This window comes from Nocardiopsis codii, assembly GCF_036327455.1.
Taxonomy (GTDB): domain Bacteria; phylum Actinomycetota; class Actinomycetes; order Streptosporangiales; family Streptosporangiaceae; genus Nocardiopsis; species Nocardiopsis codii.
The window spans coordinates 1-57,671 of the sequence record NZ_JAUZMY010000022.1; the positions used below are offsets into that span (position 1 = coordinate 1).

The window sequence follows — 57,671 nt, forward strand, 5'->3', positions numbered from 1 at the left end:
GGGCGGCCCCGGGCGGGGCCGGTCGGTCCCCGCCCCGGCCCCGACCCGCCCCCGGCCACGTGACCGCGTCGCGCTCCCGACAACGACTTTCCGGCCCGGCCGGAGAACGGAAGAACCCCAGCATGACCGCAGTCTCCGAGAACAACGCCAGCGCCACCAGCGGCCTGGGTGCGATCGAGCGCGACGCCGAGCGCGTCAACGTCGACGACAAGGCGATGATCAACGCCCGCGCCGACGTCAACCAGCTGCTCCCGCTCAAGTACACGTGGGCGTGGGAGAAGTACCTCGCGGGCTGCAACAACCACTGGATGCCCACCGAGGTCGCCATGCAGGCCGACATCGCGCTGTGGAAGTCCAAGGACGGGCTGACCGAGGACGAGCGCCTGATGCTCAAGCGCAATCTCGGCTTCTTCGCGACCGCCGAGTCGCTGGTCGCCAACAACATCGTCCTGGCCGTGTACCGCCAGCTCACCAACCCCGAGTGCCGCCAGTACCTGCTGCGCCAGGCCTTCGAGGAGGCGGTGCACACCCACACCTTCCAGTACATCTGCGAGAGCCTCGGCCTGGACGAGGGCGAGCTGTTCAACATGTACCGGGAGGTCCCGTCGATCACGGCGAAGGACGCCTGGGCGCTCAAGTACACCCAGAACCTCGAGGACCCGGAGTTCCGCACCGGTACGCCGGAGGCCGACCAGGCGTTCCTGCGCGACCTCGTGGCGTTCTACGTGATCTTCGAAGGCATGTGGTTCTACACCGGCTTCGCGCAGATCCTGTCGCTGGGCCGCCGCAACAAGATGATCGGCATCGCCGAGCAGTACCAGTACATCCTGCGCGACGAGTCGATCCACCTGAACTTCGGCATCGACGTGATCAACCAGATCAAGATCGAGAACCCGCACCTGTGGAGCGAGGAGTTCCAGAGCGAGGTCCGGCAGATGCTCAAGGACGCGTGCGAGCTGGAGGTGGCCTACGGCCGCGAGACCATGCCGCGCGGCGTGCTCGGCCTCAACGCGGAGCTGTGCGAGAAGTACATGCACTTCATCACCGACCGCCGCGCCGAGCAGATCGGTCTCGCTCCCATCTTCGGTGAGGCGGAGAACCCGTTCCCGTGGATGAGCGAGATGATGGACCTCCAGAAGGAGAAGAACTTCTTCGAGACCCGCGTCATCGAGTACCAGACCGGCGGCGGCCTGGACTGGGACTGACGGGGATCCGGCCCGTGTGACGCGGGCCGAACAGCGCTTTCCTCCCGGGAGACGAAGACGGTCTCCCCTTGGGGCGGCCCGGATCGAGGCGCGCGATCCGGGCCGCTTTCGTGTGCGCCCACCGGTGCCCGGCGGGGCCCGGACTCCGGGGTCAGCCCTTGTTCGTCCAGGTCATCCTGACGTTGAAGGTGGCCTCGCCGGTTCCCTTGACCACCACGACATCGGCCTCGGCGCTCACGGTCACACCGAATTCGACCTCGGTCTCCGAGGGGGCCAGTGAGGACGAGGAGAGCTCCTCCAGCTGCGCGGACACGGCCTCGGCGACCTTCCTGATGCGGAGCAGCACGGAGTCGAGCCTCTTGTCGCCGGTGGCGTTCGCGGGGGTCCGGGAGACGTTGGAGGCCCCCTCCCTGCGGACGGGAGCGGACTCGATGCTGATCACGGTGCCGTCGTCGGTGACGAAGTCGATCACTTTGTTCACATTGGCCTCACGCATTCTCCGAAGGGGCTTGGCATTCCTCTTGATGTCCACAGAAAGTAAAATGTTGTGAGATATCCGGCAACGATGATATTCCGCTGCCGTCCGCGCGGAGGAAACGGTGGGACGTACCAGTTATGACCGGGCGAAACGACTCACAGGCCACCTGGCGGGACGGGCGCGACGGCACAGGATGGCGTAAGTCGTCGAGGTCCGGTACCGGCGGAGACTGCTGCGAGGCGTCCCTGGGGGAGCCGGGACGGGTCGTTCTCCGCGACTCCCACCACCCCGACGGGGACGTCCTGCGGTTCCGTACCCGGGAGTGGCTGTCGCTGGTCTCGTCCCTGCTCTGAGCGGACCCCGCGGCTCCGACGGGCACGGGGGAGCCCCGCCTCAGTCCCTGACGGGGAAGATGTCGGTGTCCAGCCGGACGAAGGACGCCATCGTGGTGACGAAGCGGTGGTCGGGGCCGAACCGGGAGGCGTACAGCTCGCGCAGGGCCTCCCACTCGCCCTGGACGTCCTCGCCCAGCGCCCGCCGGCTGATCAGCAGGTTGCGCCGGGCGGTGGTCAGGAAGATGTGGTGCTCCCCCAGGGTCTCCCGGCACAGCTCCACGCTGGCGACGTCCTGGGCCCGGGCCTCCTTGAGCCTCCCCAGGGCGAACAGGTCGTTGCCCAGGTTGACCTCGACGGCGGTGAGGGTGACGTCCGCGTCGGGGAAGCGCTCGCGGATCGCCTCCATGGCCGCGCGGTCCAGCTCGTGCGCCCGCTCGTACTCGCCCAGCACCCGGAACACGATCGCCGCGTTGGCCCGCGAGGCCCACGGGAAGAGGTGGCGGGCGGGGAACCTGTCGTCCATGTGCGCCAGGAGGTCCTCGGCCAGGTCCCGGGCCTCGTCCAGGCGGTTGGCGAAGGCGAGGTTCACCATGTGGATGCTGTTGAGGTGCAGCGTCGACGGGGCGTGCGGTCCGTAGCGCGCGACGTTGACCTCGCGCGCCTGCTCGGTCAGCTCCAGGGCCAGGGTGTGGTCGCCGAGCCTGCGGTGGATCACGGAGAGGAAGATCGGGATCTCCGAGGTGTGGGTGCTGGCGTTGGCCTCGGTGACCTCGAAGCGCCTGCGGCAGTCCTCCAGGGTCTCCCGGGCCTCCCCCAGATAGCCGAGGGCCATGAGGTCCAACCCGATCGACAGCCGCGTGCGCAGGGTCGGGATGCCGTCCGGCCCGAACACGTACTTGCGCTGCTCCAGGGTGCGCCGGTCCAGCTCCAGCGCCTCCCGGAAGCGGCCGAGGCGGCGCAGGCAGCCGCCGATGTCGTGCGCGATGACCAGGGTGTTCTCGTCGTCCTCGGAGAAGAGCGTGGTCCTGGTCCGGTGGATGTCCTCGAACATGGCCAGGGCCCTGGCGTAGTGCCCGAGGTTGCTGAGCGCGATGGCCCGCGCCCGGTGGGCCTCCAGGGCCTCCTCGCTCTCCGCGCCCTCCAGTTGCGCCTGCTCCGCGTACATCCGCTCCGCCTCGGCGAGGGCGATCTCGTTGTCGCCGCGGATCCGCAGGATCTTGGCGCGGAGCAGCTGGATCTGGAACCGCTGCGCGGTGTCGTCGTACCAGGCCTCGATGGCGCGGTCGGCGAGGGCCAGGGCCGCGTTGCCGTTCCCGGTCTCCACCAGGTACACGATCACGTTGCTGACCAGCCCGCGGACCTGGGGGTCGTGGCTGCGCCACGCCTCCGAGGCGTCCACGTGGGTGTACAGCAGCTGGTACTCGGGCCAGTTCTGCGGGAGCTCGGGGCCGAGGGGGTCGCTCTGCGCCAGCAGCCGGTGGGCCAGGTCCCGGTAGCGCACCCGCTCCTCGTCGCTGAGCGTGCTCTGCACCACGGTCTGGAAGGTGACGTGCAGTTGGAACGTGTGGTTGGTCCGGTCGAACTCGGCGAGGCTGTGCCTGCTGACGTAGCGCAGCACCCTCGTCAGGACCATCTCGTTGCCGAGGATCTGCGTCAGGTCGGGGTTGGAGCTCAACCCGCGGGCGCGGTGGAACAGGGTGCGCGAGAGGGAGCGGGGGGCGAAGAACGAGCAGAGCTGGACGAACTCACGGACCATCCGCTTGAGGGCGCGGTCGGGCCCGGTGCCGCGCCGCAGGTCGTCGAGCTGCATGTTCCAGGCGGCGGCCAGGGGCAGGGGGTACAGGTCCTCCGGCTCCACGTGCGTGACGAGTTCGTCGAACTTGTTCTGGAGCAGGTGGAGGAACTCCGCCACGCTCATGAGGGAGTCCCGCAGGTAGGCGCCGACCTGCGCCAGCGCGAGGGGGAGGTGTTCGAGCCGGTCGGCGATCTGGAGGGCGGTCACGTCGTCCTCCAGGCCCTGGGGGCAGACCTTGCGGAGCAGGGCGACGCTCTCCTGCGGGCTCAGGCTGGGCACGATCGCGCCCTCGCTGCGCCCGCTGGGGATCCAGCTCTGGTCGCGGGAGGTGATGATGACGTCCCCGGGACCGTTCGCGGGGAGGGTGTCGTCCCCCAGCTGCGCGAGTTCGGAGACGTCGTCGAAGACGAGGAGCCAGCGCCCCACGTGGGGGTCTCCCTCCAGGACCTCCCGCACCTGCTGGGCGACCTGCTCCAGGTTCCCGGTGTCCTCGCCGATGCCCAGGTACCGGGCCAGGCGCAGGTAGGACTGCTGGACGTCCGAGGCGCTGTTGGCGGCGAACCACCAGATCAGGTCGTACTCGTCGCGGTTGCGGTGCACGTACTCGGTGGCGATCTGGGTCTTGCCGATGCCGCCGCCGCCCGCCAGCAGGTAGACCCCGCCGGAGGACTCCGCCAACAGGTCGTGGACGTGTTCGAGGATCCTCTCGCGTCCGGTGAAGTTCAGGTTGTGCGGGGGGACGCCGCGGAGCTTGGCGAGCGCCTTCGGCCGCGAACGCCTCAGCCTCGAACTGCCGACGTCCAGAGGCTCCGAGACGGCGGTCTCCGGCGTGGTGATGTGGGAGTCGGTCACGGTCGGGCTCGGTTCCTCTAGGAGAGCGGGGGGCTGTGAACGGGGTGTGCGCGGGCGCCGGGGAGGGCCGTCGGGGACGCGTTCGACACCCGGGGCGGTCGCGTGGACCGGCGCCGTGTCCGCCGGGGCGGTGTGTTCGGGAGCGTCGCCCAGAGCGGCGCGGAGGTGTTGGGCGAACCGGCGGTACTCGCCCGGCATCTCGGAGAGCGCGGGAAGTACGGCGCGGGCCAGGTTCTCCTCGCCGTCGAGCGAGGGGTCCAGGGGGGCGCCGGACTCGATCCGGGACAGCCACTGGTAGATCCGGGCGGAGTCCTTGAACTCGATCCCGAGGGAGTAGAACACCGAGCGCATCACGCTGAGGTCGCCGAACCCGCCCAGGAGGTCCCTGCGGACCCCGGGCAGGAACTCCAGGGCCGTGGCGGCGGGGTCGTCGAGGTCTCCCAGGGGCACGGTCGGATCCATCAGCTCGCTGCCGAACACCTCGGCGATCTCGGTGACGGCCGCGCGACCGCTGCGGGCGGCGTGCGGGATGTTGCCCTGGATCACCTCGGCCACCCGGAGGTTGACCGGTGCCTGGGCCAGCCGGACGGCGAGGTCGCGCGCACCGCGTGAGGCGTGGGAGAGGAAGCGCGACACGGGGTCGGGGTCCCAGGGGGCGGAACCCGGGGGCCGCGTGCCGTCGACGGGGAGGACGGCGACGTCGGCCTCCCAGGAGTCGACCGAGCCGTCCACGACCGCCGCCCACCCGGTGACGGAGTCCGGGGCGAACCCCAGGACGGGGAGCACGGCGACGTCCTCGGGGAGGCCGGTGTCCTCGGAGTCGCCGACGGGCCCCGCGAACTCCCACGCCGAGGGGGAGACGGGGGCCGGCGCGGTCATGCGCATCGGCCAGGGCGCGAGCGGGCCCCCCGACCAGACGGAGCGGTCCATGAGGTGGAGGAGCGCGGTCGGCAGGCGGGAGGCGAGAGAGGCGACCCAGGTCCGCAGCCTCGGCTGTCGCCAACCCCGGTCCTGCGTGTCGGTGACGACGAGGACGGCCGCGGCGTCCGGGGGGAGGGGGGAGTGGAGGGGCCAGGGCGGATCGTGTTCGTCCCTGGTGTGCGCGGGGTCCCCGGGGTGGAAGCGGACGACGGCGCACCCGGCCCGCTCGGCCCCCTCGACCAGCTCGGACACGCTGTCGCGGTGCAGCTCCATCAGGGGCGAGGAATCGACGAGTACGACCAGGCGGGACGAGCCACCTGTCAGATTGCTGAGTGCGTTCTGGTACCTGTGGGACAAATCGTCCATTATGTCGTCTTTTTCCCCTTGTGGGGATCTTCAAAGGAGGGGTCGGTGGAAATGCTTCCCTCTTCTGAGCTCCTCATGGAACTTTCGTCTCGTCGATTCTATGGCATTCGGGGGCCTGGGCCCATCCAGGAGAAGTATTCGGGGAGAAGGCCGTGCACCGGCGATTTCTCCCGATCCCTCTCTCCGGCCGGGGCAGTCGGCGGGCGACGGTCACAGCGCCGGCTCCCCGGGGCCGGGCGCGTCGCGCCGAGCGCCGTCCGAGGGGTTCTCGGCGCCGTCCGGCGAGGGCTCCGGGGACCGCCCGCCCCCGGGGCCCAGGGAGCCGCCGTCGAGAACGGACTGGGCCAGGACGGCCTGGACGAGCGCGTCCCCGTAGTCGTCCTGGACGAGGGAGACGTCGCGCAGGTGCGGTGCGTCCTGCGACCTGTCACGGAGGGTGCGGGGGAGGGCGGTGATGCCCACGCGTGCCCGGGGCTCGCGTTCGAGCAACTCGGTGAGGAAGTCGAGAACAGCCTTCTTGGGGCCCTTGACGACGGTGGGGACACCCATGACGACGGCGGAGTCGTAGACGTGCTCGGCGTCGTCGTGCTCGGAGTCCACGGCGCAGATGGTCAGGTGCGTCTTCGAGAGGGCGTCGGCGACCTCGCTCGCCTGCTTCTCCCAGGTGAGGAGGACGTTGCGGTCCCCCACCAGGGCCTTCGCCCGCTGCTCCCCGGAGCGGCGGCGCCACCGCTCGGGCGGCGTCCCCAGATAACTGGGATTCAGATGCCGCTCCCGGATGTGGTAGACGATCTCGTACCTCGATCCCAACCGGGGCGGGAACTGCACCTCGCTGGTGCCGGTGGCCTGCCCCAGGCGCAGGTACAGCAGGTTCCTCGGCAGCAGGACGCACAGACGCAGGGACTCCTCGTTCGGGACGATCTGCCTCCGCATGACGACCTCGCTCATGAGGTCGCCGATCTCGTCGCAGATCTGCGGCTCGCGGACCAGCTTGGTCGCCTGGCGCAGGGGACGGCCGTCCCCCTCGCCCCGGTGGGCGAAGCTGTGCGAGAGGTTGAAGCCGCCGGTCACCGGCTCCAGGTCGAAGAACACCAGCGTGTCGGGTTCGTCGGGGCCGGGTTCCGGGTGCGCGGCGGGCGCGGGGGCGCTGTGTCGGCGCAGGCGTTCGTCCCGGTCGTCGGACAGGGTCTCCGCCCATTCGCGTCCCAGGACGGAGGCCTCGTCCCGGATCCACTGCCAGACCATCGGCGGAACCGGCCTGTGGGGGGAGATCTCCCGGTACACGTGGTGCACCCAGGCCACCCGTAACGGCGGTCTCCCCGCCTCCGGAACCAGGTCCCACAGCGCGGTGAGGACGCGCCAGGCGTTCGTGGCCGCCCCCTGCCGCCTGACCCTGCGTATCTCACGGGACCGCAGCAGTCCCTCCGGCGGGACCGCCTCCAGGGGGATCGAGTCCAGGAGGTCGTGCAGGCGGTCGTAGGTCCGCCTCCCGCACAGCGACTCGTCCGTCAGGCGCTGCACCGAGACGAGCTCACCCCCCTCCCGCTCACCCAGGATCTCCTCCACGGGCAGGATGAACACGATGCCGGAGGGTTCGCCGTCGTCGTTCCACCCGTACTGGTGGTTCTTCTGCACGAGGCCCACGAACTCGCCGGTCTCGGTCCGGACGGCGCATCCGCTGAACCCGCCCGTGATCCGGGTCGAGCGCGACACGGGGGTCTCGACCTGGTGGGTGACCCCGTTGGGGCCGCCCTTGCCCTGGTAGGTCATCGAGGCCTGGAGCGAGCGCATGCCCGTCGGGTAGCCGGACGTGTACAGGGCCTGGTTCCGGTCCAGGTCCGCGCAGCCGCTCAGCACGGGGAAGTCGGTGTCCGGCAGTCCCGGACCGATCAGGTGCAGCAGCGCCAGGTCGCGGCTCAGAGGACCCGCCGACCACAGGTCGGTGCGGACCTCGGCCTCCCACACCCGGTCGTCGAACGAGCGCAGGAGCACCGTGGCGCCCTCGCCGGGATGCTCCTCCCGGTCCCCGTCGAGGCCGAGCGCGGTGTTGACGACGTGCGCGCACGTCACCAGCAGGCTGGGGGACAGCAGGACGGCGCCGCCCACGGCGTCGTCCACGGCGTCGCGCGTGGCGCCGTACCGGTCGAGCACCCGCATCTGCCAGGCCGGTTCGTTGGGCTGGAGGCCGCGGGGAGAAGGGGGGGTGGCCACTGGCGGGGGGACCTCTCTCTAATGCACTGTGCACGGAACAGTTCCCCCGAGGGGCGACTGTGAACCAGGGGGTGGAGGCCGACTCCGGCCGCTTCTGGGCCCTCCGGCGCCCGACGGGCCCGGGTGCGTGCTGGGCGCCTCCCCCGGGCCGTCCTCCCCCCGCGGTCGCACCCCGCCCGACCCGGACCGCCCTAAGCTGGTCCCGTGGATCCTCCCTCCGATCCCGCGGCCGAGGCGGTCTTCCGCCCGGTCCCGTCGGGCAATGCCCTGGAGGCCACCGTCGACCGGCTTCTGTGCGCGATCCGGCTCGGCGTGGTCCCCGCCGGAACCCGCTTCCCCGCCGAACGCGACCTCGCGACCCGGCTGAACATCAGCCGCGTCACCCTGCGCGAGGCCCTGCGCCATCTCCAGGACCGGGGGTACGCCGAGTCGCGCAGAGGGCGCAGCGGCGGCACGTTCGTCTCCGACGTCCCACCCGTTCCGACCCCCGACCAGGCCCTGCGCGGTCTCACCGCCACGGGTTCCCGGCTGGACGACCTGCTCACCCACCGCCGCGGACTGGAGACCGGGGTCGTGGTCCGGCTCGCCGAGACCGGCCTGACCGCCGCCCAGGACCGCCTGCTGGCGGCCCGCCTCGCCGACGCGGACCGGGCCGGTCAGGACGCCTACCGCCGTTTCGACACGGTCCTGCACGTCACCCTCGCCCGGCTGACCGGGTCCGGGGAGCTCGCCAACGCTCTGACGGACGTGCGGTTGCGGGTCAACGGGCTCATGGACACGGCTCCGCCCTCCGAGGAGGGGATGGCCCTCAGCAACGCCCAGCACCACGCGATCGTCGGCGCCGTCCGCTCCCGGGACCCGGAGGCGGCCCGGCTCGCCCTGGGCGCACACCTCGCCGCCGTGGAGGCGGAGCTCCGCGCGCGGTTCGGCTGAACCGCCCCGGGCGGCCCCGAGGGCCACGCCCCGCCCCGCGCTCCCGTCGCCCCGAGCCGCCTCCGCCCGGTCGCACCGGGGGCCGGGAACCCCGCCCGGCACGGGCTTCCGGCCCACGCGGAGGAAGCCCGGCCGCGGCCCTCGCGTATGTCCGATCCGACAAACGGAGAGCGCCCCGTATGGCCGTTCGGACAAGGGGGGCGGGCCGGGGACTCGGCGGGGTCTCAAAGCAGTGTGGTTCCGCGCACAGCCGTTGTGGCCCGAGGGACAAAGGGTCATGATCGCGAGCAATATTCGTGAGCAGCGCGTAAGCGCGTGAGTTGCGCGCGTGAGGAAAAGGGGGAGCCGGTCTTGAGTGAATCCATGCTCTGGTCGATCGGGACCTTCGGCGTCTACCTCGCCGGTATGGTCGCCATCGGTCTCTGGGCCTACAAACGCACCGTCTCGCAGTCCGACTTCGTACTCGGAGGCCGTCAGCTCAACAGCTGGGTGGCCGCCCTGAGCGCCAACGCCAGCGACTTCAGCGGGTGGTTGCTGCTCGGCCTGCCGGGCGCCATCTACGTGTCCGGGTTGGGCGAGGCCTGGATCGCCGTCGGTCTGGCCTGCGGTTTCGCGGGAAGCTGGGTTCTCCTCGCACCCCGGCTGCGGGTGTACACGGAGCGGGTCACCGATTCCCGTGTGGGCGGCGACTCGGACTCGCTGACCCTGTCCTCCTTCCTGGAGAACCGGTTCAACGACCCCACCCGGCTCCTGCGCGGGGTCTCGGCGATCCTCATCATCGTCTTCTACTTCTTCTACGTCGCGTCCGGCCTGGTGGCCATGGCGGCCCTGTTCGACCAGGTCTTCGGCCTGTCCCCGGCCCCCGCCATCGCCATCGGCGTCGGCATCGTGGTGCTCTACACCGTCCTCGGCGGTTTCCTCGCGGTCTCCTACACCGACGTCGTGCAGGCCGCGATGATGTGGCTGGCCCTGCTCGTCGTCCCGGTCCTCGCCGTCACCGCCCTCGGCGGCTTCGGAGGCCTCGCCGACGGGGTGTCCGCCAAGAGCGACGGCCTCCTCTCCGCCGTCGGCGGCGTGTCCCTCGACGCCGACCTCGGCCAGTGGGCGACCACCGAGACGCTCGGCTGGGTCGTCATCCTCTCCGGACTCGCCTGGGGCCTCGGCTACTTCGGACAGCCCCACATCCTCTCCCGCTACATGGGCATCCGGTCGGTGAAGGACATTCCGAAGGCCGCCGCCATCAGCGTGACCTGGGCGGTCAGCGCCATGGCCATGGCCGTGGCGATCGGCTTCATCGGCATCGCCTACTTCGACACCCCTCTCAGCAATCCCGAGCAGGTCTTCCCCCTGCTCATCGAGGCGCTGAGCCACCCCCTGGTCGCCGGGCTGCTGCTCGCCGCCATCCTCGCCGCCGTCATGAGCACGGCGGACTCCCAGCTGCTCGTCGCGGCGTCCGCGCTCACCGAGGACGGCTACAAGGCCTTCGTGGACAGGGACGCCAACCCGGGGGCGCTGTTGTGGATCAGCCGCGTCACCGTCGTGGCCGTCGCCCTCGGGGCCGCCGCGATCGCGCTGTGGGGCAACCAGTCGGTGATGGACCTCGTCGGCTATGCCTGGGCCGGTTTCGGAGCGGGCTTCGGCCCGATCCTCGTGCTCTCCGTGTTCTGGAAGAGGATGACCTGGGCCGGGGCGCTCGCGGGCATGCTCGCGGGCGGTACCACCGCCGTCCTCTGGGACATCGTCGACACCGCCTACCTCGGCATCGGTTTGTACGCCATGGTGCCCGCCGTCGTCCTCAGCCTCGTCGCGATCCTCGTCTTCAACGGGCTGGCCAAGGTCAGCCCGCAGATGGAGGAGGACTTCGACCGGGTCGGGGCCGAACTTCGTGCGGCCAGGTCCGACCCCGGGGCCGAGGAGAGCGTCAGGGTCTGATCCCCACCCGGACGGCCGACCGCCGGAGCGGCGGCCGTGTTCCCACGCGGATTCCGGGCCCGATCTGGCGCTCCGACCCCGGAGGGCGGTAGAACGGTGACATGTCGTCACTGGCGGAACTTCCAGCAGCGTGGGCCCGGACCGACGTCCCCGAGGGGCTCGGCCTGGGCACACTCATTCCCGAACCCGACGGCTACCGCCTGGAGGCGGGGGAGACCGTGGTCGAGGGCGAGGAGCGGTTCTTCACCCGCTTCACCGTCCGCACCGACCTGGCCTGGGCGACCAGGGAGGTGCGCACCGAGGTCGTGACCGCGCAGGGGCCGGCGTCGGTCGTCCTCACCTCCCAGGGCGGTCACTGGGCCGACGGCAAGGGGAACCCCCTCCCCGGGCTGGTCGGCTGCCTGGACGTGGACGTCGCCGCGACCCCCCTGACCAACACCCTCCCTATCCGCCGCCTGGGTCTGCGGCCCGGCGAGTACCGGGACATCCAGGTCGTCTGGATCGACATCCCGTCCCTGCGGGTGCGCCGGGTCCGGCAGCGCTACACGCGCCACCCGGCCGAGGCAGGGCTGGAGCGCTACACCTACCGGGACCCCCTGCACGGCGAGTACCGGCTGTCGGTCGACGGGCACGGCGTGGTGGTCGACTACGAGCGCTTCGCCCGGCGGCTGCGCGCGGACGACTGACACCAGCGCGGCGCCCGCCCCCCGGACGACCGGTGCTCCGGCCACCCCGCGGGCCCGCCGCCCTCCCCGTCCCCGGCGCCCCCGCCCGACCCGTCGTCCCCGGCGCCCCGGCCGGCCCCCGGCCCGGGCGCACTTCTCCCGCCCTCCGTCCGCGAGACCCCGACTCGGCGGCCCGCCGTGCCGCAGGCGATAATCGGCGGGCACACGCACGAGACCCACGGGGGACAGCAGTGACCGACACCGAGCTGAGACGGGCCCGCCGCGAGATCATCCTCGATCTCGACGTGCCCGAGGCCTTCGACGCCCGCGCCGAGATCGAACGGCGCGTGGCCTTCCTCTCCGACCTGCTCGCCTCCACCGGCGCCACCGCACTGGTCCTGGGCATCAGCGGCGGTGTCGACTCGCTCACCGCGGGACGCCTGTGCCGCCTGGCGGTGGACCGCGCGCGGGAGGCCGGGCACACGGTCGAGTACGTCGCCATGCGCCTCCCCTACGGCGTGCAGAAGGACGAGGAGGACGCCGCCCGCGCCGTCGCCTTCACCGAGCCGGACCGCTGCCTCACCGTGGACGTCAAGCCCGCCAGCGACGCCATGGCGGCCTCCCTCGCCGCCGCGGGCATGACCTATACCGGTGCGGCCTCCGAGGACTTCGTCGTCGGGAACGTCAAGGCCCGCCAGCGGATGATCGCCCAGTACGCCGTGGCCGGGGGGCTGCGCGGTCTGGTGGTCGGCACCGACCACGCGGCCGAGGCGGTCACGGGGTTCTTCACCAAGTACGGTGACGGCGGAGTCGACATCGTCCCGCTGACCGGGCTGACCAAGCGCCGGGTGCGCGCGGTCGCCGCGGAGCTGGGCGCCCCGGGCGACCTCGTCGCGAAGGTGCCCACCGCCGACCTGGAGTCCCTGTCGCCGCAGAAGCCGGACGAGGAGGCGCTCGGTCTGACCTACGATCAGATCGACGACTTCCTGGAGGGGTTGCCCGTGCCCGAGCACGTGGAGACCGCACTGGTCGACCGCTACCGCGCCACCGCGCACAAACGCGCCCTGCCCACCGCTCCCTGAGCCGTCGCCGTCCGGCGCTCCCGGACACGGCTCTTCGCACCCGGACGCCGGTACTCTGTCGGACGCTCCCGCGCGGTGGTGCAGGCACCACCTTTTCCAGGAGGGTGAACCGCCGGTTCAAAAGGGGCGTCAGATCCATCGCGACCACTTGCCGGTTCCGCCTATGGTCGTACCAACGCGCGTCACCATCTGCCGACACCGACGCGAACCCGTCGTTGGGCGCGTTGGAGAACGCGTCGCCACCCCCCTGATCCCGGTCAGCTCGACCACTGGGAACACGCTGTGCCCATGGGCGTCCGTGCACGGGAAGACCAAGGAGCGACCGATGACCGTGACTGTCGAGAACGAGGGCGGGGGCGTGCTGTCCGTGCCCCCACCCGGCACCGTCCAGGCGGCGTCACCCGCCGCCGACCAGCGGGTGACCCGTCCCGGAGCGGGACGTGACAGGTTTCTCGACGTCATCAGGCTCCTCGTCATGGCCCTCGTGGTCATGCAGCACTGGTGGCTCCCGGTCCTGGCCCAGGACCAGGGCGTCCTGGAGGCGGGAAGCATCCTGGACACCGAGGGCGGCTTCGTACTGACCTGGGTCGTCCAGGTCATGCCGCTGATCTTCTTCGTCGGCGGGGCCGCGAACCTCATCAGCTGGCGCTCGGCCTCCGGCAGGGGTGTCACGGCCGCGACCTGGTACGCGCGCAGACTGCGCCGCCTGGCCTGGCCGGTCGTGCCGCTCGCGCTCGTGTGGATCACCGCCTCCCACCTCCTGGTCCTGGGCGGAGCCTCCGCGCAGGCGGTCCTGGTGGGCGCGGGCGCCGCCGGCATGGTCCTGTGGTTCCTGGCCGTGTACGTGCTGGTCGTCGTGGCGACCCCGGTGCTGTTCAGTGCACAGGAGAGGTTCGGCTGGTGGGTCCCGGCGGCGCTGCTCGCCGGTGCGATCGCCGTCGACGCCGTCCGGTACGGGACCGGCGCGGACTGGGTCGGCTACCTCAACATCGCGTTCGTGTGGCTGGGCATCCACCAGCTGGGCTTCCGCTACGCGACGGGGGCGATCCGCCTCCGCTACGCGGCGATGATGGCCGTGGGCGGCGGTGTCGCGGCGCTGGCCCTGGCGCTGGCCGGACCGTACTCGGTGAACATGACGGGCGTGTTCGCCGCCGAGACCTCGAACGTGTCCCCGCCGACCCTGGTGATCGGCGCCCTGGGCGTCCTCCAGATCGGCGTCGCGGTGCTGCTGCGCGAGAGGATCAGCGCGTGGTCGGACCGCCCGGGGCCCGCGCGCATGCTGGACCGGATCTGCCCGCAGCTGATGACGGTCTACCTGTGGCACATGATCCCGGTCAGCGTGGTCGCGGGGGTCCTGGTGTTCGGCCTGGGGATCGACACCCCGGAGCCGCTGACGGGCATGTGGCTCCTGTGGGGTGTGCTGGGCGTGGCGGTCCTCCTCCCGATGGTCGTGCCGCTGGCGCACTGGGCGGTGCGGTTCGAGAACCCGCCCAAGGCGCTGGGCGGTTCGCCCGGCCTGGCGCGCGTCCTGGCCGCGGCGGCGCTGGTCGGCGGCGGCATGCTGATGCTGACCGTCTCGGGCCTGGGGCTCGGCCTGGCGCCCCTGCTCGGACTCCTCGCCGTCCTGACCGGTGTGATGCTGACGCGGTCTCCCTCCCGGGCCTGACACCCGCCCCGGCCGCGGCCCCGACCCCGACTCCGGGGTCGGGGCCGCGGGCTTTCCGGTGGGGCCGGGAACGGGCCCGCGGTACGCCCCGCGGGGCCCGGAGGCCTCCTGTCCGGCGCGCACGGGACCGGCACCGCGTCCTCCCCGGCCGCCGGGGCGGGGCCGGAGCACTTCGCACGGCGCCGGTCGGTGGGGACGCGCGCCGGAGCGGGTAGACCGGACAGCATGGACCCGACACGCATCGCCTTCGAACGACGCGGACACGGCCGCCCGCTGATCCTGCTCCACGGGCTGGGGGACCGGCGCCAGAGCTGGAAGGTCGTCATGACCCGGCTCGTCCAGGACTACGAGGTCATCTGTGTGGACCTGCCGGGCTTCGGGTCCAGCCCCGCGCCGAGCCCCGACGAGCCCTACGACGTCCTCACCATGACCGAGGACGTCCGCGCGCTCTGCGAGCTCCACGGCTGGGAGCGTCCGCACCTGGCCGGGAACTCCCTCGGGGGGTCGATCGCCCTGGAGCTGGGGACGCAGGGGGTGGCGGGGTCGGTGACGGTGTTCTCCCCGGCCGGGTTCTCCGACAACCTCGCCCGGTGGGGGATGCGGGCGGTCGGCGTGGCCGCCAACCTGGCGACCCGGATCCCGACACAGGTCAAGGAGCGCCTCGCCAACACCGCCCCGGCCCGCGCCGCCGCGAGGATCGCGCTGCGGGGGGACCCCTCCTCGCCCGAGGCCAAGGCCACCCGCTTCAGCGTGCAGGGGCTCGAACCGGGAGCCCCCTACGTCCGCATGGTGCCCCGCATCGCCGAGTACGACTTCGCGGAGCGGCCCATCCGCTGCCCCGTGACCATCGCCTGGGGCGACCAGGACCGGACGCTGCTGCCGTCCAGCGCGGTGCACGCCCACGAGCGGGTGCCGAACGCGCGCATGGTCTCCCTGATCGGCAGCGGGCACATCCCCATGGCCGACGACCCGCTCACGGTCGCCGAGCACATCCGGTGGACCTGCCGCGCCGCCGACCTCGGGCACCGGAGGGGCGCCTCCCGGGGGAACCGGGGCCGTCTCAGGAGCTGAAGCCGCCGTCGGCGCTGATCACCTGACCCGTCACCCAGTCCGCCTCGTCGGTGGCCAGCCACGCCAGCAGCCTGGCGGGGTCGTCCGGGACGCCCACCCTCCCCGTGTGGAAGCGGGGCAGGATGCGGTCCCTGAGCTCGTCGTCGATGTAGCCGGTCTGCACCGGTCCGGGGTTCACCGCGTTCACGGTGATGTTGCGGGGGCCCAGTTCGGCGGCGAGGGTCGGGGTGATCTGGGCGAGGACGGCCTTGGCCGACGCGTAGGCCACCTCCCCGGGCATGGCGCCGTGGATCTGCCCGGAGGTCATGAACAGCACCCGGCCACCGGGCCGCCCGTCGTGGCGGGCGGCGAAGGCCTGGGTGAGGAGGAGCGGCGCGCGGGCGTCGACCGCCCAGTGCCCGTCGAGCATCTCCGCGGTCATGTCGGCGAGGGGCGCGTCGCCGCCGTTGCGGGCGTGGTTGGCGACGAGGACGTCGAGGCGGCCGAACGCGGCGACGGTCTCCTCCACCACGCGCCGGGGCGACTCCGGGTCGGCCATGTCGCCACCGACGTCCCCGACACCCGCGCGGGTGTCGCCGAGCGCCGAGCGGACGCCGCCGAGGACGGCGTCGAGGTCGTCGCTCCCCCAGGGGAGCCCGGCGTCGTGGGGCCGGTGGTGGTGCACCATGACGGAGGCTCCGTAGGCGGCGAGCCGGCGGGCGACGGCGTAGCCGATGCCCCCGCGCCTGCTCGCCCCGGTGACCAGCGCCACCCGGCCGCGCAGCGGGAGCGGGTCGCGGGACAGCCGGTCGCCTCCGGGTTCCGCCGGTGTGCGGGGGTGGCTCATGGGAAACCTTCCGTTCGTCGGTGCGGGGCGCACCGGGGCCGCCCGTCCGGGCCGGCGCCGACACGTCGTGCGGTGCCTGACGGTCCCCGGCAGGGAGACCCTCGCACACGCGGGCCCGACGGCGCACCGGGATTTCCGGACCACCGCGAGGCCTCGTTCGGAATGCTCTGGTCTGTCCATCCCCGCGTGTTCTGTTCACCGGGGTCCCGGGGCTACCGCCGTGTCGAGGTCGCGGGATAGCGTGGACCGGCGTACCGACGAGGAGGCAGTGGATTGACAGCATCGACACACCGGGCCCCGGGGCATCCCGAGTGGCTGCGGGAGGAGGAGCGGAGGCTGTGCGCCTTCGCCGCCGGTTCCGCGGTGCCCGACGGCTTCGGCTGGCTGGACGCACGCGGGACGGTGGAACAGGACCGGCCCGCCGCCACGTGGATCACCGCGCGGATGACGCACGTGTTCTCCCTGGCCCACCTCCGCGGTGACGCCGACGCCGGTCGGCTCGCCGACCACGGTGTGGCCGCCCTGGCGTCGGGGCCGCTGCGCGACGGGGCGTTGGGCGGGTGGTTCGACCGGGTCCCCGAGGGGCGGTCCGGGGTGTCCTCCTCGCCGGGGAACGCCTCCCGGGAGCGCTCCCAAAACGAGGGCGTCGAGACGGCCGGCGAGGGATCCGGCAGCCTTCCGGGGAAGTCCGCCTACGAGCACGCGTTCGTGGTCCTGGCGGCCTCCACCGCCACCGCCGCGGGACGGCCCGGAGCCCGGGAGCTGCTCGACGAGGCGCTGCGGGTCATGGACACCCGCTTCTGGGACGAGTCGGCGGGCGCCGTGCGGGAGAGCTGGGACGCCGGCTGGGGGACCACCGAGAAGTACCGGGGCGCCAACAGCAACATGCACTGCGTCGAGGCGTTCCTCGCCGCCGCGGACGCCACCGGCGACACCCTGTGGACGCGTCGCGCGCTCGCCATCGCCGAACGCCTGGTCCACGGGGTGGCCGCCGCGCACGACTGGCGCCTGCCCGAGCACTTCACCCCGGCCTGGGAGCCCCTCCCGGACTACAACCGGGACCAGCCCGACCACCCCTTCCGCCCCTTCGGGAGCACCACGGGCCACCTGCTCGAATGGGCGCGGCTGCTGGTCCACCTGGAGATCGCGCTCACCCGGTCCGGTGAGACCGCCCCCGACTGGCTGCTCCCCGACGCGGAGAGCCTGTTCGCCCACGCCGTCCGGCGCGGGTGGGGGACCGACGGCGAGGACGGGTTCGTCTACACCCTCGACTGGCAGGACGGCCCGGTCGTGCGCGAGCGCATGCACTGGGTGGTGGCCGAGGCGACGATGGCCGCGTGGGCGCTGGCCCGGCACACGGGCGACGCCGGGTACGACCGCCTCTACGACCGCTGGTGGGTCTACGCCGACCGCTTCCACCTGGACCGCGAGCACGGCAGCTGGCACCACGAGCTCGATCCGGCCAACCGGCCGGCGGAGAGCGTGTGGGCGGGCAAGCCCGACGTCTACCACGCCTACCAGGCGGCACTCCTGCCGCAGATCGGGTTGTCGACCACCCTCGCGGACGCGCTCTCCACGGCGTCCGCCACGGCCCCCGGAGGGGACGCGTGAGCGCGCAGAACACGGACGGGGCGCGGGCGGCCGACGGCTCCGCACGACTCGTCGTGATCGGTGAGAACGTCATGGACCTGCTGCCCACCGGGCACGGCGCCGACGTGCTGCGGGCCTCCCCCGGAGGCGGTCCCGCCAACACGGCGGTCGCGGCGGTCCGCCTCGGCACCCCGACCCGGCTGCTCGCGCGGATCGGCGCGGACGGCTTCGGCGCGATGATCCGCGAACGGCTGCTCGGGGAGGGCCTGGACCCCGCCGGGTTCCTGACGGCGGAGGAGCCGTCGGCCCTGGCCCTGGCCACGCTCGGTCCGGACGGGTCGGCCCGCTACGACTTCCGCATGGACGACGCCGCCGACTGGCGGTGGCGTGCCGGCGAGCTGCCGGAGGAGCTGGAGCCGCAGGTGCGGGCTCTGCACGCCGCGTCGATCGCGCTGTTCCGTGAGCCCGGGGCCTCGCGGATCGAGGCCCTTCTGCGCCGCGAGCACGGGCGGGGGCGGGTGACGCTCACCCTGGACCCCAACATCCGCCGCGACGTCATCGGCGACCCCGCGACCGCGCGGGCCCTGGCCCTGCGGCACTGCGCGCAGGCGCACGTGGTCAAGGCGAGCGACGAGGACCTGGCGTTCCTGTACCCGGACCTGTCACCGTCGAGGGCGGCCCACGCCCTCGCCGCCCTCGGCCCGTCGCTGGTGGTCGTGACCCTCGGAGGCGAGGGCGCCCTCGCGGTCTCCCACGGCGTGGAGGCGTCGGTGGACGCGCCGAAGGTGGAGGTCGCGGACACGGTCGGCGCGGGCGACTCGTTCATGGGCGCGCTGCTGAACTGGCTGGACCGCCACGAACTGCTGGGCGACGGCCCCCGCGCCCGTCTGGCCGGGATGGCCGAGGCGGACCTGGAGAGGATGCTGCGGTTCGCGGCGTCCGCCGCCGCGGTCACGGTCACCCGCGAGGGGGCCGACCCGCCCGTCCTGGCGGAGCTGGCGGACCCCTCGGGGACCGCGGCCTGAACGGCGGGGCCGCCGGGAGACCGGCGGTCCCGCCCGGCCCCCGTCAGTGTCGGAGGCCCTCGCGTGTCCGGCGGACGACGTGGTCGACCACGTCGGTGAGGCGGCCCCGCCGTGCGTAGGCGGCGCGCTGGCGGGCCGCGCCCGTCCCGGTCGCGCGTATCCGGTCGAGCAGGCCGGAGACCAGGTCGGCGTCGCCGTTGGCGACGAGCCCGGGGAGTGCCGCGTGCGACAGCCGCTCGACGGCGTACGGCCCCGGCAGGCAGTCGCCGGTGAGGGGGTCGGGCACACTTCCCTCCAGGCCGTCCCGGGCGGCCCGCCACACGGCGGCGCGCAGCGCCTGGTCGGGGATGTCCGGCGCGGGCACCCCGTGGTGGACGTCGGTGAGCGCGCGGGTGGCGAGGCCGCGTACGAGGGCGGCGAACAGCAGTGCCTCCTCGGCGGTCGCGGCCACGTCGCCCACCCGGATCTCCAGCGTGGGCAGGTGGTCGGACAGGCGGACGTCCCAGTAGACCATGTGCCTGTCCAGGATCGCCCCGCTGTCGGACAGCGACCGCACCGCCCGCTCGTGCGCGGCCAGGGAGCGCAGCAGCGGGGGCGGTCCGGCGGAGGGCAACCGGTTCCAGGTGACCGTCCGCCAGCTCGCGTAACCGGTGTCGCGTCCCGCGTGGAAGGGCGAGTTCGCGGACAGTGCCACCAGGAAGGGGAGCCACCGGCGCAGGTGGTCGCTCACCGCCACGGCCGTCTCCCGGTCGGGGATGCCCACGTGCACGTGGCATCCGCACACCACGTGGGAGGCACGCAGGCCGCCCGCGTGCACGGCGATGTCGGCGTAGCGGCTGCCGTCGCTCACCAGGGCGGCCGAGGTGTCGCCGAGGACGGCGGTGCCGGTGGCCGCCACGGCGAGTCCGGCCTCGTCGGCGGCGCGGCCGAGTTCGCGGCGGGCCGCGCGGAGGAACCGCAGGGCGTCGTCGGCGGTCGTGCACACGGGGCTGTTGGCCTCGACCTGCACGCGGCTGAACTCGCCGCACAGGCGGCCGTCCGGCATACGGGAGCGGGCGAGGAGTTCGGGTGCGCGGGAGAGGATCCGGCGGGTCCGGGGATCGACGACGAAGAACTCCTCCTCGACACCGAACGTGGGGCTTCTCGCGGTGGTGCGGGTATGGGTGGATGCCGGTAACCACTGGTCGCGTGCTGCCGTGGAGCGGTTCTCCATGGGCGTCGGTCCCTCCTGCTGTCCGGGTGTGTCCCGGACTGGATATCCCGTGCAGGGCGGCCGCGACAGTGTCCCGAAGAAGACAAAGAGCTATCCCTTGATTCGTTTGTCCTGTTTGTCGGGATTGCGGGTATGTCGTTGCGCGCGCGTTACGGCTTTATAACCACACGGGGGCTCGGCGAACCCTCGGAGGCCCCCGGAGGGCGCCGGGGAGAGTGAGCGGCGTCACTCTTTCGGGGTTGTGGAAACGCAGGTGGGTGCTGGGATCCCGCCCCGGAGCCCCCGCTGCCGGAGTCCCCGGAAGGCCGTCCGCGGGTGCCTCGGAGCCACCGCGCACGACTCCGTGCGGGCATCGGTGAAACGACCAGTGTGGACGTCCGCACCTGCCGTGACGGGGTTCCGCTGTGCGAATGTGAGCACGTGGCAGGCAGCGAACCCGAACCCCCGCACACCCGCCTCCGTGGCCGCGACACGGAGACCCGGGCCCTCACCGACGCCCTGGACGACGCCAGGTCCGGACGCGGCGCGGCCCTGCTCGTCTCCGGCGGCCCCGGACGGGGGAAGACCGCCCTCCTCGACCACGCCCGCGGCGCCGCAGGTGGTTTCACCGTGCTCCACACGGGGGGGATCACCGACGAGGCGAACCTCCCCTTCTCCGGACTGCAACGCCTGCTCCGCCCGCTCGGGGCCGAGGCCGCCGCACTCCCGGAACCCTGGCGCGCCCTCCTCAGGGACGCCCTCACCCGCGGCTCGGTGGCGGACGCCGACCGGCTCGCCCTCTACACCGGGCTGCCCGAACTCCTGTCCCGCACCGCCGTCGAACGCGACCGGCCGCTCCTGGTGAGCGTGGACGACGCCGACCGGCTCGACGCCCCCTCGCTGGACGCGCTCTCCTTCACCGCCCGCCGCCTCGGCGGGACCCCGGTCGCCGTCGTCTTCACCGCGCGCGAGGGGCACGGCAAACCCGCGGGCGCGCGCCTGCCCGAGACACTGGGCGAGCCCACCCCCGACGCGCTCGTCCCCGGCATCGCCGAACTCCTCCTCGCTCCGTTGGAGGAGCGGGCGGTGCACGACATCCTCACCGACAGCGCCCCCGTCACACTCGCCGCCGCGGTCCGCTCCTCCCTGGTCCGCGCCGCCCACGGGAACCCGGCCGCAGTCCTCGGCTACCTGCGAGGACTGACCCCGGCGCAGTTCCTCGGCGAGACCCCGCTGCCCGAGGCGCCCCGGCTGCCCGGCCGCCTGCGCGGCGACTTCCTCGCCCCCTACCGGGACCTGCCCGGGCGGGCCCGGCACCTCCTCCTGCTCGCCGCGCTCAGCACCGCGCCCCGCGTCCACCTGCTGCTCTCCGCCTCCGGCGGGCCCGACACGTCCATCACCGACCTCGAACCCGCCGAGGAGCGCGGGCTGGTCCGCGTGGAGGGCGACGCCGTCGTCTTCACCGACCCCCTGACCCGCGAGGCGATCGCGCAGGACACCCCCGCCGGGAGGCTGCGCGACGCCCACCGGGCGCTGGCCGGGGCGGTGGACCCCGAACGGGCCCCCGTGGAGTTCTCCCGGCACGCCGCCGCGGGCACGAGCGGCCCCGACGCGGCCCTGTTCGAGGCGGTGTCCGCCGCGGCCCGCCGGGCCAAGCGCCTGGAGGGCCGCCTCGCCGCGTCCCACGCCTTCGAGCGCGCCGCCTGGCTGTCGCCCGACTCCGACGAGCGCGCCTGCCGTCTGACCACCGCCTCCTACGAGGCCTACATGGCCGGCCGCACCGAACGCGCCACCCGCCTGCTGTCGCAGGCGCGCCCGCTCGCGGTCTCCGACCGGCGCCGTGTCACCGTCGACTTCATCGACGCCCAGATCGCCATGCGCGGCGAGAACGCCCTCGACGTGGCCGAGCGGCTGTACACCGTCGGGCGCGAACTCATCCCGCACGACCGCTTCCTGGCCGTGCGGGCGCTGGTGCGCTCCGCCGACTCCGCCTCCCTGGCCGGCGACGCCGGACGCCACGCCAGATCCGCCGAACTCGCGGTCTCCCTGGTCAGGACGGACGACCCGCTGCCCATGCGCCGGCTATCGGCCTTCCTGGAGGGGTGCGTGATCTCCTTCCGCGGCGACTACCCGGGGTCCACGCCCCTGCTGCGCGAAGCCACCGGGCTGGCGGAGGTCGCCAAGCCCTCCGAGCTGATCTGGGCCGGCATCAGCGGGCTGCGCCTGGCCGACGCCCCCTTCGTCCGCGCGGCGACCTCCCGTGCGGCGGAGGTCGGCAGGGCCCGCGGCGAACAGGCCACCCTCCCCGCCGCGCTGGGGTTCCTGGTCTTCTCCGAGTTCTGGAGCGGCCGGTTCCCGTCGGCCGCGGGCACCGCGCTCACCGGCCTCCGGGTGTCCCGCGAGAGCGGGCAGACCATCTGGGCCACCCAGCACCTGGCGTCGCTCGCCATGATCGCCGCCATCCAGGGGGACGTGGACACCTGCCGTATCCGGGCCCGCGCGGTCGCCTCGCAGGCGGGCGAGAACAGCCTCGGGCTGGCGGCGGCCCTGGCGGCGTGGGCGCTCGCGGTGCTGGAGCTGTCCAGGGGCAACGCCGCGGAGGCGTTCTTCCGGCTCCGCTCCCTCGTCCACTCCGCCCCGGGCCACGGCCACCCCACCATGCGGCTGCTCACGGCCCCGCACTTCGTGGAGGCGGCCGTCAGGATGGGCGAGACGGAGTGGGCGCGCACGTCCCTGGCCGGGTACCGGCGCTGGGCCGAGTCCATAGGAAGCCCGAGCGCGCTCGCCCTGGCCGCGCGCGGCTCCGGACTGCTGGCCACGGGGGACGAGGCCGCCGACCACTTCGAGAACGCCCTGGCCCTGCACCGCACGTGCGGGGACGACGACGTCGAGCACGCCCGCACCCAGCTGCTGTTCGGCGCCTTCCTGCGCAGGGCGCGCCTTCCGGGACGGTCCCGCGAACACCTGAACAACGCGCTGGAGACCTTCGAGCGCTTCGGCGCGAGGCTGTGGGTGCGGCAGACCCGCGCCGAGCTGCGCGCCATCGGCACCGCCGAACGCGGCCCCGAACCCGGGCCGCACTCGGCCGGCGAGCTGACCGCGCAACAGCAGCAGATCGCCCGGCTGGTCGCCGAGGGGGCCACCAACCGCGAGGTGGCCGCGCACATGTTCATCAGCCCGCGCACGGTCGAACACCACCTGCGCGGCATCTTCCGCAAGCTCAACATCAGGTCCCGCGTGGACCTGGCCCGCCTGTTCAACTGACCTTCCGGTCCGACGGCCTCCGGGCGGCCGTACGCCCCGGTCATACCAACTGGTCGGTACGGGTTTTCGGTCGGCCACCGCGAGAAAGGCAGCCATGACAACGACCGCAACGGAGCACCTCCTGAGAGCGGACGGGGTGACCGTGCGCTTCGGAGGCCTCACCGCGCTCGACGACGTCGGACTCCAGGTCGCGCCGGGGGCCGTCGTCGGCCTCATCGGCCCCAACGGCGCGGGCAAGACCACCCTGTTCAACGTCCTCTCCGGCGTGCTGTGGCCCACCGCGGGCACCATCACCTGGAAGGGGGACCCGCCGCCCGGCCGCCGCACCCACCACCTCGCCCGCGCCGGGATCGCCCGCACCTTCCAGGGCCTCAACCTCTTCCCGATGATGACGGTCCTGGACAACGTCGTCGCCGGAGCCGACCGCCTCGCCACGGGAGGGGCGTTCTCACTGATCAGCGGGCTCGGGCGGCACCACCGCGACGAGAGGGACCTGCGCGCCCGCGGCGTCGCCGCGCTGGAGCGCTTCGGGATCACCGAGCACGCGCACCGGCTCCCCGGCACCCTCCCCTACGGCGTGCAGAAACAGGTCGCCCTCGCCCGCGCCTGCGTCGGCGAACCCGAACTCCTCCTCCTGGACGAACCCGCCAGCGGGCTGTCCGGAACGCAGATCGACGCCCTCGCCGCGCAGATCCGCGGCTTCAGCCAGGACATGGCCGTCGTCCTGGTCGAACACCACATGGACCTGGTCATGCGCGTCTGCGACCACATCGTCGTCCTCGACTTCGGCCGGGTCATCTCCACCGGAACCCCCGAGGAGGTCCAGGCCGACCCCCTCGTCACCCGGGCCTACCTCGGCACCCCCGACGGCGACGCCGACCCCGGCCACGCGAACGGAGTCCCCCGATGACCGCGGAACCACTCCTCACCGTCGAAGGGCTCAGCGCCTCCTACGGCGCCGTCCGCGCACTCGACGGCGTCTCCCTCACCGTCCCCGCGGGCGGCTTCTGCGCCGTGCTCGGCGCCAACGGAGCGGGCAAGACCACACTGCTGCGGACCATCACCGGCCTCCACCCCGCCTCGTCCGGACGGGTCGTCCTCGACGGGGAGGACATCACACGACTCGCCACGGAGAAGGTCATCACCCGCGGCCTGGCCCACGTCCCCGAGGGGGGCGGCGTCATCGCCGAGCTCACCGTCGAGGAGAACCTGCGCCTGGGCGGACTGTGGCGTCCGGACCGCCGCGACAGGAGCACGCTCGTCGAGGTCCTGGAGCTGTTCCCGCCCCTCGCCGAACGGCGCGCCAAGACCGCCGGCACCCTCTCCGGAGGCGAGCGCCAGATGCTCGCCATCGGTCGTGCCCTCATGGCCAGGCCGCGGATCCTGTTCCTGGACGAGCCCTCACTCGGCCTGGCGCCCCTGATCACCCGGCAGATCTTCACCCTCCTGCGCGACCTGCGCGACCGCACCGGGCTCACCGTCGTCCTCGTCGAGCAGAACGCCGCCGGGGCGCTGGCGGTCACCGACACCGGGTTCGTGCTCAACCAGGGACGGATCGCGGCGGAGGGCGCGTCCGCCGACCTGCTCTCCGACGACCGCACGCGCCACGCCTACCTGGGCTTCTGAGGAGAACTCCCCATGACCCACTTCATCAACCTGACCCTCAACGGGTTGGCGACCGGGGCGGCCTACGCGGCGCTGGCGCTGTCCCTCGTGATCATCTACCAGGCCACACGCCTGGTGAACTTCGCCCAGCCGGCCCTCGCCCTCGTCGCGGTCTACACCGCCTACACCGTCACCCAGCTCACCGGCTCCTACTGGCTCGGCTTCGCGTCCGCGCTGACGGCCGGACTGGTCGCCGGGGCGGCGGTCGAACGGTTCGTCATCCGGCCCATCGCCCGCGTCTCCCAGCTCAACGCCATCATCGTCACCCTCGGACTCCTCCTGGTCGTGCAGGGCCTCGTGGGCATGGTCTGGGGCAACGAGCAGCACGGCTTCCAGTACGCGTTCAGCTACGTGGGCCGCTTCGCCCCGTCCAGCGTGTTCGCGCTGGTGTCCGTCGGCGCCGTCGCCGTCCTGCTGTTCGCCCTCTACCGGTTCACCCCGCTCGGCCTGCGCATGCGCGCCGCCGCCTTCCACCCCGAGGCGGCCCGGCTCAGCGGAGTGAAGGTCGGCCTGATGCTCACCGTCGGGTGGGCCGTCGCCTCCTTCATCGGAGCGCTCGCGGGCATGCTCGCCGGCCCCCCGTTCATCTCACCCAACGTGTTCGACGTCGTGTTCGTCTACGGCATCACCGCCGCCGTCATCGGCGGCCTGGACAACCCGTTCGGGGCCGTCGTCGGCGGGCTCCTCATCGGCCTCGGCATGTCCTACGTGTCCGGGTACGCCGGCCCCGAACTGGCCACCCTCGCCGCCCTCGCCATCGTCGTCATCGTCCTGAGCGTGCGCCCCGACGGCATCCTGTCCCGTCCGACCGCGCGGAAGGTGTAGCCATGTCCTCGCCCACCGGAGAGAGCGCGGAACGCGCCACCGGCCCCGACACCGCCACCGGCCCGAGCCCCGACACGTCCCGCCGCGGCCGATGGCGCGCGCTGCCCTCGCCGCTGCGCCACCTGCTGCTCGCGGCGCTCGGCCTCGCCGCCGTGACGGCCCTGCTGTTCGTCACCGGGGACCTCACCGCGCTGCGCCTGGCCGCCGTCGGCTACACCATGCTCGCCATCGCCGGCCTGCAACTGCTCGTCGGCGGCAGCGGACAGGTGTCGCTCGGCCACGGGGCGTTCATGATGATCGGCGCCTACACGATGACGCTGCTCGTCCTCCACCAGCCGATGCTGCCCATCGCCGCGAACCTGCTGATCATCGTCGCGGTGTCGGCGGTCGCGGGGATCGCCGTCGGCGCGGCCACCGCCCGCCTCCACGGCCCCTACCTCGCCGGGGCCACCCTGATCCTCGCCGTCGGCCTCCCCGGTCTGACCCACCGCTACCACGAGCTCCTCGGCGGCAGCAACGGGCTCAACATCCGCACCGCCGGGGCGCCGCCGTTCCTCCAGGGGGTCTTCACCAACAGCGAGTGGAAGGCCCTCGTGGTGTGGACGACCGTCGTCATCGGCCTCGCCGTGCTCGCCACCATCTCCTCCGGACGCCTCGGCCGCCGCATGCGCTCCCTGCGCGACGACGAGACCGCCGCCGCCATGGCCGGCGTCCCCGTCGGCAGGACCAAGGTGGTCGCGTTCGTCATCGCCTCCGCCGCGGGCGGCCTCGGCGGAGGCCTCCAGGCCTACGTCCTCGGCACCGCCACCCCCAGCAGCTTCACCCTCGTTCTGTCCCTGACCCTGCTCGCCGCCCTGGTGTTCGGCGGCATCGGCAGCCTGTGGGGCGCGCTCTGGGCGGCGATCACCGTCGTCTACCTGCAGATCTGGGCCACCGACCTGGCCCGCTCCCTGGAACTCAGCAGGAACGTCGAGAACAACCTCCCGGTCGTGTTCTTCGGGATCGTCCTCATCCTCGTCCTGCGCTTCTGGCCCCTGGGGGTCCACGGCGCGCTCACGCGCCTCGGCTCCCGGCTGCGGACCTCCCAGACCCGCTGATCCTCCAACCCCCCCACCGAAGGAGAACCACCATGCGAAGAGGACCACTGGGCGCCCTGGCGGCCGCCCTCGCGCTGACGGTCATGGCGACCGCCTGCACGGGCGCGGGCGAGGTCGCCGACAGCGGCGAGGTCGACCTGGACGTGTCGACCGGCGTCACCGACGACAGCATCGTCCTCGGCTCCCACCAGCCCCTGACCGGCCCCGCCGCCCCCGGGTACCTGGCGGTGTCCCAGGGGGCGAGGGCCGTGTTCGACTACGTCAACGCCCAGGGCGGCATCCACGGGCGCCAGATCGACTACCGGGTCGAGGACGACGCGTACGACCCCGCGCAGACCATCGACGTCACCCGTCAGCTGGTCATCGAGGACGAGATCTTCGCGATGGTGGGCGGTCTGGGCACGCCCACGCACGGCGGCGTCATCGACTACCTCAACGAGGAGGGGGTCCCCGACATCTTCCCCTCGTCCGGCGCCCTCGCCTGGAACAACACCGACGAGCACCCCCTGACGTACGGCTGGCAGACCGACTACACGAAGGAGGCGAAGATCCAGGGGCAGTACATCTCCGAGAACTTCTCCGGCCAGAACGTCGGCTACCTGTACCAGAACGACGACGTCGGGGAGGACTCGCAGGCCGGCCTCGACCAGTACCTCACCGACGAGGTCGTCGCCCGTGAGCACTACGAGTCCGAGGTGAGCGACCTCAGCGCCCAGGTCGCCGAGTTCGAGCGCACGGACGCGGAGGTGGTCGTGTGCTCCTGCATCCCGGCGTTCGTCGCCCTCGCCATGCTGGAGGCGGCGAGCATCGGCTACGAGCCGCAGTGGGTCATCTCCAGCATCGGCGGTGACACCGCGACCCTCCAGGGGCTGCTGGCCCAGTTCACCCAGGACACGGAGGCCGAGGACGTCCCGGCCGACGCGTTCCTGGACGGCGCCGTCATCACGAGCTACATGCCGCGCGTCGAGGACCAGGAGGACGAGTGGGCCCAGTTCTTCCTGGAGGTCTACGGGGAGTACGGCGAGGGCGAGACCGTCACCAACACCCACGTGTTCGGCATGACCCAGGCCGTCATGGTCGCCCAGGTCCTCAAGTCCGCCGGCGAGGACCTCACCCGCCAGTCGCTCGTCGACGCGCTGGAGTCCCAGGAGTGGCAGGGGCCGGGCCTCCTGCCCTTCTCCTCCAGCGGCGGCGACCACGGCGGACACGAGGGCGTGTACGTCGTCCAGTACCAGGCCGGCGGCACCTTCGAGATGGTCCAGGGACCCCGCGTGACCGACCGTGAGGGCGGCGACATCGAGGAGACCGACTTCGAGCGGCTGTCCCCGGAGGCGCTGGACTTCCACGACTGAGCCTGACGAGGTTCGCTGACACGACGACAGCCCGGAGGGAATCCCTCCGGGCTGTGCTGTCTCGCTCCTCGCAGGCTCGGAGCGGTGCTCGGGACGCGGAGAACCGGGTTCTTCGTCGGCGCCTGCGCCTGGTTCGTGCCTCACTGGCGGCTCGGCTTCTCCTGCAGAACCCGGTGCGCCCCTCGCGCTGTCTCGCTCCTCGCGGGTTCGGGGCGGTGCTCGGGGCGCGGAGGACCGGGTTCTTCGTCGGCGCCTGCGCCTGGTTCGTGCCTCACTGGCGGCTTGGCTTCTCCTGCAGAACCCGGTGCGCGGCCGGGCGCACCTCCCCTTCCCCCGGCGCCTCCGCCTCGCGCCGTCCGTACAACGACGCGACCCCGGTCCGGGACCTGGAGAACCAGGTCCCGGACCGGGGTTCACGGGCCCCGCACGGGGCGTCGTGCGGGGCCCGGCCCTCAGGAGCCGTGCGGGCAGGAGTCCCGGTAGTCGGAGAAGTCCGTGCCGAACCCGGTGCTGGGCGCGGGGCACAGGAACTGCTCGTACCGCTCGTCCTCGTCCACGAACCGCTTCAGCCAGGAGATGCTGTACTTCGCGATCGCGGTGTTGGAGGTGTTGGGAGCGAAGTGGCTCGCGCCGCGCAGCTCCAGGTAGGCCCGGTCCAGGTCACTGGGCAGGCTCTCGTAGAACGGGATGGAGTGGGACCGCACCGACGCGACGGAGTCGTTCTCGGCACCGATGACCAGCGTCGGCACCTCCATGCCGGACCAGCTCTTCTGGGTGTGCCAGGGCGTCAGCGGGATCGCCGCCCGCAGCTCCGGCCTGTCGTCGGCGGCCGCGAGCGTGCCGCCGCCGCCCATCGAGTGGCCCATCACGGCGAGGCGGTCGCCGTCGACGCGGTCGGACACGTCGCTGTCCTCGACCAGGTAGTCCAGGGCGGCCTCCAGCTGGCGGCCCCGGCTGTCGGGCTGGTCGTAGCGGGTCGTGGTGTCGATCGTGAACACCACGAAGCCCTGCGAGGCGATCCGGTGCCCGTACCAGGACATCGTGGACTGACCGGCGGTGTAGCCCGGGGCGATGACCACGCCGCCGAAGGTGCCCTCGCTGGTGTCGGTCGGGTAGTAGATCGTGCCGCCGCCGAAGCCGCTCACCAGGGAGGAGACGGAGGTGGTGGCGGTGTCGAAGTGGCCCCGGACAGCGGTGACGCTCTGCTCGGTGGGGGCCGGGCCGCGCTCGTACTCGCTGGCGGCCTGTGCCGGGGTGACGACACCGCCGGTGACGCCCGCGACCAGCGCGAGGGTCATCACCGAACGGGCGGCGAACCGGGCCATCCGGGAGCGCGGACGGCCGGTGTCCTCCTGCGGTGCGGGGGAGGGGGGATTCATTGTCAGCACGTCTTTTTCCTTTTCTCGTACAGCGGGAATCCGTGTGCCCTGGGGTGGCCACGGATCGGAGAACCACCAGGAAAGGGGATGTGCTCGGACCGGGGGGACCGGGCAGCTCATGCGGTATCCCTTTCGAAATCACGGCGGTGGGCCGGAAAATCGAACGGAACCGGGTTCCGGGAAATGTTTCTCCTGTTAATTCACTATGAAGTCGATTGTGTGAACGTGCATCCGTTGGATCACCAGTGCCGGAGTCGGGCCAGATCAGGGGAGCGCGCCCCGTGGTTTCCGGGGCGGCGGCGAGAACTCCATGGGCGATATGCGGCGTTTTGCATGACCGGGTCCCGGGCAGGGCGGTGGACACGCGAGAGACGATCGAGAGCAGGGAGTGAGGAAAGTGCCTGGTGCGAGCGAACTCCCGGCGACGCTGAAGCGGTCGCCGAAGAAGGCCCGTGACACCTGGATCAAGGCGCACGACTCGGCCGTGGAGGAGTACGGCGAGGGCGAACGCGCCCACAGGGTGGCGTTCGCGGCGGTCAAGCGCAAGTTCGAGAAGCAGGGCGACCAATGGGTGGCCAAGCAGCACGCGGGGCCCTCGGACGCACAGGCCGCCAACCCCAGGGCCGGGCGCGGAAAGGGAGGCAGGGACCTCCCGACGGCCGGAGGGGTGGACGCCAACGCGACCAGGGACCACCTGTACGAACGGGCCAGGGAGCTGGGGATCCAGGGACGCTCGTCCATGAACAAGGGCCAGCTCGTCGAGGCGCTCCGCAAGGAGAGCAAGAGGCGGACCTCCGCCTCCGGGCGCGGACGGGCCCCGAAGCCCCGCCGCTCGTCCTGACACGCCGGACACCCCGCTCCGCGGGCGCGCGGCGGCCTCCGCCGGCGCGCCCGCGGGCCACACTCTGGAGGCGAAATGGTCCAGAACGTCGCCGACCACCTACTGCGACGCCTGTCGGAATGGGGCGTCACCGAGATCTTCGGCTACCCCGGCGACGGCATCAACGGTCTGGTCGCACAGATGGGGCGTATGACCGACGGCCCCCGCTTCGTGCAGAGCCGGCACGAGGAGATGTCCGCCTTCGAGGCGGTCGGCTACGCCAAGTTCGGCGGCAGGTTCGGCGTCTGCCTGGCCACCGGCGGTCCGGGCGCCATCCACCTGCTCAACGGGCTCTACGACGCCAAACTCGACCACGTCCCCGTCGTCGCCGTCGTGGGGCAGGCGGCGCGCAGCGCCATGGGCGGCAGCTACCAGCAGGAGGTGGACCTGCACAGCCTTTTCAAGGACGTCGCCGGCGCCTACGTCCAGACGGTGACGGTGCCGGAGCAGCTGCCCAACGTGCTGGACCGGGCGATCCGCACCGCGCTCCACGAGAGGGCGCCCACGGCGGTCATCATCCCGGCGGACGTCCAGGAAGCGGACTACTCGCCGCCCGGACACGAGTTCAAGGAGGTGCCCTCCAGCAGGCCCGACCCGGACGCGGGGCTGGGCACCGTGCTGCCGCCGGAGTCCGAGATGGACCGTGCGGCGGAGGTCATCGGGGCCGGTGAGCGAGTGGCCCTCCTCGTGGGCCAGGGGGCGCGCGGCGCTGTCGACGAGGTGTTGCGCCTGGCGGACCAGACCGGTGCGGGAATCGCCAAGGCCCTGCTGGGCAAGGACGTGCTGGACGACACGCTGCCGTTCGTCACCGGGTCGATCGGGCTCCTGGGCACCCGGCCGTCGTGGGAACTGATGCGCGACTGCGACACGCTGGTCATCATCGGCTCCAACATGCCGTACTCCCAGTTCCTGCCGCCCTTCGGGCGCAGGGCCGTCCAGATCGACATCGATCCGAAGTTCATCGGCATGCGCTACCCGACCGAGGTCAACCTGGTGGGTGACGCTGCGGCGACCCTGCGCGCGCTGAGCGACCGGCTCTCGCCGAGCGCCGAGCGCGACCGGGCCCGGGCCCGGTGGAGGGAGACCGTGGAGGACAACGTCGCCCGCTGGTGGCGGGTCCTGGGCGAGCAGGCGCGGGTGGAGGCGGAGCCCGTGAACCCGATGCTGGTCTTCCATGAGCTGTCCCCTCTGCTGCCGGACAACGCGGTGGTGACCGCAGACTCGGGGTCGGCGACGAACTGGTACGCGCGCTTCGTCCGTCTGCGGCCGGGCATGCGCGGGTCCCTCTCGGGCACGCTCGCCACCATGGGGTGCGCGGTGCCCTACGCCATCGGTGCCAAGTTCGCCGCCCCGGACCGCCCCGCCATCGCGCTGGTCGGCGACGGCGCCATGCAGATGAACGGGCTCATGGAACTGCTCACAGCGCGCCGCTACCAGGACCTGTGGGAGGACCCGAGACTGGTGGTCTGCGTGCTGCACAACAACGATCTCAACCAGGTCACCTGGGAACTGCGGGCCATGGGCGGGTCGCCGAAGACACCCTTCTCCCAGGACCTGCCGGACATGTCGTACGCGGACGTCGCGGAGTCCTTCGGGCTCACCGGCATCGGAGTCGACCGTCCGGAACAGGTCGCACCCGCGTGGCGCAGGGCGCTGAGCGCCGACGGGCCGGTCCTGATCGACGTCCGTTGCGACGGCGACGTCCCCCCGATCCCGCCCGAGGCGGAATGGGACCAGCTCGTCGACACCGCCAAGGCGCTGCTCTCGGGCGACCCGGACGCCGTGGGCGTGGTGCGCAGGGGGCTGGCGACCAAGGCCCGGGAGTACCTGCCGCGCCGCGACTGACCGGGGGCACGGCCCGGGCCGCGGGCCGCAGCGAGCGCGGAAGGGGGCGGGACCCAGGGATCCCGCCCCCTTCGGGCATTCCGGGCGGCCCGCGGCACGCGCGGTGTCAGCCGGCCTGGATCTCCCCGCCCGTGGGAGCCAGGGTCTCGCCCGAGTAGTACGACGACAGGCGTTCGCTGGCGAAGAACACGTACGACGGGGCGATCTCGTCGGGGTCGGCCGCCCGGCCCATCGGCGCCTGTTCACCGAACCCCTCGGCTCCCCCCTCCCCGAGTGTCGCCGGGATGAGGGGCGTCCACACCGGGCCGGGGGCCACACAGTTCACCCGGATGCCCCGGTCCCGAAGCACCTGGGAGAGCGAGACCGACAGGTTCATCACCGCTGACTTGCTGGCCGCGTAGTCGATGAGCGAGTCGTTGCCGCGCAGCCCGTTGATCGATCCGGTGATGATGATCGAACCGCCGTCGGGGATGTGCTCCAGCGCCTCGCGGACGGTCCAGAACACCCCCAGCACGTTGACGTCGAAAGTGCGGCGCAGCTGTTCCGTGGTCAGGTCGGTGAACCGCTCGACCGGGGTCTGGGTGGCGGCGTGCTCGACCAGGATGTCGATCCCGCCCAGTTCGTCGACCGCACGGCGGACCAGGTGCGCGCAGAACGACTCGTCGGCCAGGTCCCCCCGCACGCCCACCGCTCTGCGTCCCTGCTCCTGGACCAGGCCCACGGTGTGCTGGGCGTCGGCGTCCTCGCTGAGGTAGCCGAAGACGACGTCGGCGCCCTCCTTGGCGAACGCCACGGCGACGGCGCGGCCGATCCCGGAGTCACCTCCCGTGATCAGGGCGCGTCTGCCCTGGAGCAGGCCGCGGCCCTCGTAGTCCCTCATCTCGTCCCTGGGCTGCGGCCGCATCGGCTCGGTCCGCCCCGGGTACGGCTGGCTCTGCGCAGGAGGTCGGATGTCGGACATGACCTTCTCCCCTCTCGACTGGCGTGGGCCCGCCCTACCCGTTTCGCCCCCCTTTGACTCCAGAAGCGGGAAATCGTCCGGACGCGTCCACCGGAACGGCCCCGGACGGTGAAGACCCCTCCAAGATCGGCCCAACCACGTTTCGGGGCGTTCGTCGTCGGTCACTGTCAGGGGAGACTCCCCCCGTGTTTCGGACCTGCTCCACGACCCACGACCGGAGGGCTCCCATGGCCGACGACCGACCCGACGAGAAGGACCGCCAGCTCGACAGGGTGAGGACCGACTCGGAGGAACCGCTGACCACGGAGACGGGCGTGCGGGTGGGGGACACCGACAACTCCCTCCGCGCGGGCGCCCGCGGGCCCACGCTCCTGGAGGATTTCCACGCGCGGGAGAAGATCACGCACTTCGACCACGAGCGGATCCCCGAACGGGTCGTGCACGCGCGCGGTGCGGGAGCCTACGGGCACTTCACCCCGTACGAGGGCCTGTCCGACCTGACCGCGGCCCACTTCCTCAGCGGCCCCGACATCACCACCCCGGTCTTCGTCCGGTTCTCCACCGTGGCCGGGTCCCGGGGGTCGGCGGACACGGTGCGGGACGTGCGCGGCTTCGCGGTGAAGTTCTACACCGCACAGGGAAACTACGACCTCGTGGGCAACAACATGCCGGTCTTCTTCATCCAGGACGGCATCAAGTTCCCCGACTTCGTCCACGCGGTCAAACCCGAGCCGCACAACGAGATCCCCCAGGCGCAGTCCGCGCACGACACCCTGTGGGACTTCGTCGGCCTCCAGCCCGAGACCACGCACATGATGATGTGGCTGATGTCGGACCGGGCGATCCCGCGCAGCTACCGGACCATGCAGGGCTTCGGTGTGCACACCTTCCGTTTCGTCGACGCCGCGGGGCGGGGCACGTTCGTCAAGTTCCACTGGAAGCCGCTGCTGGGGACGCACTCGCTGGTGTGGGACGAGGCGCAGCGCATCCAGGGCAAGGACCCCGACTTCAACCGGCGGGACCTGTGGGAGGCCATCGAGCGCGGCCAGTACCCGGAGTGGGAGCTGGGTGTGCAGCTCGTCGCGGAGAAGGACGAGCACGCGTTCGACTTCGACCTGTTGGACGCCACGAAGATCATCCCGGAGGAACAGGTCCCGGTCCGCCCGGTCGGACGGCTGGTCCTGGACCGCAACCCGGACAACTTCTTCGCCGAGACCGAGCAGATCGCCTTCCACACGGCGAACGTGGTCCCGGGGATCGACTTCACCAACGACCCGCTGCTCCAGGCCCGCAACTTCTCCTACCTCGACACCCAGCTTCTCCGCCTGGGCGGCTCCAACTTCCAGCAGATCCCCGTCAACCGGCCGGTCAACGAGGTGAGCAACAACCAGCGGGACGGGTTCGCCCAGCACCGCGTGCACCGCGGGCAGACCGCCTACTACCCGAACACCCTGGGCGGGGGCTGCCCCGCACTGGCCGACGAGGGTTTCTACCGCCACTACGCCGAGAAGGTCGACGGCGAGAAGATCCGGGTCCGCAGCGAGAGCTTCGCCGACCACTACTCCCAGGCCACGCTGTTCTACAACAGCCTCGCCGACTGGGAGCGCGAGCACCTGGAGGCGGGGTTCCGCTTCGAGCTGGGCAAGTGCGAGGAGCTGGAGGTGCGCCGGCGCGCCGTCGCCAACCTCAACCACGTCGATCACGGGCTGGCCGTCAGGGTGGCCGAGGGGATCGGCGTGGCGCCCCCGGAGTCGGAGGGCACACCCAACCACGGCCGCAGCTCCCCCGCCGTCAGCATGGCCAACACCGAGTTCGGCTCCCTGACCGGGCGCCAGATCGCGGTCCTGGTCGCGGACGGGGTGGACGGCGGCGCCGTCCGGGCGTTCCGCGACCACCTGGTCTCCGCGGGCGCGGTGGTGGAACTGCTCGCGGCCACGGACGGCGCGGTGCTCGCGGCGGATGGGGAGCCCGTCCCCGTGGACCGGGCCTACACGACCGTCTCCTCCGTGCTCTACGACGCGGTCGTGGTTCCGGGCGGGAGCGCCTCCGCGGAGGCGCTGGCCGGGGACGGTACGGCGGCCCACTTCGTCCTGGAGGCCTACAAGCACCACAAGGCGGTGGCGGCCGTCGGCGGGGGCGCCCGGCTCCTCGCCCCGCTGCGCCTCCCGGGCGGGGTCCCCGAGGCCGCCGGGGGCATGCGCTCCGAACTGGGTGTCGTCGTGTCGGCGGAGGCGGGGGACGACTGCGTCGCCGAGTTCGCGCGGCTGGTCGGAGGGCACCGGATCTGGGACCGGCCCACAGGGTCGGTACCCGCCTGACCAGGGAGGGGCAAGGCACCATGAAGGTAGGGTTCAAGCTGTTCGCCGAGGGTTTCGGGCCCCGCGAGATCGTGGAACAGGCGGTCCGCGCGGAACGGGCCGGGTTCGACTTCGTGGAGGTCAGCGACCACTTCCACCCGTGGCTGTACAGCCACGGCCACTCGGGCTTCGTGTGGTCCATGCTGGCCGCCATCGCGGAGCGCACCGACACGATCGGGATGGCCACCGGGGTCACCTGCCCGATCCTGCGCGTGCACCCGGCGATCGTCGCACAGGCCGCGGCGACCACCGCCCTCCTGGCCGAGGGGCGGTTCAGCCTCGGTCTGGGTGCGGGGGAGCGCCTCAACGAGCACGTGGTCGGCCGGGGCTGGCCCAGCGCCACCACACGCCACGAGATGCTGCGCGAGGCGATCGAGATCATCCGCCTGCTGTGGTCCGGCGGCTACCACTCCTACGAGGGGAAGCACCTGGTCCTGGAGGACGCCCGGGTGTTCGACCTCCCGGACGAGTCGCCGCCGATCCTCGTGGCGGCCGGAGGGGAGCAGGCGGCCCTGCTGGCCTCGGAGGTCGGCGACGGGCTGTTCTGCACCGAGCCGGACAAGGTGCTCACCCACGTGTACGGCGAGAGCGGCGGCACCGGCCCGCGCTACGGCGAGGTGCCGCTGGCCTGGGCGACCAACGACGGCGACGCGCTGGACTCGGCGCGCGAGATCTTCCGCTTCGGCCTGACGGGATGGAAGGTCCAGGCCGAGCTGCCCAACCCGGTGAACTTCGAGGCGGCCACCGCCCTGATCGACCGGGACGCGATGCGCGACGCGTTCGGGTACGGGCCGGACCCGGCCCGCCACCTGGAGGTCGTGCGCCAGTTCACCGCCGCCGGGTTCGACCACCTGTGCCTGGTCAACGCGGGCCCCGACACGGAGGGGTTCTTCACCTTCTTCGAGGAGGAGCTGGCCGGACCCATCCGGGACATGGGCAGCCTGGCCGGGGGATGACACCCGGAACCACCGTGCGGGACGCGCGACACCGCCACACGGCCGCCCGGCAGGGCTGCCGTGTGGCGGTCGGCGGTGCGCCGCCACCCGCCACCCGCCGCCCCGCCGCCGCGGCGGAGCGGGCGGCCTACCCGCGCAGGCCGCGCCACCAGGTGAGAAGGCGGTCGAGCAGGTCTCCCTCCACCGCGTCGTCCTCTTCCGCGCCCGGGGAGGAGGGATCGCGCCGACCGTCCCCGCGCGAGGACGCGGAGTCGCCGGGATCGGGGGAGGAGGGCTCGCCCGGGGCGAAGGAGACCGGAAGTGCGCGCAGCCCGCGCAGGAACGGCGACGGCATCCAGCGCAGCTCCTCCGGGTCCACCGCGAGCTGCATCCCGGAGAGCCGCTCGTTCAGGGTGGTGACGGCCGTCGCCGCGATCATCTTGGCCAACTCGCGGGCCGGGCAGGCGTGCGGTCCCGCGCCGAACATCAGGTGGGCGCGGCTGCCGCTCGCCACCCCCGTCCCGGCGTCGTCACCCCGCCGCACCGCCGGATCGCGGTGGGCGGAGTCGAACCCGATGAGCAGGGCGTCGCCCGCGCGGACCTCGGCGCTGCCGATGAGCATGTCCTGGAGGGCGAAGCGCGCGGGCAGGATCTGGAAGGGGGTGTCCGTCCACATCACGTGGTCCAGCAGCTCCTGCACCGGCAGCCTGGCGTCGGTGTACGCCCCGCGGATGCGGTTGTCCGAGAGCAGCGTGCGCAGCGTGTTCCCGATGAGGTGGGTGGTCGGCTGGTGGCTGGCGCTGTTGATCAGCGCCGCCTGGTGGGCCACTTCGTGCCCGCTCAGTCCCGAAGGGTGCTCCAGCATCCAGGACACCAGGTCCGGGCCGGGGCGCTCGCGCTTGCGGTCGACCAGCCCCGAGAAGTACTGGTGGACCCGGGCGATGGCGTCCTCGCCCCGCTTGGCGTCCTCGTCGAAGATGATGGCGGTGAGGTCGCCGAGCATGTGCCCGTAGCTGTCGGCGAGCCCGTACAGCCGGTTGACCACCAGGACCGGGAGCGGATTGGCGTATTGGGCCACGAGATCGGCTCTGCCCTCGGCGATGAAACCGTCGATCAGTTCGTCGCAGAGCTGCCGGACCATGCGCGAGGTGGCCGCCATGTCCACCCGGGCCAGGGCGTCCACGACGGCTCCGCGCAGCCGTGTGTGCTCGGCGCCGTCCGCGTAGAGGACGTTGGGGCGCCAGGACAGGGCGGGACGTCCGGAGGCGAGGTCGACACGGCCCTCGGCCACCTCGCGCCACCGGCGCGTGTCCCGCGCGAACATGTGCGGGTTCTGGAGGACCGTGAGGTTCTCGTGGTAGCCCAGCAGCAGCCAGGCCCGCACCCCGGTCTCCAGTTCCACGGGCGCGACGGCTCCGTGCCGCTCGCGCAGCGCGGCCCAGAGCTCGTCACGGCCGGCGTCGGGAGTGGTCCCGTACAGGCGGGTGATATCGGCCGGGCAGCCGCGGGGCGCCGCGAAGGCGGGGGCGCCGGGCCGGGCGGTTTCGTCACCGGGTTGGATGGTCGTCATCAGGGGTGCGGTACCCGGGGGTCACGGGGGCCGCTTCCCTCCCTTCGAGGAGACGTTGCGTTTCTGTGGTGTCGGGGGAGGGGGGAGCGGGGAGCGCCTCGTCCTCAGTCGGAAAAAGGCGGGTCGTGGACGGGGGTCGGGACCTCATTTCCCGGCGGCCGGGCGGCCGGGGGAAACGGCGATCCTGGTCGTGGCATTCTAGGAGGGTAATAGATCTGTTTTCAACACCCTCGGAAAAATGCGCGGATCAGGACTTTAGGCTCCCGGATAAAACGGCCAGAGGGCACAAATGTATTTTAAGCGGCAGTGAACTTTTTTCGGTGCTGCGCAGGGGTTTCGTGCCACGCCCGAGCCGGTCCGCGGCCCCATCATGCCACGGGGCGCCGACACTTCCCGGAGCCCGTCGGGAGGGTTCACGAAAGGGCTTCCGGCAGGGCGTCGGAACCCCCCGTTTTGTCACCCTCGTTCCGTAGTGTTCTCCATGTGAGCGATCGATGGAGTACCGACGACGTATGGGCTCTGGCTCCGGACCCCTCCTCCCAGAAAGCCGCCCTCAAGGTGGCCAAGGACGGGTCCTGGCCGGAGCGCGGAGTGGTCGCCGCCCCCTCCGGCGGCGCCTCCGCCGTGTGGGGCGAGTGCAAGGGCAGCGGATCCAAGCCCTACCTCGCCGCCGTCCACCTGGACGGGGACGGCGGCCCCGCCTTCAAGTGCAGCTGCCCCAGCCGCAAGATCCCCTGCAAGCACGTCCTGGCCCTGCTCGCGCTCTGGGCCCGCGACGACGTGACGACCCGTGAGGAGAAACCCGAGTGGGTCGGCGCGTGGCTCAACGGCCGCGCGGCCCGACAGGCACGCGCCGAGAACGGCACGCCCGCCGCGCCCGCCGACCCGGCCAAGGCGGCGGCCACCCTCCAGGAGAGGGAGAAGACCGTCGGCGCGGGGCTGGACGAGCTTCGGACCTGGCTGTACGACCAGGTCGACGCCGGCCTGGCCGAGGCGCCCAAACACGGCTACGACCACTGGGACCGCATGGCCAGGCGCCTCATGGACGCCAAGGCCCGCGGTGCCCACACCCTCGTCTCCCAGCTGCCCGCCGCGGCGAGGGGGGACCGCTGGCCCGAGCGCATGCTCGAGCAACTCGGCCTCCTCCACCTGCTGATCGGCGGCTACCGGGCCGGAGACGCCCTGGGAGAACGCACGCGGGGAGCCGCCCGCGCCCGGATCGGCATCACCACCCGCGCCGAGGACGTCCTCGCGGGCGGCGAACGCGTCCGCGACACCTGGCGGGTCCTGGGCCGACGCGACATCGACACCGCCGAGAGCGACATGCGCGCCCGCCGGGTGTGGCTGCGGGGCACGGGGTCCGGGCGCACCGCCCTGTCCCTCACCTTCGGCCGCGCCGGCCAGGCCCCCGCCACCGCCTTCCGGGTCGGCACCGAGGTCTCCGCCGAGTTCGCGTTCTACCCCGACGGCCACCGCGTCCTCCCCGTGGGCGACGGCGACACCGGCCAGGCGCCGCCGCCCGAGGGCGGCACGGTCGCCGACGCCCTCGACTCCTTCGCCGCGGTCCTGGCCGAGGACCCCTGGCAGGACGCCTGGCCGGTCGTGCTCGACAGGGTCGCCCCCGCGCACCCGGCCGCGGACGCCGCCCGGTGGCACCTCGCCGACCCGACCGGGGCCGCGCTCCCCCTCGCGGCCACCGACCCCTGGCGCCTCCTCGCGGTCACGGGCGGCCACCCGGCCACCGTCGCCGCCGAGTGGTCGCCCGCCCACGGGCTCACACCCCTCACGGTGTGGGACCGCAACGGAAAGGCGGTCTCCCTGTGACCGGCACGACCGAACCCCTCGACCCGCTGGCCTCCGTCACCGCCGCCGACTCCTGGGACCGCCTGGTCTCCGCGGCCCTCGTCGGCACCTCCCGCCGCTCCGTTCCCGACACCCCCGACCTTCCCGAGACCCCCGCCACCGAAGGCGCTGCCGCCCTCCTGGACCGCGCCGCCCTGGCGGCCGTCCGACGCGCCGCCGGCCACACCCCGGTCACCGCGACCCCCGTCGCCCCCGACGCGTCCGAGGAACTCCCCCAGGCGGGGGAGGCCGCCACGCACCGGTTGGAACTGATCCTCGCCGGTCGGGTCGCCCTCCTCCCCGAGTGGCTCGAACGGGCCGCCGCCCACGGCGTGCGGGCCGCGCACTCCAGCCTCCCCGCCCTCCTCGACCAGGGCGTACGCGAGAGCCGGATCCGCCCCGCGCTCGCCGCGGTCGTCGGCGGGCGCGGCCACTGGCTGGCCCGGTTCAACCCCTCGTGGGCGTACATGCAGGGCGAGTCCGTCCCGGGAGACCGGTTCGAGCAGCACGAATGGGAGCAGGGGACCCCCGCCCGGCGGCGCCGCGCACTCACGGCCCTGCGCACCACCGACCCCGACGCCGCCCGCGCACTCCTGCAAGGGGTCTGGCCGGACCTCGCCAAGGCCGAACTCCGCCGCCGCCTCCTGGAGGCGATGGAGACCGGGCTCGGCCCCGCAGACGAGGAGTTCCTCGAACACGCCCTCGACGACCGGGGGGCCAACGTGCGCGGCCTCGCCCTGTCACTCCTCACCCGGCTGCCCGACAGCGCACACGCGCACCGCCTGCGCGGCCACGTCCGCGAGCACGCGTCGGCGGACGACAAGGGCGGGCTGCGGGTGGAGACCGTCCACACGCGCCGCGACGACATCCACCGCGACCTCGCGCTCGCGGCCCCCCAGGCCGAGGCCGAGACCAAGGACGAACGCTCCGAACGCCTGTGGGCACTCGTCACCCACGCCCCCCTGGACGTGTGGCCCGACCTGCTCGGCACCGACCCCGCCGGGGTCCTCGCGGCAGCCCACGGCTCCGGTGACGCCGACCTCGCGGACGCCTTCGTCAACGCGGTCGCCGTCCAGCGGGACACCGTGTGGGCGAGGAGCGTCCTGGAGGCGGCCGGCCCCCGGATCGCCCGACGCTCCAGCGCCCACACCCGCCGGTCGTTCCAGCTGGCGAAGCTGCTGGACCTGCTGACCGCCGAGGAGCGCTGCGCGCACGTGCGCGACGTCCTCACCTCCGGGGTCGGCATGGAGCGCTGGGGCGAGGCCCTGCGCGCCACCGGCGGCCCCTGGACCGCCTCCCTGTCCGAGCTGGTGGTCCGGCGACTGCACCAGCCGGGGCGCAAGCGCGACTCCTTCGGCTACCGGGAGATCTGCGAGGCCGCCGCCGAGCACATGCCGCCCGAACACCTCGCGGACCTGCGCGAAGAACCCCCGTTCGACGACACCGCGGACGCCTACCTCCGGCTTCGGGAGACCCTCCGATTCCGGCTCGACATGCACAAGGAGCTCTAGTTGACCACCTCCGCCATCAGCACCGACGCGGCCCAGGCCCTTCGCCCGCACGCCGAGCAGACCTACGCCGCCGAACTGGAGGCGCTGGCCAAGGCCGACGACCGCCGGCGCCCCCCGGGCTGGCACCTGTCCCCGTGGGCGGTCACCCAGTACCTGCTGGGCGCCACCCTGGACGACGGCACCGAGATCACCCCCAAGTACATCGGCTCCCGCCGGGTCGTCGAGGTCGCCGTCGCCACCCTGGCCACCGACCGCGCGCTGCTGCTCCTCGGAGTCCCCGGAACCGCCAAGACGTGGCTGTCCGAGCACCTGGCCGCCGCCGTCTCCGGCGACTCCACCCTCCTGGTCCAGGGCACCGCGGGGACCTCCGAGGAGGCCGTCCGGTACGGCTGGAACTACGCGCGGCTGCTCGCGGAGGGCCCGTCCGAGGCGGCCCTCGTGCCCAGCCCCGTGATGACCGCCATGGCGCGCGGCTCCATCGGCCGCATCGAGGAGCTCACCCGCATGCCCTCCGACGTGCAGGACGGCCTCATCACCGTGCTGTCGGAGAAGGCGCTGCCGGTCGCCGAGCTCGGCATCGAGGTGCAGGCCCAACGCGGGTTCAACATCATCGCGACCGCCAACGACCGGGACCGCGGCGTCAACGACCTGTCCAGCGCGCTGCGCCGCCGGTTCAACACGGTGGTGCTGCCCGTGCCGGACAGCGCCGAGGACGAGATGCGCATCGTGACCCAGCGCGTGGAACAGCTGGGGCGGGCGCTGGAACTGCCCGAGGTGCCCACCAGCCTCACCGAGATCCAGCGGGTCGTCACGGTCTTCCGCGAACTGCGCTCCGGGGTCACCGAGGACAACGGCACCAAGGTCAAGTCGCCCAGCGGCACCCTGAGCACCGCCGAGGCCATCTCGGTGATCACCAACGGCATCGCGCTGGCCGCGCACTTCGGTGACGGGCAGCTGCGCTCCGCCGACGTCGCGGCCGGCATCCAGGGCGCCGTCGTCCAGGACCGGGTCTCCGACGGCGTCGTGTGGCGCGAGTACCTGGAGACCGTCGCGCGCGGGCGCGACGGCTGGGGCGAGTTCTACCGCGCCTGCCGCGAGGTGGGCGCCTGATGGGTCGACCCCGACTGGACACGAGCGGGCTGCACGTCCTGGGCGTGCGGCACCACGGCCCGGGCTCGGCCCGGGCCGTCCGGGCGGCCCTGGAGGAGATCAAGCCCGATGCCGTGCTGATCGAGGGGCCGCCGGAGGCGGACGCGCTCACCGCGCTGGTGGGCGAGCTGGAACCGCCCGTGGCGTTGCTGGCGTACCTGACCGACATCCCCGCGGGGGACACGGCCAGGGCCCAGGAGGGCTGGGCGTTCTGGCCCTTCGCGAGCTTCTCCCCGGAGTGGGAGGCCCTGCGCTACGCCGTGGCCAACGACGTGCCCGTGCGCTTCTGCGACCTGCCCGCCGCGCACACCCTCGCCGAGCGCGTCGCCGAGGCGGAGGCGCGGCGCGAGGCGGCCGAGGCCGGGGACGAGGGGCGGCCGGACGACGGCGCCGACGGCGCCGACGCGGCCGGGGAACCGGACGCACAGGACGGACCCGCCGAGGGCGCCGAGACCGAGGAGGCCGTCGGGGAACCCGAACGCGTCCGGCTGGACCCGCTCGGCGTCCTCGCCGAGGCGGCGGGCTACGACGACGCCGAACGCTGGTGGGACGACGTCGTCGAACAGCGCGGAGACGGCGAGCCGTCCCCGTTCCCCGCGATCGCCGACGCCATGGCCGCCGTCCGCGCGGAGTCGGGCCCCGAGGAGGCGCGCAACGCCCGCCGGGAGGCGTACATGCGCCAGACCCTGCGCGCCACCCTCAAACAGGGGCACGAACGCGTCGCCGTGGTCTGCGGCGCCTGGCACGCACCCGCGCTGCGCGACCTGGCCGACTACTCGATCAAGGACGACACCGCCCTGCTCAAGGGCCTGCCCAAGGCCAAGGTCACCGCGACCTGGGTGCCGTGGACCCACGGCCGCCTGGCCTCGGCCAGCGGCTACGGCGCGGGCGTGTCCGCGCCCGGCTGGTACCACCACCTGTTCACCGTCGCCGACCGGCCGGTGCACCGGTGGCTCACCGACGCGGCCCGCATGCTGCGCGACGAGGGACAGGGCGTGTCGTCCTCGCACGTCATCGAGGGTGTGCGGCTCGCCGAGAGCCTCGCGGTGCTGCGCGGGCGCCCCCTCGCCGGTCTCGACGAGGTGTCCGAGGCGCTCACCGCCGTCCTCTGCGAGGGCGAGCCCACCCGGGCCGCCCTCGTCCACCACCGGATGGCGATCGGCGAGCGGATGGGCTCGGTCCCGTCGTCCACGCCCATGGTCCCGCTCCAGCGCGACCTCGTCGCCGCCCAGAAGCGGTTGCGGCTCAAACCGGAGCCCTTCGACCGCGACCTCGACCTCGACCTGCGCAAGGACAACGAGCGCGAACGCGGCGTGCTCCTGCACCGGCTGCGGATGCTCGGCGTCGGGTGGGGCGTTCCGCGCACGCCCGACGGAAAGCACAAGGGGACGTTCCGGGAGTCGTGGCGCCTGCGCTGGGAACCCGACATGGACGTGGCGCTGATCGAGGCCAGCCGGTGGGGGACCACGGTGGCGTCGGCCGCCGCCGCCAGGGCGGTCGACCTCGCCGCCGACGCCACGCTGCCGGAGCTGACCTCGCTCACCGAGCAGTGCCTGTTCGCGGAGCTGGGCGAGGCCCTGCCCCGGGTCCTGGCGCTGCTCACCGACAGGGCGGCCACCGACAGCGACGTCACCCACCTGATGGGCGCGCTGCCGCCGCTGGCCCGGTCGGCACGGTACGGCGACGTGCGCGGCACCGACAGCGAATACCTGCGCACCGTCGCCGAACAGATCCTGCGCCGTGTCTGCGTCGGGCTGGCCCCGGCCGTGCACGGTCTGGACGACGACGCGGCGGAGCGGTTCGTCACGCGGATCGACGAGACGCACACGGCCGCGACCCTGCTCGGAGGGGAGGGCGCGGCGGCCTGGACGGCGACCCTCGTGACCCTGGCGAGACGGGACACCCTGCCCGGCCGGATCGCCGGCCGGATCAACCGGATGCTCTCGGACGCCGGGCTGGTGGACGGCGACGAGCTGCGCCGCCGGCTCGGGCTGGCCATGTCGCCGGGCTCCGAACCGGCGACGGCCGCCGCCTGGCTGGAGGGGTTCCTCCAGGGCAGCGGGCTGATCCTGGTGCACGACGACCGCCTGCTGGGGCTGATCGACACCTGGCTGCTCGGCCTGCCCGAGGAGCGCTTCACCGTCGTGCTGCCGCTGCTGCGGCGCACCTTCGGGTCCTTCCAGGGGCCGGAGCGCAGGGAGATCGGCGCGGCGGCGGCCCGCATCGGCAGGGCGGCCCCTGCCGCCGACCCCGCCGCGGTCCGCGTGGACGTGGACGTCGAACGGGCCGCCCCCGCCCTGGCCACGGCCCTGGCCATCCTCACCACCGGAAGGAGCCACACGTGAGCGTCACGGATGAGCGGGAGCGCCGCTGGCGGCTGGTCCTCGGCCGCGAGGCCCGGTGCGAGGGCGGGCTGAGCGCCGCCGACCAGGGCATGGACGGCGCCCTGGAAGCGCTGTACAACCGGGGCGACGCGGGCTCCGGATCCGCGGGCGGCGGACAGCGCAGCGCCGGACTGGGAGGCTCGGCGCCACGGGTCGCCCGGTGGCTGGGCGACATCCGGGAGTACTTCCCGACCTCCGTCGTGCAGGTGATGCAGAAGGACGCCATGGACCGGCTGGGCCTGCACCAGCTGCTCCTGGAGCCGGAGATGATGGAGGCCGTCGAGCCGGACGTGCACCTGGTGGGGACGCTGCTCTCACTCAACCGCGTGATGCCCGACAAGGCGCGCGAGTCCGCCCGCGCCGTGGTGCGCCGGGTGGTGGACGACCTGGAGCGGCGGGTGGCGCAGAAGACCCGCTCCCTGGTGCAGGGGGCGATCGACCGGTCCGTGCGCACACACCGGCCGCGCCGGGTGGCGGACATCGACTGGAACGCCACGATCCGCCGCAACCTGGCCAACTACCTGCCCGAGCACAACACGATCGTGCCGGAGACCCTGGTCGGGTACGGGCGCCGCAGCCGGGGGGTGCAGAAGGACGTCGTCCTGGCCATCGACCAGAGCGGATCGATGGCGTCCTCGGTGGTGTACGCGAGCGTGTTCGGCGCGGTCCTGGCGTCCATGAGCACCCTGCGCACGTCGCTGGTCGTGTTCGACACCGCCGTGGTCGACCTCACCGAACAGCTCACCGACCCCGTGGAGGTGCTGTTCGGCACCCAGCTCGGCGGGGGCACGCACATCAACAAGGCGATCGCCTACTGCCAGGGGCTGATCACCAAGCCGACGGACTCGATCTTCGTGCTGATCAGCGACCTGTACGAAGGCGGTGTCCGAGCGGAGATGTTGAAGAGGGTGGCCGCGATGCAGGCCGCCGGGGTCCAGGTGGTCGTGCTGCTGGCCCTGTCGGACGAGGGCGCGCCGTTCTACGACCGCGAGAACGCGTCGGCGCTCGCCGAGATGGGCGTCCCGGCGTTCGCCTGCACCCCGGACGTGTTCCCGGAGCTGATGGCGGCCGCGATCCAGGGACAACCCCTCACGTCCTGGGTAGAGAAGCATCGGGACACCTGATCCGGGCGGGCGGGGCCGTGGCGGTCCCCGCCCGCCTGTCACACCTCCGAGCGGGTTCGGAGAGCCGGTGGCGTGGGCCTTCCCCTATGCTTTCGCCGAAAGTCGATCCCGACCCTCCCTCCCCTCGCGGTGTCCCCCGGGGAGTGCGTCGGCGGAGTCGGTCCCTCCTCCCGGGCGGAGGACGCGCGACGGCGCGGGGCGGGTGTCAGGCCCGGGACGTGCCGGAGACCGGACGACTCGGCAAGCGGTACGGACCACAGGTGAGGACCGAGACCAGAACCGGTGACGGGCGAGCCCCCGCGGAGGGGCGGCACCCGGACCGCCGTCGAGGCGGTGCCCCGCGTCCTGGTCTTCCCCCCGGCCCTCCAGGAAGGAGCGCGGTGTGAGCGGATTCGCGGACCAGTTGGACAAGGCCGGGAAGGCCCTGTCGGACTACCTCCGGCGCGGCGGGGCGGAGGGGGGCCACGTGCACGGCGGTGAGAGTGCGGGCGCCGCCCAGGAGACGGACGGGGAACCGCCCGGCGACATCCTCGACGACATGGGGGACACCGTCCACGGCGCGGTCCTTCCCGACCTGGCCACGGCCGCCGCCCCCCGCGGCGCATCCGCCGCCGAGCCGCCCGTCGGACCGCCCGATGCGTCGGGCGGCGCACCGGACGAGCCACCGGCCGGGGCGCCGGAGACCGCCGAAGCGGCTGGGGACACGGCCGCCCCGGCCGCGGACTCCCCCGACGACACGGAGACGGTCGCCATGGAACGGCCGGTCCTGCCGCTCGCCGACGCCTCCACTGCCGGGTCGGAGGACCCCGGGACCGGTGCCTTCGCACCGCCGCCGGCCCCGGCCCGGCCGGGACGCCCCCTCCACCCCGCCCGGGGGCTGCCCGACCGGGGCGGCTCGGTGCCCGACACCGTCCTCGACGAGGCGGACTACCCGGGGCTGGCCCTGCGGGCGGCGTCGCTGCGCGGAGGCGCGCACCGCCTCGAGGGGGAGTGCCGCCAGGACTCGTTCGGCATGTACGGACTGGAGGCCGGAGAGCTGCGCGCGGTCCTGGTCTGTGTGGCCGACGGAGTCGGAGGCAGGAGCATGTCGCACCGCGGCGCCGCCTCCGCGTGCGACCTGCTGTCGCAACTCGTCGACGAGCACCTGGGCGGGCTGATCGGCCGGGGCGCGGACGACGCCCGGGATCTGTGCGAGCGGATCGTCGCCCGGGTGGCCCGGGGGATGGCCGACCTGGCGGCGTCGGAGGGCGTCGACGACAGGGAGCTGTCCACGACGCTCACGGCGGCCCTGGTCGAACTCACCCCCGAGGGGGAGACCGCGAGGGTCCTCCTCCTCGCGGTCGGCGACAGCCCCGCCCACCTCCTGCGCGAGGGGCTCATGGAGCCCCTGTCCGTCGTGGACAGGACCGCCGCGCTGCCCGCGGACATCCGCCGCGTGCACGTGAGCGGGCACCACCTGGCCCCCGGTGAGACGCTGCTGCTCTGCACCGGAGGCCTCGCCGGGCCGATGGACGACGCCGACGTGACCGGGCGGCTCCTCGGGTGGTGGGGCGGCGACGGGATCCCCGGGCGGATGGAGTTCGGGTGGCAGGTGGACTTCCGGACCAGGTCCCACGACGACGACCGGACCGCGGTCTGCGTCTGGGGCCGGTGACCCCGGAGCCGGGCCGGCCCGTCCGCTCCGCGCCGTGAGGACCCGCTCCGGCGTACGCGTGTCGCGGCGCCGTCCTCCGGCCCACGGAAACGGGTGGCGGCGCGCGGGCGGGTCGGCTAGTGTCCGGGCCGTGCCCGAATCGGTTGACCCGGCCGCCTAGCGGCGGCCGACACCACGTCCGTTCCGCCGCATCAGTGACCACCACCGGTGCGGTACCTCCGTGCTGCCCCGGTTCCGTTCCTGAACGCCCGGAGCCTCCGACTTGTCCACACCAGATCGCGGCGGGATCGTCCTCGCCGCCGTCCTCCTCTCCACGCTCACGTTCCCGCTGGCCATCACCGGCGCCTCGGTGGCGCTGCCCTCGATCCAGGCCGAACTCGGCGGCGGTCTCACCGCCCTCCAGTGGGTCGTCAACTCCTACAACGCCTGCTTCGCGGCGTTCCTCGTGTGCGCGGGGTCCGTCGCCGACGCGATCGGTCGGCGGCGCGTCTACGCCGCGGGCGTCCTCCTGTTCTGCGCCGCCGGGCTGCTGTGCCTGTTCGTGCGGGACGTCGCCGCGCTGAACCTGCTCCGGGCGGCCGGCGGCATCGGCGCCGCGGCAGCGGTCGCCGGGGGCAGCTCGATGGTCGCCGCGACCATCGAGGGGCCCGCGCGGGCGCGGGCCTTCGGCCTCCTCGGCACGGTGCTGGGCGCGGGCACCGCGTTCGGTCCCGCCGTCGCCGGGCTGCTGGTCGACAGCCTGGGCTGGCGGGTCGCGTTCGCCTGCCCCGCCGCGGTCGCCGGACTCGCCCTGCTGCTGGTCCCGCTGCTGCCCGCGCTGCGCGGCACCGGGCGGCCGGTCGACTGGCCGGGTGCGGTCCTGTTCACGTCGGCCCTGGTCACCCTGATCGCCGCACTGGTCGAGGGCCCCGAACGGGGGCTGCCGGTGGTGCTGGCGGGGACGGTGGTGTCGGCTCTGCTGATGGTCGCCTTCGCCCTGGTCGAACGGCGCAGGCGCGACCCCCTGGTCGACCTGGCGCTGCTCGCCAACCGGAGGTTCGTCGCGTACGCCCTGGCCGCCGCCGCGTTCATGGCGGTGCTCGTCCCCCTGCTCGTGTACCTGCCCTCGTACCTGATCGCCGTGGTCGGGTTGGGCGCGGCCCAGGCGGGGCTGTGGCTGCTGATGCTCACGGGACCGACGCTGTTCCTGCCCACACTGGGGGCGGAGCTGGCCGCCCGGCTCCCGCACGCGGTGGTCGTGGTCGGTGCACTGGTCCTGTGCGCCGCGGGGTCGGCGGGCCTTCTGGTGCTCGGCCCGGACGCCACGCCGTGGACGCTCCTGCTCCCGTTCCTGCTCGTCGCGACGGGTGTGGGCCTCACCAACGGCACGATCGACGGCATGGCGATGGGGGTGGTGCGCGTCGAGCAGACCGGTGTCGCCGTCGGGGTGTTCAACGCGACCCGCATCACCGTGGAGACGGTCGCCCTCGCGGGCGTCGGCGCGGTCCTGGCGGCACTCACCGGTGGCCGCCTGGAGGGGGAGGGTTTCACTGCCGCGTTCCACGTCGTGGCCCTCGCCCTGGCGGGGGTCGCCGTCCTGGCCGTGGCGGGAGTCCTCGCCCTCGGAGGACGCCGGGAGGCCGAACCGGAGAAATCCCCCCTCTCCTGACGAGGTGAGGGACGGGGTCGCCGCACGGGATCCCGTGCGGCGGCCTCGCCGCGCCGCCGGGGGCCGCGCGATCCTTCCCGGCGGGTCGTATGGCGCCCGGCCGGGCGGGTCCTCCCGGAGCCCTCACCCGCCTCGCGCCGAGGAACCGGCGACGCCGGCCTCGGGAGGCGCGCCGACGACGATCCCGAAGAACACGTGGTCGATCAGCAGCGCCCACCGCTCGCGGGGCCGCGACCCGTGCGCGTGGGCGAGCCCCAGCAACGGCGCCACGCCCGCCTCGAACAGGCCCCACGCCGCCACGCCGTACACCGGCCCGGTCAGTCGCGAACGCCGCAGCCGGGCGGGCAGGAGGGCGAACGCGGCCCCCGCCGTCGCACCGTACCCCCAGTGGGCCAGCTCCACGGCGGCCGTCCTGCGGTGCTCGGGCACGCTCTCCAACAGGCGGGGCACGCCCTCTCTGAGGACCGCGTCGGGCGGTGTCCGCTCGATGGCCCCCACACCGACCGCGACCTGCCTCATCCCGCTCATGGCCATCGCACCCACGACTCCCCGCAGAGCCCCTCGGAACCAGGGGTGGCGGGGAGGCGCGTCGGCTTTCCAGTTCATGTCTGCCCCCTGCGTCGGACACCGGTTCTCCACCCCTTGCCGTTCCACCGCCCGCCCACACCTCGGAACGCGAATCAGACGGGGCCGCGCCGACACGGGCGCAGGCCCCGCGCCGCCGCGCCCTGGGTGCTGGACCGGCCCTCCCCGCCGCCGTAGCCTCGAACCGACGGCAAGGCGAACAGTGAGGAGCCCCGTCCCATGGCGACCACCGCGCCGGACCAGCGCCCCGCCGCCCTGGCCGCGATCGAGGCCGACACCGAGGCCGTCGGCTTCACCATGTCCTGCGGCGAGGCCGTCGGCCGCCTCCTCCGGGCGCTGGCGGCGTCCAAGCCCGGAGGCCGGTTCCTCGAACTGGGCACCGGGACCGGCGTCGGCACCGCGTGGCTGCTCGCCGGGATGGACCGGGAGTCCGTCCTGGACACCGTCGACAACGACCCCGCGTGTCTGGGCGTCGCTCGCCGCCACCACGCCGTCGACCCGCGCGTGACGGTGTACGAGGCCGACGGCGGAGAGTGGCTCGCGGGCCGCGCCGACGGCACCGGACCCGGCTACGACCTGGTGTTCGCCGACGCGCTACCGGGCACGTTCACCCACCTGGACGAGGCGCTGTCGCTCGTGGACCGCGGCGGGTTCTACGTCGTCGACGACCTCGCCCGGCAGGCGGAGGGCCTGGACCCCGAGGGCCACCAGTTGGAGGTGGAGGGACTGATCGGCGATCTGGAGTCGCGGTCGGGGTGGGAGCTGTTCCCGCTCCTCGGCTGGTCGTGCGGTGTGCTCGTGATGGTCCGCCGCTGAGGCGTGTCCCGCGGAAAACGGCGTCCGCCGCGGCCGGCGCCCCCTACGGTGGGCGGGACACCCGATCCCCTCCGGTCTGGAGCACCCACCTTGAGCCCTCGTTTCCAGGAACTCGGCTACCGGCCCACCCCGATGGGGGTGATCAGCCTGCGCCGCCGGTGGGATCCCCTCGTGGGGGAGGACGTGTACGAGATCAAGCTCGACGACGACTTCCTCATGTCCAGCGCGTTCACCGCCGCCGAGGTGGAGGTGGCCCGGCTCGCCCTGGCCGAGCTGCGTGAGGGCCCCGGCGCGGCGCCACCGGACGGGTACGACGTGGTCGTGGGCGGGCTCGGGCTCGGGCACACCGCGCTCACCGTGCTCGACGACCCCGGCGTGCGGTCCCTCCTCGTCGTGGAGGCGCTGGGCGAGGTGGTCGACTGGCACCGGGACGGGCTCATCCCGGCCGGTGCCGTTCTGACCGCCGACCCCCGCTGCCGGTTGGCGCGCGGCGACTTCTTCGCGCTGGCCCTGGGCGCGGAGGGGCTGGACGCGGCGACCCCGGGGCGGCGGTTCCACGCCGTCGTGGTCGACATCGACCACTCGCCCCGCCACCTGCTCAACCCGTCCCACGCCCCCTTCTACGAACCGGAGGGCGTGCGCCGCCTCGCCGGGAGCCTGCACCCCGGAGGGGTGTTCGCGCTGTGGTCCAACGACCCCCCGGACTCGGACTACGAGCACGTCCTGCGGCAGGTCTTCACCGGCGTGCGCAGCGAGGTGGTGACCTTCGCCAGCCCCTACCAGGAGGGGCCCGGGTCGAACACCGTCTACCTGGCGACAGCCCCCGGGGACTGAACCGCGGGGGGACTGAGCGCGGCGGACCGGTGTGCCGGGGAGCGGGGCGGGAAGGGGACGCGGAGACGGGCCCGTGGCGGGACCGCCGGTCCGCGGAGGCCGGGGCAGCCGCGGAGCCGGACGTGCCGGGGCCGCGGACCGGCCCCGGTGGGGGACAGGGACAGGAGGAGGACGGGGTGACGCTTCGGCGATGGGCGGCCGGATCCGGCGGGCACCGGCGACAGGCGCTGCGGAGGGTGTTCGAGCGGCGGGGGTACGAGCGCGAGACAGCGGTCCTCATCCTCAAGTGCGCCGTGGCCGCGACCCTCGCCCTGGCGGTGGGGGCCCTGCTGATGGACACGCAGCAGATCGGGTTCGCGCCGTTCTCCGCGCTGCTGGTCGTACGCCCCAGCGTCTACGGGTCGGTGCTCCAGTCCGGCCGCTACGTGGCCGCGGTCGTGGCGGGCGCGCTGATCGCGGGCGTGGGAGGGCTCACCGTCGGCCCCGAGCTGTGGATCTTCGCCGTCCTCGTCCTGCTCGCCCTCGTCCTCGGGCAGGCCGCGGTCTTCGGATCGCAGGGGTCCCAGATCCCCGTCGTCGCCGCGTTCGCGCTGGCCGGAGGCACGGCGGCCAGCCCCGGCGACCTCGGCTCGCTCCTGGCCATGGTCATGGTGGGCGCGGGCGCGGCCGTGGTGACGAACCTGGTCCTCGCCCCCGCCGTCCGCTTCCGCGACGCCGAGAACGCGGTGCTCGACTTCGCCGACGGACTGCGCCAGATCTCCCGGGAGATGGCCGACGGGCTCAGGGAGGGCAACGACGGCCTCGCCGACCTCGAACACTGGGCGCGCGTCACGGACGGGTTCGACGACACCGCCCGCAACGCGCGGTCCTCGGTCGCCAAGCAGGAGGAGCGGGCGCGCCTCAACCCTCGGCGGGTCCTCGGCGGGCGCGGCCCGCAGGGGAGCCCGGAGACGTACCGGGCCTGGATCTCCGCCCTGGGCCGGGCCTCGTGGCACCTCCAGTCGGTCGTCCGCACCCTGCGGTACTCGACCGGTTCCCGGTCGAGGTATCCCGCGCCCGACGACGCCTTCCTCCGGGGGTTCGCCCCTCTCATGGACAGTGCGGCCGACGCCTTCCAGGCCGTCCACGACGCGGAGGAGCCGGAGCGCTCCTCCGTCTCCGCCGACCTGCGCGCCTGCCTGGACGCCGGGGCGAGCGGCGTGGAGCGGGCCCGGGAGGACCTCAGCGCGGACTGGGACCGGGAGCGCTGGCCCGTGTACAGCGCGCTTCTCACCGACCTGGAGCGGGTGTTCGAGGAGCTCTGCGAGGGGCACGAGAACAGTACGCGCGACGGCGGTTGAGGAGCCGGCGTACTCGGGCCGCCACGGGGAAGGGAGCGGGCATGGTGCACACAGTGACCGCAAGACCGACGATCCGTACCGTCTCCCTCCTCGGCGCCCTCGTCCTCCTCTCCGCGTGCGGCACCCCCGAGGGCGAGACCACCGGAGCCGGGGAGTCCGCTCCGCCGGCGGGCGCGTCCGACCTCGGCCAACCCGAGGACGTCGCCACCGACCTGGAGGTGCCGTGGGGGATCGCCTTCCTCCCCGACGGCTCCGCGCTCGTCGCCGAACGCGACTCCGCCGACGTCGTCCGCGTGGAGGACGACGGCACGGTCGGCGACGCCGGAACCGTCCCCGAGGTGTCCCCGTCCGGGGAGGGCGGCCTGCTGGGGCTGGCCGTGGACCCGGGGTTCCCCGAGGAGCCCTACGTGTACGCGTACTACACGACGGACTCCGACAACCGGATCAGCAGGCTGGAGTACGACCCCGACGGCGGCGGGCTGGGCGAGCCGGAGGTGATCCTCGACGGCATCCCCTCGGCGTCCACCCACAACGGCGGCCGGATCGGGTTCGGCCCCGACGGCCTGCTCTACGCGGGCACCGGTGACGCCGGGAACCCGGAGGACTCCCAGGACACCGACTCCCTCGGGGGCAAGATCCTGCGCCTGACCACCGGGGGCGACCCCGCCCCGGACAACCCGTTCGGCAACTTCGTGTACAGCTACGGGCACCGCAACGTGCAGGGCCTGGCGTGGGACGCCGACGGGAGCCTCTACGCCACCGAGTTCGGCCAGAACCGGCTGGACGAGGTCAACCTGGTCGAACCGGGCGGCAACTACGGATGGCCCGAGGTGGAGGGCACCGGAGGCGGCGACGAGTACGTCGACCCCCTGGTCACGTGGACCACCGCGGAGGCCTCGCCCAGCGGCGCGGCGGTCGCGGGAGGCTCCCTCTGGGTGGCGGGTCTGCGCGGCGAGCGCCTCTGGGAGGTGCCGCTCACCGGTGACGGCGGTGTGGGCGAGCCGGTCGCCCACCTCGAGGGGGAGTACGGCCGCCTGCGCACGGTGGTGGCCACGCCCGACGGGGACGGGCTCTGGCTGGGCACGAGCAACAGGGACGGCCGGGGCGAACCGGGCGACGGAGACGACCGGATCCTGCGCCTGCCCCTGGAGTAGGCCGGTCGGGGCGGGGGCTCCGCGGGAACGCGAGGCCCCTCGTGCCCGGCCCCGGGGCGGGCGCGTTCTCGTGGTGTGTGAACTGCGCAAACACCGGTCATGAGAGAAGCGGCTCGTTTTTGGGGGCGCGACCGGGGCAACACTCGGACATGTCTGGATTAGGTAGTGCAAAGCGCCCAGTCGTGGAGGTCAAAGCCAAGGGTCGCCAGGCGGCGCGGAGCCGCTGGCTCCGCAACCTGGCCCGCGTCGGGTTCGCCGCCAAGGGCCTGCTCTACCTCATCATCGGGTACATCGCGTTCGAGATCGCCTTCGGGGAGAGCGGCGGTGAGGAGGCCGACAACAGCGGAGCCCTCCAAGTCGTCGCCGAGAACACCGGAGGCACGCCGCTTCTCTGGGTGGCCGCCGCCGGTCTCGCCGGACTCGCGCTCTGGCAGGGCATCCACGCCGCCGTGGGCCCCGACAAGGCGACCCGGCGCGTCGCCGCCGCCTCCAACGCGGTGCTCTGCGCCGTTCTGGCCGTCACCATCACCGCCTTCCTCACGGGCGGGGGCGCCCCGGAATCCCAGGACAGCCAGTCGGAGGGTATGACGGCGCAGCTGATGTCGCTGCCGTTCGGCCGCTTCGTCGTGGGCGCCGCGGGGTGCGGGATGATCGCCGTGGGGATCTACCAGCTGTGGAAGGCGGTGGCCCGCCGCTTCAGCCGGGACCTGGCACTGGGCGGGTTGTCCCGCGGCGGACGTCTGACCGTTCTCACCGTGGGAGTCCTCGGCTACGCCACGCACGGACTCGTCCTCGGTGCGGCCGGGGTGTTCATCCTCCAGGCCGCGATCACCTTCGACAAGGACAGGGCCCAGGGGCTGGACGGTACGCTGCGCGCGTTCGCCGACACCCCCGCGGGACCTCCCGCGCTGGTCGCGGTCGCCGCGGGCGTCGCCCTGTACGGCGCCTACTGCTTCTGCCTCGCGCGCTGGTCGCGCGACTGAACCGCCCTCCGCCCCACGGGGGGAGGATGTCGGACGGGGCCCCACGCTCTCCCGAGGGACCCCGTCCTCCCGGATGGATCTGCGGTCGGCCCGGCCCCGGGTCACCGGGGGCCGGGCCGGGCGGCTACCGGAGCTGCTCGACGGCGAACGCGGACACCCACGCCAGCGTCGAGTTCCAGTTGACCGTCAATTCGTTGGTCGCGTACGAGCCGATGTCGTCGACGTAGCAGAACTGGGGCTCGCACCCGGCCAAGGCGGCCTCGCTCACCGGGTCCCAGGTGGCGGTGTCCGAGTTGGGCCCTCCGGCGAGGGAGCCGGGGGGCGGCTGCGGCAGCGACGGGTCGAGCTGGTGTGCGTACCAGCGGCTGTGCTGGTTGACCGCGTCGCTGGTGCCGTGGCCGGTGACGTAGGACTGGTTGAGGGCGTTGCGGCCCAGCACGTAGTCCATGCCCTCCAGCACGGCGTCCCGGAAGGCCTCGTCCCCGCTGACGTCGTAGGCGGTCGACAGGACCACCAGGTTGTTCAGCACGAGGTTGTTGGAGCCCCAGGCGAAGACCCCGTCCACGGGCGCGTACGCCAGCCCGTACGGGTGGGTCCCGACGTTCTCCAGGTACTGCGCGGCGCCCCCGAGCAGGGCGTCCCGTGCCCCGTCGGACAGGTCGTTGGGCAACGACGCCAACTGGAGGGCGCCCAACGGTGCGGTGTAGCGCCAGTCGAACCCGGAGGGCACGAACACCTCGGGGTCGGCGTGCAGGCCGTACGAGGTGACGGCGTCCTCGTAGGCGGCGTCCCCGGTGGTGAGGTACAGCTCGGCCGCGGCCCAGTAGAACTCGTCGGAGACGTCGGTGTCGTCGTACGGTCCGCCGCCGGCGCCGGTCGCGGGCGCGTACTCATCGGGGTGGGCCAGGGCGGCCGACCAGGCGGTCTCGGCCGTCTCCAGGCAGGTCGCGGCGAACCCGGCGTCGTAGGGCTCGAACACCCGGGAGCACTGGGCGGCGGTCGCCGCCAGGTTCAGGGTGGCGGCCGTCGACGGCGGATGCAGGTAGCGGGCCTCCGGATCGTCGGCGGGGAGCATCGGGATCGCCGTCCACGACTCGTCGTGGACCTTGTGGTGCGCCATGCCCGCCAGCGGTTCTCCCCCGGGCACCTGCATGGCCATCAGGAACTCCATCTCCCAACGGGCCTCGTCCAGGACGTCGGGGACCCCGTTGTCCCGCTCGGGCAGGCGCAGGGTGGAGTCGCCGGCGCGGTCGGGGTTGCCGGTCGGCGCGTGCAGGGCGCGCTCGTGGACGCTCATCAGCTGGTGGACGGAGATGCCGCCGTTGACCACGTACTTGCCGTGGTCGCCCGCGTCGTACCAGCCGCCGGACACGTCCAGGGCGTAGTCGCAGGGGGTGTCGGGGTGGCAGGTGACCGCGGTGTCGCCCTGGTTGGGCGCGACGCCCACGTGCCCGGCCGCCCGCCCGTAGCCGGGGGCGATTTCGTCCAGGACCTCGATGCCGCTGCGCTGGGGGTAGTAGAAGGACAGGGCGTCCGCGGCCAGGTCCTCGTAGAGGTCGGCGGAGACGGCGAAGGGGTGGCTCGTCTCGCCGTCGGCGGTCAGCGTGTACCCCTCGCCGGGTTCGGTGAAGCCGCCGAAGTCGACGGTGTGCACGCTCTGGCCGGACGTGGCGTCGGGACCTGAGGGTGCGGTGTCCCCCTCGGCGACGACCGCGCCGTCCGCGTCGGCGAGCCGCCAGGGCAGGGGGTCGGCGGCGTCGGTGACGACGGTGGCGTTCTTGGGCCCGTCGGGCAGGTAGCCGAGCTGGTTGACGCGTACGCGGGGGCCGGTGTCGGGCACGTACACGGGGGGTTCGGCGCCGTCGAGCAGGGACACGTCGTCCAGGCAGAGCGTCCACGCCTCGTCCGCGCCGCCGACCTGGAAGGCGACCTGGGCGTCGTCGCGGTCCGCACCCGCCGTGAACACGAACGTGTGGGCGGCGGCCTCCTCGGTGAGGAACGCGCGTCCGTCGAGCTCGGTGCGCCAGGGGTCGACCGGCTCCTGGACGAGGGCGCGGATCGGCCGGGCCTCCGCCCCGGAGGCGGTGAAGGAGAAGGTGTACGACTCGCCCCCGCGGAGCGGGACGCCGTCCTGGCCGATGATCACGTCCCACGGGTTGGCGGTCCCGCCGGGGATGTCGGCGCACAGGCGTTCGTCTCCGGTGACCTCCAGTTCGATGACGGGGCTTCCCCACCATCCGGTGGAGCCGTCTCCGAAACCGCCGTTGACGATGTGTTCGGTGGGGTCCTCGTCGGCCTGAACGGGGGAGGCCGCGAGGAGGGTCGCCGAGAGCGCCGCGGTGGCGCCGAGCGCCACCGCCGCGTGTATTCGT

42 protein-coding genes (1 of these 42 running past the window's edge) are annotated in these 57,671 nt (G+C 73.0%); 32 read left to right on the top strand and 10 right to left on the bottom strand.

The window, feature by feature from the left end; all coding sequences use genetic code 11:
• Window positions 1-122: 122 nt before the first annotated feature.
• Window positions 123-1,205 (top strand): ribonucleotide-diphosphate reductase subunit beta, encoded by a 1,083-nt coding sequence (locus Q8791_RS20845; protein WP_330093443.1) that lies wholly within the window; start codon window positions 123-125, stop codon window positions 1,203-1,205.
• A 151-nt stretch (window positions 1,206-1,356) separates the two neighbouring features.
• Here Q8791_RS20845 and Q8791_RS20850 read toward each other — a convergent pair whose 3' ends face one another.
• Entirely contained in the window at window positions 1,357-1,677 is a 321-nt protein-coding gene (locus Q8791_RS20850) for a CU044_2847 family protein (RefSeq protein WP_330093541.1), read from the bottom strand.
• Window positions 1,678-1,820: 143 nt separating this feature from the next.
• Here Q8791_RS20850 and Q8791_RS20855 point away from each other — a divergent pair, with 143 nt between their 5' ends.
• Window positions 1,821-2,036 (top strand): DUF397 domain-containing protein, encoded by a 216-nt coding sequence (locus tag Q8791_RS20855; RefSeq protein WP_330093444.1) that lies wholly within the window; start codon window positions 1,821-1,823, stop codon window positions 2,034-2,036.
• 40 nt (window positions 2,037-2,076) lie between these two features.
• Here Q8791_RS20855 and fxsT read toward each other — a convergent pair whose 3' ends face one another.
• Window positions 2,077-5,952 (bottom strand): FxSxx-COOH system tetratricopeptide repeat protein, encoded by a 3,876-nt coding sequence (gene fxsT / locus Q8791_RS20860; protein ID WP_330093445.1) that lies wholly within the window; start codon window positions 5,950-5,952, stop codon window positions 2,077-2,079.
• 210 nt (window positions 5,953-6,162) lie between these two features.
• Window positions 6,163-8,163, bottom strand: a complete 2,001-nt coding sequence (locus tag Q8791_RS20865; protein WP_330093446.1) for a S1 family peptidase — start codon at window positions 8,161-8,163, stop codon at window positions 6,163-6,165.
• 204 nt (window positions 8,164-8,367) lie between these two features.
• Here Q8791_RS20865 and Q8791_RS20870 point away from each other — a divergent pair, with 204 nt between their 5' ends.
• The 6 genes from Q8791_RS20870 to Q8791_RS20895 all read left to right on the top strand — a co-directional run bounded on the left by Q8791_RS20870 (window position 8,368) and on the right by Q8791_RS20895 (window position 15,512).
• A complete protein-coding gene (locus Q8791_RS20870; RefSeq protein ID WP_330093447.1) occupies window positions 8,368-9,096 on the top strand; it encodes a FadR/GntR family transcriptional regulator in 729 nt (242 codons plus the stop codon).
• A gap of 363 nt (window positions 9,097-9,459) precedes the next feature.
• Complete coding sequence (gene putP, locus Q8791_RS20875) at window positions 9,460-11,028, top strand: sodium/proline symporter PutP (RefSeq protein WP_330093542.1); 1,569 nt, start codon at window positions 9,460-9,462, stop codon at window positions 11,026-11,028.
• 101 nt (window positions 11,029-11,129) lie between these two features.
• Complete coding sequence (locus Q8791_RS20880) at window positions 11,130-11,714, top strand: putative glycolipid-binding domain-containing protein (RefSeq protein ID WP_330093448.1); 585 nt, start codon at window positions 11,130-11,132, stop codon at window positions 11,712-11,714.
• A gap of 230 nt (window positions 11,715-11,944) precedes the next feature.
• Window positions 11,945-12,775, top strand: a complete 831-nt coding sequence (nadE, locus tag Q8791_RS20885) for an ammonia-dependent NAD(+) synthetase (RefSeq protein ID WP_330093449.1) — start codon at window positions 11,945-11,947, stop codon at window positions 12,773-12,775.
• 325 nt (window positions 12,776-13,100) lie between these two features.
• Window positions 13,101-14,441 (top strand): acyltransferase family protein, encoded by a 1,341-nt coding sequence (locus tag Q8791_RS20890; protein WP_330093450.1) that lies wholly within the window; start codon window positions 13,101-13,103, stop codon window positions 14,439-14,441.
• A 225-nt stretch (window positions 14,442-14,666) separates the two neighbouring features.
• On the top strand, window positions 14,667-15,512 hold the full coding sequence (locus Q8791_RS20895; RefSeq protein ID WP_330093451.1) for an alpha/beta fold hydrolase: 846 nt from the start codon (window positions 14,667-14,669) through the stop codon (window positions 15,510-15,512).
• On the opposite strand, the gene Q8791_RS20900 is transcribed toward Q8791_RS20895, so the two are convergent.
• Window positions 15,502-16,338 (bottom strand): SDR family oxidoreductase, encoded by an 837-nt coding sequence (locus Q8791_RS20900; protein WP_330093452.1) that lies wholly within the window; start codon window positions 16,336-16,338, stop codon window positions 15,502-15,504. The two genes, Q8791_RS20895 and Q8791_RS20900, sit on opposite strands and share 11 nt — an antisense overlap.
• A gap of 273 nt (window positions 16,339-16,611) precedes the next feature.
• Here Q8791_RS20900 and Q8791_RS20905 point away from each other — a divergent pair, with 273 nt between their 5' ends.
• Window positions 16,612-17,949 (top strand): AGE family epimerase/isomerase, encoded by a 1,338-nt coding sequence (locus Q8791_RS20905; protein ID WP_330093453.1) that lies wholly within the window; start codon window positions 16,612-16,614, stop codon window positions 17,947-17,949.
• The gene (locus tag Q8791_RS20910; protein ID WP_330093454.1) at window positions 17,946-18,953 is read left to right on the top strand and encodes a carbohydrate kinase family protein; all 1,008 of its coding nucleotides are present in this window, start codon (window positions 17,946-17,948) and stop codon (window positions 18,951-18,953) included. The genes Q8791_RS20905 and Q8791_RS20910 overlap by 4 nt, the downstream gene beginning before the upstream one ends.
• A gap of 43 nt (window positions 18,954-18,996) precedes the next feature.
• On the opposite strand, the gene Q8791_RS20915 is transcribed toward Q8791_RS20910, so the two are convergent.
• The gene (locus Q8791_RS20915) at window positions 18,997-20,166 is read right to left on the bottom strand and encodes a carboxylate-amine ligase (protein WP_330093455.1); all 1,170 of its coding nucleotides are present in this window, start codon (window positions 20,164-20,166) and stop codon (window positions 18,997-18,999) included.
• A gap of 420 nt (window positions 20,167-20,586) precedes the next feature.
• On the opposite strand from Q8791_RS20915, the gene Q8791_RS20920 reads away from it, so the two are divergent.
• From Q8791_RS20920 to Q8791_RS20945, 6 genes are all read left to right on the top strand, one after another.
• Window positions 20,587-23,409, top strand: coding sequence for an AAA family ATPase (locus tag Q8791_RS20920; protein WP_330093456.1), 2,823 nt, complete (start codon window positions 20,587-20,589; stop codon window positions 23,407-23,409).
• A gap of 94 nt (window positions 23,410-23,503) precedes the next feature.
• The gene (locus tag Q8791_RS20925; RefSeq protein WP_330093457.1) at window positions 23,504-24,319 is read left to right on the top strand and encodes an ABC transporter ATP-binding protein; all 816 of its coding nucleotides are present in this window, start codon (window positions 23,504-23,506) and stop codon (window positions 24,317-24,319) included.
• Window positions 24,316-25,035, top strand: coding sequence for an ABC transporter ATP-binding protein (locus Q8791_RS20930; protein WP_330093458.1), 720 nt, complete (start codon window positions 24,316-24,318; stop codon window positions 25,033-25,035). Before Q8791_RS20925 ends, Q8791_RS20930 begins: the two co-directional genes overlap by 4 nt.
• Before the next feature lie 12 nt (window positions 25,036-25,047).
• Window positions 25,048-25,899, top strand: coding sequence for a branched-chain amino acid ABC transporter permease (locus tag Q8791_RS20935; protein ID WP_330093459.1), 852 nt, complete (start codon window positions 25,048-25,050; stop codon window positions 25,897-25,899).
• Window positions 25,900-25,901: 2 nt separating this feature from the next.
• The gene (locus tag Q8791_RS20940) at window positions 25,902-26,996 is read left to right on the top strand and encodes a branched-chain amino acid ABC transporter permease (RefSeq protein ID WP_330093460.1); all 1,095 of its coding nucleotides are present in this window, start codon (window positions 25,902-25,904) and stop codon (window positions 26,994-26,996) included.
• 32 nt (window positions 26,997-27,028) lie between these two features.
• Window positions 27,029-28,348, top strand: a complete 1,320-nt coding sequence (locus tag Q8791_RS20945; protein ID WP_330093461.1) for an ABC transporter substrate-binding protein — start codon at window positions 27,029-27,031, stop codon at window positions 28,346-28,348.
• 452 nt (window positions 28,349-28,800) lie between these two features.
• On the opposite strand, the gene Q8791_RS20950 is transcribed toward Q8791_RS20945, so the two are convergent.
• A complete protein-coding gene (locus tag Q8791_RS20950; protein ID WP_330093543.1) occupies window positions 28,801-29,673 on the bottom strand; it encodes an alpha/beta hydrolase family protein in 873 nt (290 codons plus the stop codon).
• A gap of 451 nt (window positions 29,674-30,124) precedes the next feature.
• On the opposite strand from Q8791_RS20950, the gene Q8791_RS20955 reads away from it, so the two are divergent.
• Both Q8791_RS20955 and Q8791_RS20960 read left to right on the top strand, forming a co-directional pair.
• Entirely contained in the window at window positions 30,125-30,568 is a 444-nt protein-coding gene (locus tag Q8791_RS20955) for a ChaB family protein (protein WP_330093462.1), read from the top strand.
• 75 nt (window positions 30,569-30,643) lie between these two features.
• Window positions 30,644-32,452 carry a thiamine pyrophosphate-requiring protein gene (locus Q8791_RS20960; protein ID WP_330093463.1) on the top strand — a complete coding sequence of 603 codons (1,809 nt, stop codon included), beginning with the start codon at window positions 30,644-30,646 and terminating at the stop codon, window positions 32,450-32,452.
• A 106-nt stretch (window positions 32,453-32,558) separates the two neighbouring features.
• Here Q8791_RS20960 and Q8791_RS20965 read toward each other — a convergent pair whose 3' ends face one another.
• Window positions 32,559-33,413: an SDR family oxidoreductase gene (locus tag Q8791_RS20965; RefSeq protein WP_330093464.1), complete on the bottom strand. Its 855-nt coding sequence runs from the start codon at window positions 33,411-33,413 to the stop codon at window positions 32,559-32,561.
• A gap of 227 nt (window positions 33,414-33,640) precedes the next feature.
• On the opposite strand from Q8791_RS20965, the gene Q8791_RS20970 reads away from it, so the two are divergent.
• Window positions 33,641-35,731: a catalase gene (locus Q8791_RS20970; protein WP_330093465.1), complete on the top strand. Its 2,091-nt coding sequence runs from the start codon at window positions 33,641-33,643 to the stop codon at window positions 35,729-35,731.
• A gap of 20 nt (window positions 35,732-35,751) precedes the next feature.
• The gene (locus Q8791_RS20975; RefSeq protein WP_330093466.1) at window positions 35,752-36,726 is read left to right on the top strand and encodes a TIGR03557 family F420-dependent LLM class oxidoreductase; all 975 of its coding nucleotides are present in this window, start codon (window positions 35,752-35,754) and stop codon (window positions 36,724-36,726) included.
• A 127-nt stretch (window positions 36,727-36,853) separates the two neighbouring features.
• On the opposite strand, the gene Q8791_RS20980 is transcribed toward Q8791_RS20975, so the two are convergent.
• Window positions 36,854-38,275: a cytochrome P450 family protein gene (locus tag Q8791_RS20980; protein WP_330093467.1), complete on the bottom strand. Its 1,422-nt coding sequence runs from the start codon at window positions 38,273-38,275 to the stop codon at window positions 36,854-36,856.
• A gap of 558 nt (window positions 38,276-38,833) precedes the next feature.
• Here Q8791_RS20980 and Q8791_RS20985 point away from each other — a divergent pair.
• From Q8791_RS20985 to Q8791_RS21015, 7 genes are all read left to right on the top strand, one after another.
• Complete coding sequence (locus Q8791_RS20985; RefSeq protein ID WP_330093544.1) at window positions 38,834-40,099, top strand: SWIM zinc finger family protein; 1,266 nt, start codon at window positions 38,834-38,836, stop codon at window positions 40,097-40,099.
• Window positions 40,096-41,628 (top strand): DUF5691 domain-containing protein, encoded by a 1,533-nt coding sequence (locus Q8791_RS20990; RefSeq protein ID WP_330093468.1) that lies wholly within the window; start codon window positions 40,096-40,098, stop codon window positions 41,626-41,628. Before Q8791_RS20985 ends, Q8791_RS20990 begins: the two co-directional genes overlap by 4 nt.
• A complete protein-coding gene (locus tag Q8791_RS20995; protein ID WP_330093469.1) occupies window positions 41,629-42,738 on the top strand; it encodes an ATP-binding protein in 1,110 nt (369 codons plus the stop codon).
• Window positions 42,738-45,122 (top strand): DUF5682 family protein, encoded by a 2,385-nt coding sequence (locus tag Q8791_RS21000; RefSeq protein WP_330093470.1) that lies wholly within the window; start codon window positions 42,738-42,740, stop codon window positions 45,120-45,122. The genes Q8791_RS20995 and Q8791_RS21000 overlap by 1 nt, the downstream gene beginning before the upstream one ends.
• Complete coding sequence (locus Q8791_RS21005; RefSeq protein ID WP_330093471.1) at window positions 45,119-46,285, top strand: VWA domain-containing protein; 1,167 nt, start codon at window positions 45,119-45,121, stop codon at window positions 46,283-46,285. Before Q8791_RS21000 ends, Q8791_RS21005 begins: the two co-directional genes overlap by 4 nt.
• 382 nt (window positions 46,286-46,667) lie before the next feature.
• Entirely contained in the window at window positions 46,668-47,939 is a 1,272-nt protein-coding gene (locus tag Q8791_RS21010; protein WP_330093472.1) for a protein phosphatase 2C domain-containing protein, read from the top strand.
• 262 nt (window positions 47,940-48,201) lie between these two features.
• Window positions 48,202-49,587: an MFS transporter gene (locus tag Q8791_RS21015; protein ID WP_330093473.1), complete on the top strand. Its 1,386-nt coding sequence runs from the start codon at window positions 48,202-48,204 to the stop codon at window positions 49,585-49,587.
• 123 nt (window positions 49,588-49,710) lie between these two features.
• Here Q8791_RS21015 and Q8791_RS21020 read toward each other — a convergent pair whose 3' ends face one another.
• Window positions 49,711-50,193: a hypothetical protein gene (locus Q8791_RS21020; RefSeq protein ID WP_407942033.1), complete on the bottom strand. Its 483-nt coding sequence runs from the start codon at window positions 50,191-50,193 to the stop codon at window positions 49,711-49,713.
• Between the two features lie 198 nt (window positions 50,194-50,391).
• Here Q8791_RS21020 and Q8791_RS21025 point away from each other — a divergent pair, with 198 nt between their 5' ends.
• The 5 genes from Q8791_RS21025 (at window position 50,392) to Q8791_RS21045 (ending at window position 55,299) form a co-directional block, all read left to right on the top strand.
• Entirely contained in the window at window positions 50,392-50,988 is a 597-nt protein-coding gene (locus Q8791_RS21025; protein ID WP_330093474.1) for an O-methyltransferase, read from the top strand.
• Between the two features lie 90 nt (window positions 50,989-51,078).
• Window positions 51,079-51,822, top strand: a complete 744-nt coding sequence (locus Q8791_RS21030) for a polyamine aminopropyltransferase (protein WP_330093475.1) — start codon at window positions 51,079-51,081, stop codon at window positions 51,820-51,822.
• A gap of 176 nt (window positions 51,823-51,998) precedes the next feature.
• Window positions 51,999-53,162, top strand: coding sequence for an FUSC family protein (locus Q8791_RS21035; protein ID WP_330093476.1), 1,164 nt, complete (start codon window positions 51,999-52,001; stop codon window positions 53,160-53,162).
• Window positions 53,163-53,203: 41 nt separating this feature from the next.
• Entirely contained in the window at window positions 53,204-54,316 is a 1,113-nt protein-coding gene (locus Q8791_RS21040; protein ID WP_330093477.1) for a PQQ-dependent sugar dehydrogenase, read from the top strand.
• A 182-nt stretch (window positions 54,317-54,498) separates the two neighbouring features.
• Window positions 54,499-55,299 carry a DUF1206 domain-containing protein gene (locus Q8791_RS21045; RefSeq protein WP_330093478.1) on the top strand — a complete coding sequence of 267 codons (801 nt, stop codon included), beginning with the start codon at window positions 54,499-54,501 and terminating at the stop codon, window positions 55,297-55,299.
• A 124-nt stretch (window positions 55,300-55,423) separates the two neighbouring features.
• On the opposite strand, the gene Q8791_RS21050 is transcribed toward Q8791_RS21045, so the two are convergent.
• Window positions 55,424-57,671: the 3' portion of a glycoside hydrolase family 9 protein gene (locus Q8791_RS21050; RefSeq protein WP_330093479.1), read on the bottom strand. The gene runs 11 nt beyond the window's last position; only the last 2,248 of its 2,259 coding nucleotides appear in the window; the start codon falls outside the window, past its right edge — the gene reads right to left on this strand; its stop codon occupies window positions 55,424-55,426.

Excerpts from the sequence above, each read along its gene's own strand:
- Q8791_RS20845 (WP_330093443.1), top strand. The coding sequence starts at position 123 with ATGACCGCAGTCTCCGAGAACAACGCCAGCGCCACCAGCGGCCTGGGT.
- Q8791_RS20855 (WP_330093444.1), top strand. The coding sequence starts at position 1,821 with ATGACCGGGCGAAACGACTCACAGGCCACCTGGCGGGACGGGCGCGAC.
- fxsT (WP_330093445.1), bottom strand. The coding sequence starts at position 5,952 with ATGGACGATTTGTCCCACAGGTACCAGAACGCACTCAGCAATCTGACA.
- putP (WP_330093542.1), top strand. The coding sequence starts at position 9,460 with ATGCTCTGGTCGATCGGGACCTTCGGCGTCTACCTCGCCGGTATGGTC.
- Q8791_RS20880 (WP_330093448.1), top strand. The coding sequence starts at position 11,130 with ATGTCGTCACTGGCGGAACTTCCAGCAGCGTGGGCCCGGACCGACGTC.
- Q8791_RS20890 (WP_330093450.1), top strand. The coding sequence starts at position 13,101 with ATGACCGTGACTGTCGAGAACGAGGGCGGGGGCGTGCTGTCCGTGCCC.
- Q8791_RS20895 (WP_330093451.1), top strand. The coding sequence starts at position 14,667 with ATGGACCCGACACGCATCGCCTTCGAACGACGCGGACACGGCCGCCCG.
- Q8791_RS20900 (WP_330093452.1), bottom strand. The coding sequence starts at position 16,338 with ATGAGCCACCCCCGCACACCGGCGGAACCCGGAGGCGACCGGCTGTCC.
- Q8791_RS20915 (WP_330093455.1), bottom strand. The coding sequence starts at position 20,166 with ATGGAGAACCGCTCCACGGCAGCACGCGACCAGTGGTTACCGGCATCC.
- Q8791_RS20925 (WP_330093457.1), top strand. The coding sequence starts at position 23,504 with ATGACAACGACCGCAACGGAGCACCTCCTGAGAGCGGACGGGGTGACC.
- Q8791_RS20930 (WP_330093458.1), top strand. The coding sequence starts at position 24,316 with ATGACCGCGGAACCACTCCTCACCGTCGAAGGGCTCAGCGCCTCCTAC.
- Q8791_RS20935 (WP_330093459.1), top strand. The coding sequence starts at position 25,048 with ATGACCCACTTCATCAACCTGACCCTCAACGGGTTGGCGACCGGGGCG.
- Q8791_RS20940 (WP_330093460.1), top strand. The coding sequence starts at position 25,902 with ATGTCCTCGCCCACCGGAGAGAGCGCGGAACGCGCCACCGGCCCCGAC.
- Q8791_RS20945 (WP_330093461.1), top strand. The coding sequence starts at position 27,029 with ATGCGAAGAGGACCACTGGGCGCCCTGGCGGCCGCCCTCGCGCTGACG.
- Q8791_RS20950 (WP_330093543.1), bottom strand. The coding sequence starts at position 29,673 with ATGGCCCGGTTCGCCGCCCGTTCGGTGATGACCCTCGCGCTGGTCGCG.
- Q8791_RS20960 (WP_330093463.1), top strand. The coding sequence starts at position 30,644 with ATGGTCCAGAACGTCGCCGACCACCTACTGCGACGCCTGTCGGAATGG.
- Q8791_RS20965 (WP_330093464.1), bottom strand. The coding sequence starts at position 33,413 with ATGTCCGACATCCGACCTCCTGCGCAGAGCCAGCCGTACCCGGGGCGG.
- Q8791_RS20970 (WP_330093465.1), top strand. The coding sequence starts at position 33,641 with ATGGCCGACGACCGACCCGACGAGAAGGACCGCCAGCTCGACAGGGTG.
- Q8791_RS20975 (WP_330093466.1), top strand. The coding sequence starts at position 35,752 with ATGAAGGTAGGGTTCAAGCTGTTCGCCGAGGGTTTCGGGCCCCGCGAG.
- Q8791_RS20980 (WP_330093467.1), bottom strand. The coding sequence starts at position 38,275 with ATGACGACCATCCAACCCGGTGACGAAACCGCCCGGCCCGGCGCCCCC.
- Q8791_RS21000 (WP_330093470.1), top strand. The coding sequence starts at position 42,738 with ATGGGTCGACCCCGACTGGACACGAGCGGGCTGCACGTCCTGGGCGTG.
- Q8791_RS21020 (WP_407942033.1), bottom strand. The coding sequence starts at position 50,193 with ATGAACTGGAAAGCCGACGCGCCTCCCCGCCACCCCTGGTTCCGAGGG.
- Q8791_RS21025 (WP_330093474.1), top strand. The coding sequence starts at position 50,392 with ATGGCGACCACCGCGCCGGACCAGCGCCCCGCCGCCCTGGCCGCGATC.
- Q8791_RS21040 (WP_330093477.1), top strand. The coding sequence starts at position 53,204 with ATGGTGCACACAGTGACCGCAAGACCGACGATCCGTACCGTCTCCCTC.